32 protein-coding genes and 2 pseudogenes are annotated in these 44,610 nt (G+C 69.9%); 24 read left to right on the top strand and 10 right to left on the bottom strand.

What is annotated here, in order from left to right; translation table 11 throughout:
• Positions 1 to 236 precede the first annotated feature (236 nt).
• From ACZ4WS_RS40795 to ACZ4WS_RS40780, 4 genes and pseudogenes are all read left to right on the top strand, one after another.
• Positions 237 to 1,142, top strand: a complete 906-nt coding sequence (locus ACZ4WS_RS40795) for a metal-dependent hydrolase (protein WP_467988239.1) — start codon at positions 237 to 239, stop codon at positions 1,140 to 1,142.
• The gene (locus tag ACZ4WS_RS40790; RefSeq protein ID WP_467988238.1) at positions 1,142 to 2,191 is read left to right on the top strand and encodes a PDR/VanB family oxidoreductase; all 1,050 of its coding nucleotides are present in this window, start codon (positions 1,142 to 1,144) and stop codon (positions 2,189 to 2,191) included. Before ACZ4WS_RS40795 ends, ACZ4WS_RS40790 begins: the two co-directional genes overlap by 1 nt.
• A 56-nt stretch (positions 2,192 to 2,247) precedes the next feature.
• Positions 2,248 to 2,949, top strand: a complete 702-nt coding sequence (locus tag ACZ4WS_RS40785) for a TetR/AcrR family transcriptional regulator (protein ID WP_467988237.1) — start codon at positions 2,248 to 2,250, stop codon at positions 2,947 to 2,949.
• Positions 2,948 to 3,187, top strand: a pseudogene (locus tag ACZ4WS_RS40780) (MFS transporter); the annotation flags it as partial. The gene ACZ4WS_RS40785 and the pseudogene ACZ4WS_RS40780, both read left to right, overlap by 2 nt.
• Positions 3,188 to 3,225: 38 nt before the next feature.
• On the opposite strand, the gene ACZ4WS_RS40775 reads toward ACZ4WS_RS40780, so the two are convergent.
• From ACZ4WS_RS40775 to pulA, 3 genes are all read right to left on the bottom strand, one after another.
• The gene (locus tag ACZ4WS_RS40775; RefSeq protein WP_467988236.1) at positions 3,226 to 3,582 is read right to left on the bottom strand and encodes a 5-carboxymethyl-2-hydroxymuconate Delta-isomerase; all 357 of its coding nucleotides are present in this window, start codon (positions 3,580 to 3,582) and stop codon (positions 3,226 to 3,228) included.
• Between the two features lie 106 nt (positions 3,583 to 3,688).
• Positions 3,689 to 5,287 (bottom strand): SpoIIE family protein phosphatase, encoded by a 1,599-nt coding sequence (locus ACZ4WS_RS40770; RefSeq protein ID WP_467988235.1) that lies wholly within the window; start codon positions 5,285 to 5,287, stop codon positions 3,689 to 3,691.
• A 73-nt stretch (positions 5,288 to 5,360) separates the two neighbouring features.
• Positions 5,361 to 10,775, bottom strand: coding sequence for a pullulanase-type alpha-1,6-glucosidase (gene pulA, locus ACZ4WS_RS40765; RefSeq protein ID WP_467988234.1), 5,415 nt, complete (start codon positions 10,773 to 10,775; stop codon positions 5,361 to 5,363).
• Between the two features lie 223 nt (positions 10,776 to 10,998).
• Between pulA and ACZ4WS_RS40760 the strand changes: the two genes are divergently transcribed.
• Positions 10,999 to 13,074 (top strand): carbohydrate-binding module family 20 domain-containing protein, encoded by a 2,076-nt coding sequence (locus ACZ4WS_RS40760; protein WP_467988233.1) that lies wholly within the window; start codon positions 10,999 to 11,001, stop codon positions 13,072 to 13,074.
• A 73-nt stretch (positions 13,075 to 13,147) separates the two neighbouring features.
• On the opposite strand, the gene ACZ4WS_RS40755 is transcribed toward ACZ4WS_RS40760, so the two are convergent.
• Entirely contained in the window at positions 13,148 to 14,530 is a 1,383-nt protein-coding gene (locus ACZ4WS_RS40755; RefSeq protein ID WP_467988231.1) for an alpha-amylase, read from the bottom strand.
• A 275-nt stretch (positions 14,531 to 14,805) separates the two neighbouring features.
• On the opposite strand from ACZ4WS_RS40755, the gene ACZ4WS_RS40750 reads away from it, so the two are divergent.
• Both ACZ4WS_RS40750 and ACZ4WS_RS40745 read left to right on the top strand, forming a co-directional pair.
• Positions 14,806 to 16,857, top strand: a complete 2,052-nt coding sequence (locus tag ACZ4WS_RS40750) for a carbohydrate-binding module family 20 domain-containing protein (RefSeq protein ID WP_467988230.1) — start codon at positions 14,806 to 14,808, stop codon at positions 16,855 to 16,857.
• An 82-nt stretch (positions 16,858 to 16,939) separates the two neighbouring features.
• Positions 16,940 to 17,704 carry an AfsR/SARP family transcriptional regulator gene (locus tag ACZ4WS_RS40745; protein ID WP_467988229.1) on the top strand — a complete coding sequence of 255 codons (765 nt, stop codon included), beginning with the start codon at positions 16,940 to 16,942 and terminating at the stop codon, positions 17,702 to 17,704.
• A gap of 74 nt (positions 17,705 to 17,778) precedes the next feature.
• On the opposite strand, the gene ACZ4WS_RS40740 is transcribed toward ACZ4WS_RS40745, so the two are convergent.
• Positions 17,779 to 17,979, bottom strand: a complete 201-nt coding sequence (locus ACZ4WS_RS40740) for a hypothetical protein (RefSeq protein ID WP_467988228.1) — start codon at positions 17,977 to 17,979, stop codon at positions 17,779 to 17,781.
• A 155-nt stretch (positions 17,980 to 18,134) separates the two neighbouring features.
• On the opposite strand from ACZ4WS_RS40740, the gene ACZ4WS_RS40735 reads away from it, so the two are divergent.
• The 10 genes from ACZ4WS_RS40735 to ACZ4WS_RS40690 all read left to right on the top strand — a co-directional run bounded on the left by ACZ4WS_RS40735 (position 18,135) and on the right by ACZ4WS_RS40690 (position 28,795).
• Positions 18,135 to 18,647, top strand: coding sequence for a MauE/DoxX family redox-associated membrane protein (locus ACZ4WS_RS40735; protein WP_467988227.1), 513 nt, complete (start codon positions 18,135 to 18,137; stop codon positions 18,645 to 18,647).
• Between the two features lie 9 nt (positions 18,648 to 18,656).
• Positions 18,657 to 19,193 carry a thioredoxin domain-containing protein gene (locus ACZ4WS_RS40730; RefSeq protein ID WP_467988226.1) on the top strand — a complete coding sequence of 179 codons (537 nt, stop codon included), beginning with the start codon at positions 18,657 to 18,659 and terminating at the stop codon, positions 19,191 to 19,193.
• Between the two features lie 20 nt (positions 19,194 to 19,213).
• Entirely contained in the window at positions 19,214 to 21,037 is a 1,824-nt protein-coding gene (locus tag ACZ4WS_RS40725; RefSeq protein WP_467988224.1) for an ABC transporter ATP-binding protein, read from the top strand.
• Entirely contained in the window at positions 21,034 to 21,513 is a 480-nt protein-coding gene (locus ACZ4WS_RS40720) for a S26 family signal peptidase (protein WP_467988223.1), read from the top strand. Before ACZ4WS_RS40725 ends, ACZ4WS_RS40720 begins: the two co-directional genes overlap by 4 nt.
• A gap of 167 nt (positions 21,514 to 21,680) precedes the next feature.
• On the top strand, positions 21,681 to 22,970 hold the full coding sequence (locus ACZ4WS_RS40715; protein WP_467988222.1) for an extracellular solute-binding protein: 1,290 nt from the start codon (positions 21,681 to 21,683) through the stop codon (positions 22,968 to 22,970).
• A 141-nt stretch (positions 22,971 to 23,111) separates the two neighbouring features.
• A complete protein-coding gene (locus ACZ4WS_RS40710) occupies positions 23,112 to 24,110 on the top strand; it encodes a carbohydrate ABC transporter permease (RefSeq protein WP_467988220.1) in 999 nt (332 codons plus the stop codon).
• A 12-nt stretch (positions 24,111 to 24,122) separates the two neighbouring features.
• A complete protein-coding gene (locus tag ACZ4WS_RS40705) occupies positions 24,123 to 25,034 on the top strand; it encodes a sugar ABC transporter permease (RefSeq protein WP_467988219.1) in 912 nt (303 codons plus the stop codon).
• Positions 25,035 to 25,114: 80 nt separating this feature from the next.
• Complete coding sequence (locus ACZ4WS_RS40700; protein WP_467988218.1) at positions 25,115 to 26,764, top strand: glycoside hydrolase family 13 protein; 1,650 nt, start codon at positions 25,115 to 25,117, stop codon at positions 26,762 to 26,764.
• A 25-nt stretch (positions 26,765 to 26,789) separates the two neighbouring features.
• On the top strand, positions 26,790 to 27,824 hold the full coding sequence (locus ACZ4WS_RS40695; protein ID WP_467988217.1) for a LacI family DNA-binding transcriptional regulator: 1,035 nt from the start codon (positions 26,790 to 26,792) through the stop codon (positions 27,822 to 27,824).
• 110 nt (positions 27,825 to 27,934) lie between these two features.
• Positions 27,935 to 28,795: a phosphatase PAP2 family protein gene (locus tag ACZ4WS_RS40690; protein ID WP_467988216.1), complete on the top strand. Its 861-nt coding sequence runs from the start codon at positions 27,935 to 27,937 to the stop codon at positions 28,793 to 28,795.
• Between the two features lie 206 nt (positions 28,796 to 29,001).
• On the opposite strand, the gene ACZ4WS_RS40685 is transcribed toward ACZ4WS_RS40690, so the two are convergent.
• The gene (locus ACZ4WS_RS40685; RefSeq protein WP_467988214.1) at positions 29,002 to 30,573 is read right to left on the bottom strand and encodes an amidohydrolase; all 1,572 of its coding nucleotides are present in this window, start codon (positions 30,571 to 30,573) and stop codon (positions 29,002 to 29,004) included.
• Positions 30,574 to 30,599: 26 nt separating this feature from the next.
• The gene (locus ACZ4WS_RS40680) at positions 30,600 to 32,060 is read right to left on the bottom strand and encodes an APC family permease (protein ID WP_467988213.1); all 1,461 of its coding nucleotides are present in this window, start codon (positions 32,058 to 32,060) and stop codon (positions 30,600 to 30,602) included.
• A gap of 168 nt (positions 32,061 to 32,228) precedes the next feature.
• On the opposite strand from ACZ4WS_RS40680, the gene ACZ4WS_RS40675 reads away from it, so the two are divergent.
• Complete coding sequence (locus ACZ4WS_RS40675; protein WP_467988211.1) at positions 32,229 to 32,834, top strand: TetR/AcrR family transcriptional regulator C-terminal domain-containing protein; 606 nt, start codon at positions 32,229 to 32,231, stop codon at positions 32,832 to 32,834.
• 4 nt (positions 32,835 to 32,838) lie between these two features.
• Here the strand turns inward: ACZ4WS_RS40675 and ACZ4WS_RS40670 are convergent.
• Together ACZ4WS_RS40670 and ACZ4WS_RS40665 are read right to left on the bottom strand one after the other, a co-directional pair.
• Positions 32,839 to 33,499 (bottom strand): annotated as a pseudogene (locus ACZ4WS_RS40670) (LysR substrate-binding domain-containing protein); the annotation flags it as partial.
• A complete protein-coding gene (locus ACZ4WS_RS40665) occupies positions 33,418 to 36,414 on the bottom strand; it encodes a bifunctional [glutamine synthetase] adenylyltransferase/[glutamine synthetase]-adenylyl-L-tyrosine phosphorylase (protein ID WP_467988210.1) in 2,997 nt (998 codons plus the stop codon). The gene ACZ4WS_RS40665 and the pseudogene ACZ4WS_RS40670, both read right to left, overlap by 82 nt.
• A 391-nt stretch (positions 36,415 to 36,805) precedes the next feature.
• On the opposite strand from ACZ4WS_RS40665, the gene ACZ4WS_RS40660 reads away from it, so the two are divergent.
• The 4 genes from ACZ4WS_RS40660 to ACZ4WS_RS40645 all read left to right on the top strand — a co-directional run bounded on the left by ACZ4WS_RS40660 (position 36,806) and on the right by ACZ4WS_RS40645 (position 40,585).
• Positions 36,806 to 37,246, top strand: coding sequence for a VOC family protein (locus ACZ4WS_RS40660; protein ID WP_467988209.1), 441 nt, complete (start codon positions 36,806 to 36,808; stop codon positions 37,244 to 37,246).
• Between the two features lie 108 nt (positions 37,247 to 37,354).
• On the top strand, positions 37,355 to 38,242 hold the full coding sequence (locus tag ACZ4WS_RS40655; RefSeq protein ID WP_467988208.1) for an alkaline phosphatase family protein: 888 nt from the start codon (positions 37,355 to 37,357) through the stop codon (positions 38,240 to 38,242).
• Position 38,243: 1 nt separating this feature from the next.
• Positions 38,244 to 39,566 (top strand): MFS transporter, encoded by a 1,323-nt coding sequence (locus ACZ4WS_RS40650; RefSeq protein WP_467988207.1) that lies wholly within the window; start codon positions 38,244 to 38,246, stop codon positions 39,564 to 39,566.
• Positions 39,563 to 40,585, top strand: coding sequence for a TolB family protein (locus tag ACZ4WS_RS40645; protein ID WP_467988205.1), 1,023 nt, complete (start codon positions 39,563 to 39,565; stop codon positions 40,583 to 40,585). The genes ACZ4WS_RS40650 and ACZ4WS_RS40645 overlap by 4 nt, the downstream gene beginning before the upstream one ends.
• Before the next feature lie 11 nt (positions 40,586 to 40,596).
• Here the strand turns inward: ACZ4WS_RS40645 and ACZ4WS_RS40640 are convergent, their stop codons facing one another.
• A complete protein-coding gene (locus ACZ4WS_RS40640) occupies positions 40,597 to 41,619 on the bottom strand; it encodes an Lrp/AsnC family transcriptional regulator (protein ID WP_467988204.1) in 1,023 nt (340 codons plus the stop codon).
• Between the two features lie 153 nt (positions 41,620 to 41,772).
• Here ACZ4WS_RS40640 and ACZ4WS_RS40635 point away from each other — a divergent pair, with 153 nt between their 5' ends.
• Together ACZ4WS_RS40635 and ACZ4WS_RS40630 are read left to right on the top strand one after the other, a co-directional pair.
• Positions 41,773 to 42,990, top strand: coding sequence for a M20 metallopeptidase family protein (locus ACZ4WS_RS40635; RefSeq protein ID WP_467988202.1), 1,218 nt, complete (start codon positions 41,773 to 41,775; stop codon positions 42,988 to 42,990).
• On the top strand, positions 42,987 to 44,414 hold the full coding sequence (locus ACZ4WS_RS40630) for an MFS transporter (RefSeq protein WP_467988201.1): 1,428 nt from the start codon (positions 42,987 to 42,989) through the stop codon (positions 44,412 to 44,414). Before ACZ4WS_RS40635 ends, ACZ4WS_RS40630 begins: the two co-directional genes overlap by 4 nt.
• Positions 44,415 to 44,610 lie beyond the last annotated feature (196 nt).

Raw genomic sequence — 44,610 nt, 5'->3', positions numbered from 1 at the left:
GGCTCCACACCTACAATCACCACCGCGGACACACCGCGCTCAAGGGCCAACCACCCGCCAGCCGCGTCCCCAACCTCACGGGTCAGTACAGCTAGCCAACAGCCACCGGACCGCGCCAGCCGACAGCCGCGGGACCGCGCTGACCGACAGCCGCGGGACCGCGCTAACTGACACCCGCGTCAACAAGTCCCTGCACGGGGGTTCACCACGGAACTACCCGTCAGTACATTGACGCCATGTCTAACACGCGGACCGGGCTCCCCCAGCCCCTCGACTCCGAGCGGATACCGCTCAAGGCACGGAAGGTGTCGTTCTCCTGGGAGGACACACCGTTGCACTGGGTGCCGGGGGATCCGTTCACCACGCACACCATCAATGTGCTGCATCTGCTGCTGCCGGCCGGTGAGCGCTGGTTCGTGCACGTCTACAAGCAGGTACTGCCGCACATCCGGGACGAGCGGCTGCGCCAGGACGTCATCGGGTTCATCGGCCAGGAGGCCATGCACTCCCAGGCGCACGACGAGGTGCTGCCGCACCTCAAGGAGCTCGGGCTCGACCCGACGCCGTACACCGCGCAGGTCGACTGGCTCTTCGAGAAGCTCCTCGGCGACCGCACACTGCCGCCGGGCAAGGCCCGGAAGTGGTGGCTGATGGAGCGGGTCGCCATCATCGCGGCGATCGAGCACTACACCGCCTTCCTCGGCAACTGGGTGCTGAACGCCGACGAGTTGGACCGCCGCGGGGCCGATCCGACCATGCTGGACCTGCTGCGCTGGCACGGGGCCGAGGAGGTCGAGCACCGGTCGGTGGCGTTCGAGCTGTTCATGCATCTCGACGGGAGCTACCGGCGGCGCGCGCGGACCTGGGCGACCGCGTTCACGGCTCTCGTCTTCCTGTGGCAGCGCGGGGCGCGGTTCTTCATGGAGAACGACCCGACGCTGACTGCGGGCAGGGCGAGCTTCAAGGACTTCTATGTGAGCGGGAAGCAGGGCGTGCTGCCGGCCACCGGGGACATGCTCAAGTCCATCCCCCGCTATCTCAGCCGCGCCTATCACCCCTCCCAGGAGGGCTCCACCGAACAGGCCGTCGCCTATCTCGCCTCCTCCCCCGCGGCGACCGCGGCGGAACGGGGGGCGGTGTGATGCCCCGGCTGCGGACCGTCGTGGCCGTCGCCGGTGCGGCCCTGCTCGTCAAGCGCGCGCTGCGCCGCCGGATCGAGGCCTCGCCGCTGTGGCCACTGCCCGCCCTGGAGAACCCGGTCTCCGGCCGGCCGCGTTCCCGCGCACTTCGGCTGCTGGTCACCGGGCACGAGCGAGTCGCCGACGATGTCGTACAACTGCGCCTGGAAGGACGGAACTTGCCGCGCTGGGAGCCGGGCGCGCATCTCGATCTGGTGCTGCCGTCGGGGCTCGTGCGGCAGTACTCGCTGTGCGGGGACCCGGAGGACACCTCGTCGTACACCGTGGCCACACGGCTGGTCGAGGGTGGGCGCGGCGGGTCGCGCGAGGTGCACGAGCAGCTGCGGGAGGGCATGGAGGTCGAGGTGCGCGGGCCGCGCAATCGCTTCCCGCTCGCGCCCGCGCCGTCGTACGTCTTCGTCGCGGGCGGCATCGGCATCACTCCCCTGCTGCCGATGCTCCGATCGCTCCAAGAGGGCGTGGACTGGCGGCTGCTGTACGGAGGGCGGACGCGCGCCTCGATGCCGTTCCTCGAGGAGATCGAGAAGCTGGGCGGCGGCCGGGTCACCGTCGTCACCGAGGACGAGGACGGGCGGCCGGACCTCGACGCGCTGTTCACGGACGTCGCCGAGGGCGCGGCGGTCTACTGCTGCGGTCCGGAGGGGCTGATGACGGCGGTCGAGGCGCGCCTCCCGGACGGGGCGACCCTTCACCTGGAGCGCTTCACTCCCCCTGCGTCCGGCGAGGGCAACGGCGCCTTCGAGGTCGAACTGCGCCGCAGCGGACGTACCGTGCACGTCCCCGCCGACTCCACCGTCCTCGCCGCCGTCCGCGCGGAGCTGCCGGGCACCGTGTACTCCTGCGAGCAGGGATTCTGCGGGACCTGCCAACAGCGGGTACTGGAAGGAGAGATCGAGCACCGGGACGAACTGCTCACGGATGCGGAGCGTGGTGACTCAATGCTGATCTGTGTATCGCGGGCGCGAGGTGAGAGAATCGTGTTGGACATGTGAATGATCCTGGCCGGACCCGTCCCTTCCGGGCCGGATCCGATCGGTAAGGTGTTCGCATGACAACCGGGGTACGCCGCAGGATGGGTGTCGAGGAGCGGCGGCAGCAGTTGATCGGCGTCGCCCTCGAACTCTTCAGCCGACGCTCGCCCGACGAGGTCTCCATCGACGAGATAGCCTCGGCCGCGGGTATCTCGCGGCCGCTGGTCTACCACTACTTTCCCGGCAAACTCAGCCTGTACGAGGCGGCGTTGCAGCGCGCGGCCGACGATCTCGCGGGCCGCTTCATGGAGGCCGCGGAGGGGCCGCTGGGGGCGCGGCTGCTGCGGGTGATGCGCCGCTTCTTCGACTTCGTGGACGACCACGGGCCCGGTTTCTCGGCGCTGATGCGGGGCGGCCCCGCGGTCGGCTCGTCCGCCACCAACGCCCTGATCGACGCCGTGCGGCAGGCCGCGTACGTTCAGATCCTTTCGCATCTGAAGGTCGAGAACCCGCCCGCCCGCCTTGAACTGATGATCCGGTCATGGATCTCGCTCGCCGAGTCGACGGCGCTGATCTGGCTGGACGGGCGACGGATTCCGCGCGGCGAGCTGGAGCTGCAGCTCGTGCACGACTTCGCGGCGCTGGCGGCGGTCAGTGCCTCGTACGACGACGAGGTGGGCGCGCTGCTGCGCACGGTACTCACGGACGAGCCGGGCGACGGGCCGTTCAGTGACCTCGTCGTCCGGCTGATCTCGCTGGCCTCGCCCCCGGCGGCGTAACCCGGTGTTCGCCACCTACCGGCTCGACCGGACAGAGCCGGACCGAGTGGCCCGCACCCTGTCCGCGTGGTCGGTCACCGGCAAGGCCACCATCGCGGCCATGACCGGGCTGTGGGGCCTGCCGGCCGGCCTCACCGGCCCCCGCACCGCGATCGCGATCGCCGGTCTCCTCATGCCGGCGACCCCGCTCCTGCTCCCCGGCATGAGCGAGGTCCCCGTCCTGAGCGGGTCCGACTAAGCGGCTCCGGGAACGCACCCGTACTTCCCCGGAGCCGCTTAGGACTCGAACTTCCGGTACGACGGGTCGAGGTCGCGCACCTCGGCGGACGCGTGCAGCTCCAGTCCCTCGGACGGCTTCACATACGTCTTCAGCAGTTCCAGTACGGCCTCGGTCAGTTTCACCTTGGTCTCGTCGGTCCGCCCGGCCAGCAGACCGAGCGTGACGTGGACGATGGCGTGCCCGCTGACGTCGGCGCCGACCACGGCGTCCTCGGTCCGCCGGAACTGCGTCTTGCACGCACCGATCTTCGCGGCCGCCGTCTCGACCACCTCCGCGTGCAGCGCCAGCGCGAACCCGCGCCGGTCGAAGGCGTCCTCGAGCGGTGCGGAGTAGTCGACGGTGATCTGCGGCATGGGCGCACTCCTGTTCTAGGCAACTCCTCGTCACCCTAGTCGCCGCGCGAGCACGCCACCCGGCCTCAGCGCAAGCACCGTCACCTCAGCCTCGGTGCAAACACCGTCACCCCAGCCTCAGCGCAAGCAGCGCGATGTCGTCCTCCCGGTCCCGGCCGAAGCAGTCGAGCAGGGTGTCGCAGAGGGCCGCGGTGCCGGGCGGGGCGGCGGCGGCCGCGGTGCGCAGGTGTTCCAGGGAGAGGGCGAGGTCCGTGCCGCGGGTCTCGATGAGGCCGTCGGTGACCATGAGGAGCCGGTCCGTGGGCAGCAGGATCGCGTCGGTGGGCGCCGGGCGGTCCAGGCCGAGGCCGAGCAGCGGGCCGTGCGCCTCGGCGTAGTCGGCGGTGCCGTCGTCGCCGACGATCAGCGGCGGGATGTGGCCCGCGTTGGCGATGCGGATGCGCCCGGTCGCCGGGTCGACCAGGGTCAGGCAGACGGTGGCCGTGAGGTCGGGATGGTAGTGCTGGAGCATCTGGTCGAGCCGCCCGGCCAGCGCTTCGGGATCCGGGTCCTCGACGCAGTAGGCGCGCAGCGCGTGCCGGATCTCGACCATGACGGTGGCCGCGTCCAGTGAGTGCCCGACGACGTCACCGACCGCGGTGAGCAGCCCGACCGGGGTGCGCAGCGCCGCGTAGAAGTCGCCGCCGATCTCGGTCTGCCGGGAGGCGGGCACATACCGGACGACGACGTCCACGCCCGGCAGCCCAAGCAGCTTCTGGGGCAGGAAACTGTGTTGCAGGGTCAGCGCGACATGGCGCTCCACCTGGTACATGAGCAGCGGCTCCGCGGCCAGTGCGGTGGCCTGGGCGAGCCGGGCCACCAGGGCGTCGGTCTCCGCCGTCCCGTCGTGCGCGGGGGTGGCGAGGCACACCGGTGTCTTGCCGTCGTGGGTCTGGGCCAGCACCAGTCGCGCGTCCTCGGGCGCGCCGGCCGTGAAGAAACCCGCGGGCCACAGCGGGGCGGGCACGACGGTGCTGCGCACCCCGGTGTGCCCCACCGTGATCTGCCGGATCAGCCGGGCCACGGCCTGGTGCGCGCCGAGGTCCGGCAGCGCCGCCCGCGCCCTGCGCCGGGACATTCCCCGGTACAGCTCACCGTCCTCGGCGAGCAGGAAGACGGCGGACGGTCCGCCGGTGAGCCGCGCGGTGCCTTCGGCGGCCGCGTGGGCGAGTTCGTCGAGGCAGCGCGCGGCCTGTACGTGGACGATCGTCTCGGAGAGCAGCGTCAGACGCCGTGCGAGCGCCTCGGCTCCCGAGCGCACCCGGGCGCCGCGCACCGCGGCCCGTACGACTGCCTGGATCTCCTCGGGTTCCGCGGGCACCGACAGATACGCCTCGCCGCCCGCGTCCAGGCCGCGGCAACGGTAGCCGGGGCCGGTGGAGGCGGCGGAGAAGTGCACGACGGGCAGGGCGGCCGTGGGCGGCTGTGCCTTCAGCCTGCGGCACAGCTCGAAACCGTTCATGTCCGGCAGTCCGACGTCCACCAGCGCCACATCGGGCAGGACGCCCGCGCGCAGCCGTACGTCGAGTTCGACGAGCGCCTCACCGGCGGTGGCGACGGGGACGACGCTATGTCCGGCGCGCCGCAGCACGGCGCCCATCGCATAGCGGCTGGCGGTCACGTCGTCGACCACCAGCACGGTGGAGTCTGCGTCCTTGCCGTCCATGAGAACAGCCCCTCGGGGCACGGATGATGGGGCAGACCCCCAGGTTCCGGGCCTGCCCCACCAAGCTAGTCCGCTACCGAGCGGCCCGGGAGAATACCGCGACAGTACGCCCCGGAACGGCGAACGTGCCCGATTTCTCCTCGTAGGACGAGGACTTGACGATAGAGTCCGCGCCCGCCGCCTGCACCGGATGCAGCGCGTACGCCGTCCCGGCCAGGGCGCCGATCGCCTGCTCCTGCCGCTCGGGCGTCGCGTTGAAGACGACGACGAGGTCCCCGAGCTCCATCGTGATCACACCGGGCGTCTCGTCCTTCCCGGACAGCGGGAAGGAGAGCTTCGACTGCACCTGGTCGGCCGTGCCGAGTCCGAAGACGCTCTCGGTGGTACGGATCTTCAGCAGGTCCTGGTACGCGGCCGAGCTGCCCTCGATCTGGTCGCAGCCCACCTTGACGGACGTCAACAGCGGGGTGGCGTACGGCCACTTGGACGCGTTGTCGGCCGCCATCGGCAGCCCGCGCCCGAAGCCGTTGCCGTCCTGGCAGTTCCAGTGGATGGCGTTGAACCAGTCCCCGCTGTCGAACGAATTGCGGTCGAGGGACTTGGAGCGCAGCAGGTCGGATCCGGCCTGGGAGAGGGACGGTCCCTGCGAGAGGGTGGCCGTCGCCATGGCGAGGACCTGCATACGGGCCCGGTCACCCGCGCTCGTCGTCGCGGGCAGCTTGTAGGTGAGCGCGTCGTACAACGACTCGTTGTCGTGCGCGTCGGCGTACGCGAGGGCGTCACCGGGCGCATCCGCGTATCCGGCGGCCTGGCCGTTGTAGTCGACCTCGGAGCCCTTGACCTCCTTGCCGTCGCTGTCGGTGAAGTGGTACTTGGCGAGGTTGCCGGTCAGACCGACCTTGATGAGGTCCTGGTAGTGCAGCAGCCGGGCCTTCTGCTCGGCCGACGTGCCGTTGGACGTCGAGGAGTTGGGGTCGGTGTAGAGACCGGACGCGAACCCCTGGACGCCCGGGTCGCTGTCGAACGGGCCGCCGCCGCGTACGGCGTCGCGCGCCCGGTCGGAGAAGGTCGCGATGCCGGTACCGGCCATGTTCTTCTGGGTGGCCTGCACGAAGCGGGCGTCGTCGGCGACCTCGCCGAAGTTCCAGCCCTCGCCGTACAGGATGATCTTCTTGCCGTCGACGCCGTCCTTTTCGAGGGTGAGGGCGTCGAGGGCCTTCCTGACCGCGAGGATGTTGGCCTTGGGGTGGTGACCCATGAGGTCGAAGCGGAAGCCGTCGACCTTGTACTCCTTGGCCCAGGTGACGATGGAGTCCACGACCAATTTGCCCATCATCGAGTTTTCTGTGGCCGTATTCGCGCAACATGTCGAGTTGGCCACGGAGCCGTCCGCGAGGAGCCGCTGGTAGTAGCCGGGCACGACCTTGTCGAGCACACTCGTGTCGGCCTGACCGCTGGCCGCGGTGTGGTTGTAGACCACGTCCATGACGACCCGCAGGCCGTCCTCGTTCAGCGACTTGACCATCTTGCGGAACTCGACCGTGCGCTCGGTGCCGTCGGGGTCCGTGGCGTACGAGCCCTCCGGGACCGTGTAGTGGTACGGGTCGTAGCCCCAGTTGTACGCGTCCTTCGCGGCGATCTTCGCGACGCACTCCTGCTGCTTCTCGGAGTCGGCCGCGTACGAGGCGAGGTCGCAGTCGGTGGTCGCCTGGTCGGACTTCTTCTCGGGGATGGTGGCGATGTCGAACGCGGGCAGCAGGTGCACGTACGACGTACCGGACTTGGCCAGCTGCTTGAGGTGCTTGGACCCGTCGCTGTCCTTGTCGGTGAAGGCGAGGTACGTGCCCTTGTCCTTCGCGGGAACGGTCTCGTCCGCCACCGAGAAGTCCCGGATGTGCAGCTCCTGGATCTGGGCGTCCTTCAGCGCCACTGCCTTGGGCTTCTGGAGGGTCGACCAGCCGCTCGGGGCAAGGGACTTGGCGTCCAGGTCGACGACCAGGCTGCGCTCCGAGTCGGCCGTGAGAGCCACCGAGTACGGGTCGGTGACCTTGTTGGTGACGACCTTCTGGACGGTCGGCGCCCACACCTTGACGACGTACCGGTAGGGCTTGTTCGTCCAGGACTTCTTGCCCGTGACGGACCAGACCCCGGTGGTGTCGTTCCGCTTCATGGCCACCGTGGAGCCGTCGAGTTCCAGGGACACGCTCTGTGCGGTGGGCGCCCAGACGGCCAGCGTGGGACGGCCGTTGTGGAAGGTCGGACCCAGGTCCGCCTTCGTCGCGTCGTACACATCGTCCAGTACGCCGGCGATCTGCACGCCCGTCGCCGCGAGCACCGCGCCGTTGGCGGCCCGCTGCGAGGCGACGATCTGGCCGCTCAGTGCTTCTCTCACCCGGTCGCGGTCACGCGGGTCGACGGACCAGGCGGTGTAGTCCTTGAGGTGCGGGAACTTCTCCTTCTGGGCGTCGGTGAGGCTGGTCTTGGTCAGCCGCAGCCAGCGCTCGTCGTCGCTGGTCAGCGTCCCGTCCTTGACCGCGATCGAGCCATCGCGGGAGTACAGCAGCTGGGTGGACGCGGCGGCGTCGGACCCGTTCCAGGCGACCGTGTTCCGGTCGATCCAGACCGCCTTGGAGGTGGTCAGGTCGAGTGCGGCCGCGCTGCCCGCGGGCTGCGGGAGCAGGTAGTTCTCCTGGCCGTTCAACAGCCACACCTCGTGGCCGTTGGCCGAGAGGTCGAGCGACTGATCGGTGGAGAGGTCCTTGTCGTCGCCCTTGTGGATGATGTAGCTGAGGCTGGTGGCACCCTCGGCGAGCGGCACCTCGAAGACAGCGCCATAGGCGTCAGTCTTCACCGGCTCAAGGGGCTTCGACCAGTCCGTGGGCGTCGCGGCGCCGGTCCAGACGTGCAGACCCCAGCCGGTGTAGTCGCCGTCGGCGCGGTGATAGTGGATGACCGCCTTGGTCGTGTCCTGCGCCGGGTAGTCGGCCGTCGGCTTCTCGGTGAGGACGGCTTCCTTGCCCTGCTCGACCCAGACCTCGCCGGTCTTGGTGACGTCGATGGTGCGGTCGGCGGAGACGTCCTTGTTGCCGTCCTTGTCGATGACGAGGAAGCCGACACTGGAGGCGCCCGGCTTCAGCTTGACGTAGGCGAAGGCTCCGTAGGCGTCGCGGCCGATGAAGTCGTGGCCCGCGGGCCAGGTCGTCGACTCACCGTCGGCGAGGTCGCCCCAGGCGTACAGCCGCCAGTCGGTGTAGTCGCCGTCGGTGCGCTTGTAGTGGACGATCGCGTAGTCGCGCGAGGAGGCCGTGGGGACTTCCTCGGCGGGCGGGGTGCCACTCGTACTGGCGGCCGTCGCGCCGACCGTACGCCCACCTGAGTCGATCACAACTGCCTTGTAGCGCAAAGCGGTTCCGGCCGGTACGTCCTTTCCGATGGCCTGGGTGACCTTGTACGGGGCATGGTCGGCGGAGCCGAGGGTCTGCCACTTGCCGTTGCCGACCTGGGCGGCGAAGACGACGCGGTTCAGCTGACCGCCGTCGACGTCGGCCGACAGCTCGACGGTGCCGGTGGCGCCCTCGGAGGGGGCCTTGAGAGTGAGCGTCGGCTTCGACGCCGGGTCGCCGAGCCTGCCCGCCGCCTTGAAGACGACCGACGAACCGGCCGGGACGGTGACGGTGACCTTCTTGTCGGCGCCGCTCGCCAGGTCGGAAGACGTCCCGTAGATACCTCGGAACTTCATGTCCGCCGAACCCGTCGCGAAGGTCGCCGTCTTCGCCTCGTCGGCGTTGTTCACGGCGACCACGTACTCGGTGCCGGTCTTCGCGTCCGTACGGGAGAAGGCGTACACACCGGCGCCGTCGGCGGCGTACCGCTCCGTCTGGACGCCGTCCGCGAGGGCGGGGTTGTCCTTGCGGAGCTTGGAGAGAGCACTGATCTGCTCGTAGAGCGGTGCACTCGTGTCGTAGGCGTCGCTCGCGTGCGTGCGGTCGGTGCCGATCTCGTCGTCGTCGAGGTAGTCGGCGACCTTGGAGGCGAACATCGTCTGGCGGGCGTCCTTGTCGCCGCCCGCGCCGGTGAAGCCCTGCTCGTCGCCGTAGTAGACGACGGGGTTGCCACGGCTGAGGAACATCAGCTCGTTGGCGAGCTCGTCCTTCTTCAGCAGCTCCGCGTCGGTCGCCTTCGGGTTGTCCTGATTCAGGAAGTATCCGATGCGGCCCATGTCGTGGTTGCCGAGGAAGGTGACCTGCTCGTACGCGTTGGCCTTGTCCGTCGTGTACTTGTAGTCGTCACCGAAGACGGACGCCAGCTTCTGCGCGCTGCCGCCCTGGGAGGCGTACTGGCGGGCCGCCTCCTGGAAGGGGAAGTCGAGCGTGGAGTCGAGGCGGCCCTGGGTGACGTACGGCGAAGTGATCGACGTGTCGGCGGAGTAGACCTCGCCGAACATGAAGAAGTTCTTGCGCCCGTGCTGAGCTGCGTACGCGTCGAGCGCGGTCGCCCACTGCGTCCAGAACTCCATGTTCACGTGCTTCACGGTGTCGATCCGGAAGCCGTCGATGTCGAAGTCCCTGACCCACTTCTCGTAGATCTTCTCCATGCCCTTGACGACCTCGGGACGCTCGGTCCACAAGTCGTCGAGGCCGGAGAAGTCGCCGTACGTGGTGGACTCACCGGCGTACGTGGAGTCGCCGCGGTTGTGGTACATCGTCGTGTCGTTGAGCCACGACGGGACCTTGGTGTTCTTCTTCGCGGCCGACACGGTCGGCGTACGGGCGAAGGAGTCGTTGTCGACCGCCGGGAAGCTCTTCGTGCCGTCCGCGTAGTCCGCGTCGTCGAAGGGTTCGCCGTCCTTGGTCAGGTAGGGGAAGGCGCCCTTGGAGAGGTAGTCGTAGGACTTCTCCTCGTAGTCGACGACGTCCGCCGTGTGGTTGGTGATGACGTCGAAGAAGACCTTCATGCCCTTGGCGTGGGCCTTGGAGATCAGGGTCTCCAGGTCGTTGTTGGTGCCGAAGTGCGGGTCGACCTGGGTGAAGTCGGTGATCCAGTAGCCGTGGTAGCCGGCCGAGGCGTTGTCGCCGGTGCCCTGTACGGGCTGGTTCTTGAAGATCGGCGCCATCCAGATGGCGGTGGTGCCGAGGTCCTTGATGTAGTCGAGCTTCTGGGTCAGGCCCTTGAGGTCGCCGCCCTGGTAGAAGCCCTTGTCGGTGGGGTCGTAGCCGGTCGACAGGCGTGAGCCGGTCAGCCCGCCCTCGTCGTTGGAGGTGTCGCCGTTGGCGAAGCGGTCCGGCATCACGAAGTAGAACTGCTCGCGGGTGTCGTCGTGCCGGGACGATTCGGCGGCGAGCTTCGCGTCGGACGGGGGCGCGGGCGGGGTCGCGGCGCGGGCCGCGACGGGCTGGATGAACGCTGCCGCGAGGGCGGCTACGGCCACCGCCGCGATCCGTCTGCGCTGGGTGCGGCGCGCCCAGGGCGCCGGCCATCTCGGTATCACAGGCCTGAACTCCTTGCGATTACGGCTCGATTGGGGCCGACCTCAACGCTGCCGTGCGGCAACGGTGCCGGGCGCCGGCGCGACCGTATCGCTTACGCAAGGTTTACAGCAAGAGGCTTGCAATTCACAGCAAGAACTTTCAGCAGCGATCTTGACGCGCCCTTCTCAACTGCCCCACGCTCACGACTTGTTGAATCCACAACCCCCTATTTCGGAGCCGCTCATGTCCAGACAACGACCACCCGGTGTCCTGCGCCGCACGGCGAGCCTCGCCGCCGCGGGCGCCCTCGCGCTCGCCGGGGCGATAGCCCTGCCCGCCGCCCCCGCGCAGGCCGACACCACCGCTTCCGGCGACGTGATCGCCAACCTGTGGGAGTGGAACTGGGACTCGATCGCGTCCGAGTGCACGGACGTGCTCGGCCCGGCCGGGTACGGCGCGGTGCAGGTCGCGCCGCCCGCCGAGTCCCTCAAGCAGTCCAGCTACTACTGGTGGGACGTCTACCAGCCGTACTCATACAACTTGAACAGCCGTTTCGGGACGGCGGCCGAGTTCGCGAGCATGGTCACCGCGTGTCACACGGCGGGCATCAAGGTCTACACGGACGCGGTCATCAACCACACCGCGGCCCAGACCGGCACCGGCTACAACGGCACCACCATCACCAACAAGTACGACACCCCGGACTGGGACGCCGGTGACTACCACCAGTCGGACGACTGCTCCGACTCGGATCTGATCATCGACGACTACTCCAACCTCTCCGAGGTCCAGAACTGCGAGCTGCTCGGCCTGCCCGACCTGGAGACCGAGAACGACAGCGTCCGCTCGGGCATCGCGTCGTTCCTCAACAAGCAGATCGCGCTCGGCGTCGACGGCTTCCGCGTCGACGCGGCCAAGCACATCCCGACCGCCGACCTCCAGGCGATCGAGGCCAAGCTGACCGACACGACGTCCGGCGCGGACCCGTACGTCTTCCAGGAGATCTACCCGGGCTCGACCCCGGCGGCGAGCGACTACTACTCCTCCGGTGACGTCCTCGACTTCACCTACGCGAGCAAGATGAAGTCGGCCTTCCAGGGCAATGTCTCCGACCTGGAGTCCCTGTCCTCCTCCGGCATCCTGCCCGCCGCCAACTCGGTGTCCTTCGTGGCCAACCACGACACCGAGCGCAACGGCCTGCACATGAGCTACAAGGACGGCGACAGCTACCGGCTCGCCAACCTCTTCCAGCTCGCCTACAAGTGGTCCACGCCGACCATCTACTCCGGCTGGGAGTTCAGCACCAGCGACCAGGCCCCGCCGAACTCCAGCGGGTTCGTCACCGACACCGACTGCTCCAGCGGCGAGTGGTACTGCCTGGACCGTGACACCGCCGTCGTCGGCATGGTCGCCTGGCACAACGCCGCCGACAGCGCGGCCGTCTCCAACTGGTCGACCAAGTCCTCCAGCGTGATCGGCTTCGGCCGCAGCGGCGCGGGCTTCTTCGCGGTCAACAACGGCTCCAGTGACGCCACTTACACGTTTGCGACAGGGATGGCCGACGGCACGTACTCCAACGTGATCGACGGCGGCGCGACCACGGTCACCGTCTCGGGCGGCAGCGCGAGCATCACCGTCCCGGCGAAGGGCGCGGTCGCGTTCTACAACTCCGCCTACACCTGCACGGTGAGCTGCGAGGACACCGGCGATGACGACGACTCCACCTCGACGGTGAGCGCGACGTTCAACGAGTATGCGTCGACGGCGTCCGGCTCGAACGTGTACGTCGTCGGCTCGATCTCCGAGCTGGGCTCCTGGGACACGTCCAAGGCCGTCAAGCTCTCGTCCACCGGGTACCCGATCTGGTCCGGCGAGGTCAGCGTCCCGATCAACACGTCCTTCACCTACAAGTACATCAAGAAGGACTCCTCAGGGAACGTGACCTGGGAGTCCAACGCCAACAGATCGGTGACGACGTCGAGTTCGGCGGTCTCCTTCAACAACTCCTGGAACGTGGCGAGCGCCTCGGCGACCGACGTCACCTTCAACGAGTACGCCACCACCGCCTACGGCACCAACGTGTACGTCGTCGGGTCCATCGCCTCCCTCGGCTCCTGGGACACGGACGACGCGATCCCACTGTCGTCGGCTTCCTACCCGACGTGGAGCAAGCTGGTGATCGTCCCGCAGAGCACGGCCTTCACCTACAAGTACATCAAGAAGGACAGCTCCGGGAACGTGACGTGGGAGTCGGGCACGAACCGCTCGTACACGACGGGTACGTCGAGCGGCTACACGGCGAGTGACACCTGGAAGTAACCGCCTGAAGCCGAAGGCCCGGTCACCGTGGGAGCGGTGACCGGGCCTTCTTCTGTGCTCAGGAACTACGTACTCAGCAGCTGGACTTGCCCGAGTAGATCGCCAGCGCCGTGTTGGAGCCGAGGGTCGCCGTGAACTGGCCCGAGCTGTTCACCGTGACGCTCGTGTTGCTCTGGACGTCGCAGTACGTGCCCGCGGCGAGCGAGGTCGTGTACGTCCGGCTCAGCGAGGACGACTCGTGGTTGATGGCCACGAAGCCCTTGCTGCCGCGGCCGAAGGCGATGGCGTCCGCGCCGTTGTCCCACCAGTTGGTGACCGACTCACCACGGGTGGCGTTGCGGAAGGCCACCATGGACTCGATCTCCGGCCAGGCGTGCTGGCACTTCCAGCCGTCCTGCCAACAGGCGTTGACCGTCCCGTCGTTGGGCGGTCCCGCGTCCGTGTCGGACCACTCGTAGCCGGAGTTGATGTCCGGGGAGCCGTACGGGTACGCGAGCATGAAGACGTTCGCGAGCGTGTAGTTCGCCCCGTCCTTGTAGTTCAGGGTCGACCCGTTGCGCTCGGTGTCGTGGTTGTCGACGAAGACGGCGGACACGTCGCTGCTCATGAAGCCCCAGCCCGTGCCGAAGTTGCTGAGGTAGGCCAGGTTCTCGTTGTTGAAGACCTGCTTGAGGCTGGTCGCGTACCGGAACTCCTGGACGTCGCCGTTGCCCGTGTACTCGGTCGGCTGGACGGCCTCGCCCGAGCCGTAGATGACCTCCTGCTTCCAGTACACGGACGAATTGCTCAGCCGGGACTTGATGTTGGCGAGGTCGGTCGCGGGGATGTGCTTGGCCGCGTCGATGCGGAAGCCGTCGACGCCGTAGCCGAGGAGGGTGTTCATGTAACCGGCGATCGTTGCGCGGACGTACTCCTCGCCGGTGTCCAGGTCGGCGAGCCCGACGAGCTCGCAGTTCTGGACGTTGGTGCGGTTGGTGTAGTCGCTGATGGTGGCGGTGCAGTCGTCCATGTCGTACGAGGAGTACAGGCCCGGGTAGTTGTACTTCGTGTACGAGGAGCCGCCCGTACCGGTGCCAGAACCGGCCGACATGTGGTTGATCACCGTGTCCGCCACGACCTTCACGCCTGCCGCGTGACACGTGCTGACCATGTTCTGGAAGGCGGTGGCGTCACCGAGCCGCCCGGCGATCTTGTAGCTCACCGGCTGGTACGAGGTCCACCACTGCGAGCCCTGTATGTGCTCGGCGGGCGGGGACACCTGGACGTAGCCGTAGCCGGCCGGGCCCAGGGTGTTGGTGCATTCCTTGGCGACCGAGTCGAATTTCCACTCGAAGAGGACGGCGGTGACGTCCTTGCTGCCGGGTGGGGACGCCTGCGCGACGCCCGTGGGGAGGGTCACCGAGGCCGCCAGGCCCGCCGCGAGGGCGAACGTGGCAGCCAGTGTTTTCCTGGCCATGTTCTCTCCTGCACATCCTTGTGCGGGTGGGGGGAAATACGGTGTGCGGGCCGGAGTTGTCCGATCTGGAACGGTTGCGCGATCAACAACGCCGAGCGTGAGCGGGAACGTATCTCTTGCAATCACGTTTCAGCAAGATGTCGTAAGAACTTTCAACGCGCGCCTTGACGCGGCCCGGTGGCCACGCCCACGCTCGCACCGCGGTCAACTTGCCTCTCATGCTCCTGAGTTGGCCGCACACCCGCACCTCCGTCGTCAGCAAGGAGTTGCAAGCCATGCGCTGGTTCAGATCCCGTGCCCTGCCCCTGGCCACGGCCGGGCTGCTGGCCCTGGGCGGAGCGGCCGTGCTGCCCGCTCCGGCCGCTCACGCCGCCGCGTCCGACACCGGTGTCCCCAACGGCGATGTGATCGCCAACCTCTGGGAATGGAACTGGAAGTCGGTCGCCTCCGAGTGCACCGACGTCCTCGACCCGGCCGGATACGGGGCAGTCCAAGTTGCTCCGCCCGCCGAGTCGCTCAAGCAGTCCACCTACTACTGGTGGGACGTCTACCAGCCGTACGCGTACAACCTGAACAGCCGGTTCGGCACGGCGACCGACTTCGCGACCATGGTCTCCACGTGTCATGCCGCGGGCATCAAGGTCTACACGGACGCGGTGATCAACCACACCGCCGCACAGACCGGCACCGGCTACAACGGCACGGTCATCACCAACAAGTACGACACCCCGGACTACGACCCGGCCGACAGCGACGACTGCACGACGACGATCTCGGACTGGTCCAACCGGTACCAGGTCCAGCACTGCGAGCTGCTCGGTCTGCCCGACCTGGACACCGCCGAGAGCGGCGTCCGCACGAAGATCATCGGATTCCTGAACCAGCAGATCGACCTGGGCGTCGACGGGTTCCGGGTCGACGCGGCCAAGCACATCGAGGCCGCCGACATGAGCGCCATCGTCGCCGGTCTGCACACGACGACGTCGGGCTCGGCGCCGTACATCACGCAGGAGATCTATCCCGGCACCCCGCCCTCGCTCGACGAGTACTACGGCACCGGTGACGTCCTGGACTTCACCTTCGCGTCGCAGATCAAGTCGCAGTTCCAGGGCGACATCGCCAACCTGTCCAGCTTCGGCAGCAGTTGGGGCCTCGCCACCGAGGCCAACTCCAACACCTTCGTCACCAACCACGACACCGAGCGCAACGGCTACTCGCTCAGCTACAAGGACGGCGACACGGCCGTGCTCGCCAACATCTTCCAGCTGGCCCGCGGTTACGGCAGGCCGTCCGTCTACTCCGGCTGGACCTTCAGCCAGAGCGACGAGGCGCCGCCGAACTCGGCCGGCTTCGTCACCGACACCAACTGTTCGAGCGGCTGGTACTGCCTCGACCGCAACACCGCGGTCTCGGGCATGATCGGCTGGCACAACGCGGCTTCCGGTTACTCCGTCGCCAACTGGCAGTCCCCCGCGTCCAATGTGATCGGCTTCAGCCGGGGCGGCGCCGGTTTCGTCGCCATCAACAACAGCTCCGGCGCGAACACGTACACGTACACCACCGGTCTCGCCGACGGGACGTACCCGAACGTGATCGACGGCGGCGCCACCTCCGTCACGGTCGCGAGCGGCAAGGCCACGCTGACCGTGCCGGCCAAGGGGGCGGTCGCCTTCTACGACCCGGACTACGTGTGCACGGTCAACTGCGACGGAGGAAGCGGTGGCGGCGGCTCCGGCACGGTCACCGCGACCTTCAACGAGTACGCGTCGACCACCACCGGCACCGATGTGTACGTGGTCGGCTCCGTCGCCGCGCTGGGCAGCTGGAACACGGCGAGCGCGGCGAAGCTCTCGTCGTCCGGCTACCCGATCTGGAAGACGGACGTCTCCGTGCCGCAGAACAGCACGATCGAGTACAAGTACATCAAGAAGGACAGCTCCGGGAACGTCACCTGGGAGTCCAACGCCAACAGAACGCTCACCACGGGCACTTCGGCGGTCGAGGCCGACAACTCCTGGAACGTGGCGAACGCGAACGCGACGGACGTGACCTTCGGCGTGACGGCGACGACCGACTACGGCACCAACGTGTACGTCGTCGGCTCGATCCCGTCACTCGGCTCCTGGAACACTGCCGACGCGATCCCGCTCTCCTCGGCGTCGTACCCGTACTGGGGCAGGCTCGTGATCGCGCCCAAGTCGACGTCGTTCGCGTACAAATACATCAAAAAGGACAGCTCGGGGAACGTGACCTGGGAGTCCGGCTCCAACCGCTCCTACAGCACCGGTTCGGGAGTGGGCTACAGCGTCAGCGACACCTGGCGCTGACCGAATCCACGCGGCCGCCGTTCGCCTCGCGCGTCGGCGGCCGCGGCACGTCAGTGGCGCGATGCCATGAGGGGGAGGCCCGTTGACAACGGGATTTCATGTACTGGGGCGGGTCCGGCTGCACGAAGCCACGGCCGGGAGCAAAGCCACGGCCGGGATCAGGGGCGGCAAACCCCGGGCCCTGCTGGTGACGCTGCTGCTGCAGACAGGCCGCTGCGTCTCGCTCGACACCATCCAGGAGGCCCTGTGGGACGGCGAACCGCCGCGCTCCGCGGTGGCCAACATCCGTACGCACGTCAGCGCGCTGCGCGCCGCGCTGGCCGGCACCGCACCGCTGGTCGGTCTCGACGGCGGCTATGTACTGAACGCGGCCGCCGAGGCCTGCGACCATCAGCGCTTCCTCGACACCTCGGCGGCGGGCCGGGCGGCGCTGCTCGCGGGCGACGCCGACCGGGCGACCCGGCTGCTCGGCTCCGCGCTCGCGCTGTGGGACGGCGACCGCGCTGCCGTCGGCGTCCCGCGGCACGGCCCGCTGGTCGGCGGGCTCGGGCATCTCGACGAAGAGCGGATGCGGGCCGTCGAGGACCTGGCCGAGGCACATCTGCGGGTGAGTGAGCCGCGGGCGGCGCTGCGCGACCTGACCGGTCTGCTGTCCTCCGCTCCGCTGCGCAGCCGGAGTTGGGCGCTGCGGATGCGGGCGCACCACCGGCTCGGCGAACTGGGCGAGGTGTCCGAGACGTACCGGACCGCGTCCGCGGTGTACCGGGAGGAGCTGGGGATCGCGCCGGACCGTGAACTGCTCGACCTCTACGAGGAGTTGACGGGAGGGCTGCCGAGGAGCGCGTGACGCCCCGCCCCGCGTCGCTCGAGTTCCGGCGATCGTCGCGAGGCGGGGCGCGTCAGCACATCATTGAGCGACCGTCAGGAACTGCAGCACTTACCGGTGTTGGTCCAGCTCGTGCAACTGCCGGTGCTGTCCCAGCACTGGCGGGTGTACTTCGCCTGGTAGGCCGGATAGGTCGTACAGGCGTTGGCGCACTTGGTGTCGGTCCACCAGGTGGCGTCGGCTGTGACTTTCGGGGCGAGCCTGTTCACCACGGCGTCCGCGAACCTCTGCAGCAAGGGGTACTCCTTTCCGCACCGGCCGCCCGTCGCGGCCGATTCGTCGAGCACCTTACGAGTGCCGCATACAGGGCACATTCCGGTCCGCGTGTATGTCCTCTGTATATCCGGCACCTAAGCTCCTCCGGCGTTCGCCAGAAGGGGGAAATGGTGTGGTGTACGCAGCGGTTGTGTGCCGGGCATTCATCGGAGTCGTGTTCGCGGTGTCGGCGCTCGGGAAATTGCGCGGGCGGGAGGCGTTCGAGGATTTCGTGACCGGCCTTGAGGCGATGCGGGTGGCGCCGTCGGGGTGGGTGCGGCCGGTCGCCGTGGTGGTGGCCGCCATGGAGGCCGCGGTGCCGGTGCTGCTCCTGCCGTCCGCGACGGCGGCGGCAGGCCTGGGGCTCGCCGCGCTTCTGCTGACCGCGTTCACCCTGGCCATCGCGGTGCTCCTGCGGCGCGGAACCGTCGCTTCCTGCCCGTGTTTCGGGGCCGCGCCGACCCCCTTCGGTGCCCGCCATCTCGTCCGCAACTCCGTTCTGCTGGTGGCCGGTGTGGCCGGTCTGGCGGCGGACGGAGGCTCCGGGCAGACGGGCGGTGTCCTGCTCGCCGTGCTCACCGGGGCGGTCCTGGCGAGCCTGGTGGTCAACCTGGACGAACTCATCGACCTTTTCGCGCTACAGGGTTAGGGGAATTGCATGACGCTTCTCGCCGCTGCCGTAATATTCGCGAGCGCCCTGGGACTGCTGAATCTGGTGCTCTCCTACGGGATCATCCGCAGACTCCGTTCGGAGAACCGGAGTTCGCCGACCGCGACTTTTCCGGTGACCGACGCCGACAGCCTGGGCAAGGTACTGGAGGAATTCGGCGCACGATCGGACGACGGCCGGGAGATATCGCCGCGCACCCTCGACGAAGGCACCATCGCCGCGTTCTTCGCCCCTGGCTGCGGGCCCTGTGCCGACCTGCTCCCCCACTTCGTGCAGACCGTCGCCCGCACCGGCCGCCCGGCCCACGAGGTACTCGCCGTCGTCGTCCCCGGCAAGGAGGGCTCGCAGGAGTACGCGGACCTGCTGAGCACGGTGGCCACGGTGGTGACGGGCGACGACGCGCGCACGGTCGAGGCGGCCTTCGGGGTGAACGCGTATCCGGTCGTGTGCCGCATCGATGGCGAGGGGCAACTCACCGCTCTGGCAAGGGACTTGCATGAGCTGGAACACCCGGTGACCGTATGACCGGCACGCCCGGTGACCACATGACCGACACACCCGGCGACGGTGTGCTCCGCGGCCCCCGAGGCCGCACCGCCGCCCTCCGTGCCGTCCTCACCCTCTCCCTGCGCGCCGCCCCGCTCCCCCTCCTCGGCATCGTGCTGGCCGCCCTGCTGACCGCCGCGCTCCCCGTGACGGCGGCCTGGCTGACCCGGGACATCCTGGACCGGCTGGCCGCCGCGCACGAGGGCACCCCGGACATGGCGGTCCCGGCCGTGACGCTGGCCGCCGTCGGCGTCACCGCGGCCGTGCTGCCGCACCTCGACCGGCTGCTGTGCGGTGAACTGGCCCGCTCTGTCGGCCTGTTGGCGCAGGACCGGCTGTATGCCCGGGTGAACGACTTCGCGGGGCTCGCCCGTTTCGAGGACCCCGCGCGCCTCGACCGGCTGCGACTCGCCGAGCAGTGCGGCCAGGACACGCCGGTGCAGATCGTCGGCGCCGCGGTCGCGCTGACGCAGGCCGGGGTGACGGTCACGGGCTTCGTGGCCTCGCTGTGGCTGATCAACCCGTGGCTCGCGACCGTGGTCCTGCTCGGCGCGCTGCCCGCCCTGGCGGCCGAGCTGCGGCTGGCCCGCGCCTGGTCGGAAGCCACGCTGCACACGACCCCGCTGGAGCGTCGCGAGTCGTTCTACGCCCATCTGCTGGGCAGCGTGCAGGCGGCGAAGGAGATCCGGCTGTTCGGCATCGGCGGGCATCTGCGGGACCGGATGCGCCGGGACCGGAAGGCGATCAACGCCACCCGGCGCCGTATGGAGCTGCGTACGGCGGCCACCCAGGGGCTGCCCGCGACCGTCTCCGCGGGGATCGCCGCCGCCGGCCTCGTCTGGGCGGTGCACGCGGCCGCGCGCGGCGAGCTGACCGTCGGCGACCTCGCGGTGCTCACCTCCGCGATCGCCGCCGTCCAGGGCGGCCTCACCGGTATCGCGGCCTCGGCGGCGGTGGCCCACCAGCATCTGCTGCTCTTCGAGCACTACCTCGACGTGACGACCGCGCCACCGGACCTCCCCGTGCCCCAACCGCCCCTCCCCGTCGTCAGGTTGAGCCAGGGCATCGAGCTGCGCGACGTCTGGTTCCGCTACTCCGAGCAGCACGACTGGGTGCTGCGCGGGGTGACCCTGACCATTCCGTACGGCCGGGCGCTCGCCCTCGTCGGCGACAACGGCGCGGGCAAGAGCACCCTGGTCAAGCTGCTGTGCCGGTTCTACGACCCCACGCGCGGCAGCATCCACTGGGACGGCACCGACATCCGCCACCTCGCCCCGCAGGAGCTGCGCCGCCGTATCGGAGCGGTGTTCCAGGACTTCATGCGGTACGACATGACGGCCGCCGAGAACATCGCGCTCGGGGAGCTCGGCCGAAGCCGGAGCGAGCACCTCCGGGAGGCGGCCCGGTCGGCCGGCGTCCACGACACCCTGGCCGCGCTCCCCCGCGGCTACGACACCCTCCTCTCGCGCTCCTACGGCGACGGCGAACAGGACGGTGTCGAGCTGTCCGGCGGCCAGTGGCAGCGGGTCGCGCTCGCCCGCGCCTTCCTGCGCGACGACCCCGACCTGCTGATCCTTGACGAGCCCACCTCGGGCCTGGACCCGGAGGCCGAGTACGAGATCCACGAGGCGATCCGGCGCCACCGCCTGGGCCGTACGAGCCTGCTGATCTCGCACCGGCTCGGCACCGCGCGTGAGGCGGACCTCATCGTGGTGCTGCGCGACGGCGCGATCGCCGAGCAGGGCGGGCACGCGGAGCTGATCGCGGCGGACGGGCGGTACGCGGGGCTGTTCCGCCGCCAGGCCGCGGGGTACGCGCAGTGATCGCGTCGCCCTGTGCGGCGGCCGTACTCGCTCTCGCGGCCCCCACCCTCCTCGCGGTCCTCCGGATTCGCCGCCGCATGGTCGTGATCACCGTGAAGGGCGTGAGCATGCGGCCCACCCTCCGCGCCGGGGACGTCCTGATCGGCCGCCGGACCGCCATGAAGCGGCTGCGCACCGGCCAGATCGTGGTCGTACAGAAACCCGACCCGAGCGCCGACTGGAAGAGCTGGTCCTGGCCCGACCGGTCCGGGCACCTGATGATCAAACGCCTCGCGGCCCTCCCCGGCGAGCCCGTCCCGCCCGCGGCCCGCGACCGCCTCGGCACCGGCCTCGTACCGCAGGGCTCGGCGGTCGTCCTCGGCGACAATCTGCAAGAGAGTGTCGACTCGCGGGAGATCGGCTTCTTCCCGCTGGACCGCGTGGTGGGCGTCGCGCTGCGCACGTACCGCCGCAGCTCGGAGGACATACGCCGGTAACGGGAACGTCACGCTTGCAGGATCTTGCAGAAAGTTCCTTGCAACGTCTTTCGCAAGGACTTGCAGCACTGTTACTTTCCTGCACAGCCCGGCGGCCGTCGAAGGGACAGACGGCACCCGCGGTCCTCCCAAGGGAAGATCCGGGCCACCCTCTTCTAGGAGTTCATATGCGACGTGGCATATCGATCGCCGCCGCGGTGACTGTCATCGCGCTGACCGCGACAGCCTGTGGTGGTTCCGACGACGATTCGTCGAGCAAGCCGAAAGCCGCCAAGGACATTTCCGGGACGATCACGTACTGGGACACATCGGACGCGGCGACCGAGGCTCCGACGTACAAGGCCCTCATCAAGAAGTTCGAGGCCAAGTACCCGAAGATCAAGGTGAACTACCAGAACGTCCCGTTCACCGACGTGGAGCAGAAGTTCAAGTCGGCCGCGAAGAGCGGCAAGGGCGCCCCCGACGTCGTCCGCACCGACGTGGGCCTGATGGCCGAGTACGCGTCGCTGGGCTACATCGCCCCGCTCGATGGCACCACCGCGCTGAAGGACACCTCGGACTTCAGCGAGACCCCGCTGAACACCGCCAAGTACAAGGGCAAGACGTACGGCGTCCCTTCTGTCACCGACACCCTGGGCCTGCTCTACAACAAGGCGCTGCTCAAGAAGGCCGGCATCGCCGAGCCGCCCACCACCTGGGACGAGTTCATCGCCGACTCGAAGACCATCAAGAAGAAGACCGGGGCGTACGGCACCTACCTCAACCCCGACTCGTACTTCCTGCTCCCGCTGCTCTACAGCAACGGCGCGGACATGGCCGACACCTCGTCCAAGAAGATCACCATCAGTGACGCCAACGCCGTCACCGCGCTGAACACCGCGAAGAAGATCCAGGACGAGGCGTCGATGAAGGTCGACTTCGCGAACGCCTACCAGAACATGCAGACGGCCTTCAAGACCGGCAAGGTCGCCATGCTGATCCAGGGCCCCTGGTCGGTCAGCGACACCCTGTCGGGCAAGTCGTTCAAGGGCAACGAGGCCAACCTCGGCTACGCGCCCGTCCCGGCCGGCACCGGCGGCAAGGCGCAGGCCCCGACCGGCGGTCACAACCTCGCGGTCTACCAGGGCTCCAAGAACCTGGACGCCAGCTACCTCTTCACGCAGTTCATGACGTCCACCGCGAGCCAGGTCACCATCGCCACGAAGACCGGCACCCTGCCGACCCGCACGTCGGCCTACACGTCCGAGGTCACCGCGAACTCCAAGATCGCCGGCTTCAAGCCGATCCTGGAGCAGACCGCCCGCCCGCGCGTCGCGCTTCCGCAGGTCGGCTCGCTCTTCACGCCGCTCGCACAGAACTACGTGAAGATCCTGCAGGGCAGCACGTCGGTCAAGGACGGCCTGGGCAGCACCGCCAAGGAGTTCCAGAAGCTCCTGCCCGGCTACTCCATCGGCTGACCCGGCACTCAGTAGCCAACCGGTAACCGAAGAACACGCAGCCCCGGGGAACTGTTTCCCCGCTGCCGCCCCGAACGGGGCTCCCCGGGGCTGCGGAACCACCCAGCCTTCAGCAGTTCCGCCGCGAAAGAGCCGATGAGGATGACGACCGCAGCGAGCACCGAGAAGACCAACAAGTCAGCGCGAGGCAAGAACGCCGAGCGCCCCCCACGCGTTTCGGCACTCAGGCGGTCCTGGGACAAGCACTGGTACGCCTGGGCCATGGTGACCCCGGTCGCCATCGTCCTGTCCGTCCTCGTCCTGTATCCGCTCGGATACGGCTTCTACCAGTCGCTGACCGACGCCAACGAGTCGAACGTCGCGACCACCATCGGCGCCTTCCACCGCCCGGCCACGTACAAGTTCGTCGGCCTCGACAACTACTGGCACGTCCTGTCCGGCGCGGACAGCGACTTCTACCCGCGCCTGTGGTGGACGATCATCTGGACCGTGGTCGGCGTGGGACTGATGGTCGGCCTCGGCATGGGGCTCGCGGTGCTGCTCAACCGCAAGATGCGCCTGCGCGGCTTCTACCGGGCGATGCTGATCCTGCCCTGGGCCGTCCCGTCGTTCATCGGCGTCTTCGCCTGGCGGCTGATGCTCAACTCCCAGTACGGCGTCTTCAACGAGATCATCACGGCGTTCGGCCTGCCGGCGCAGGACTGGCTCGGCACCCCGTTCTCCCAGAAGGTCGCCGTCATCATGGTGAACGTCTGGGTCGGCATCCCCTTCAACATGGTCGCGATCCTCGGCGGACTCCAGTCCATCCCCAAGGAGCTGTACGAGGCCTCCGAGATGGACGGCGCCTCCCCCTGGCAGCGGTTCGTGAACGTCACGCTGCCGGGCCTGCGTCCGGTGACCAACACCATCATCCTGTTGGGCTGCATCTGGACGTTCAACATGTTCAACATCATCTATCTGCTGCTGGGCAACAACACGAGCGGCGACGCCGACATCCTCGTCACCTTCGCCTTCCGCAAGGCGTTCACCGGCATCTCGGACTACGCGGGCGCGGCGACGTACGGGATCATCATCCTCGCCCTCCTGCTGGCCTTCTCGACCTTCTACCGCCGCAACACCCTGAAGTCCGAGCAGGCGTAAGGAGCCATCGTCATGACCGCAGCAACCCACGAGACCTCCGCCACCGCTCCCGCCGTCGCCGACCGCTCGGCCACGGCCGCCCCGCGCAAGGTGCGCGGCCGTGAGGAGCGCAGCCTCGGCTCCTCGATCGCCCTGCACGGCACGCTGATCCTGGCCACGGTGATCGCGGCCTTCCCGGTGGTGTGGATCCTCTTCATCTCGCTCGGCCCGAAGAACGCCTGGCAGGAGCCGGGCGAGGTGCTCAAGAACCTGAGCTTCCACAACTACAGCGACGTACTGACCAACACGGACCTGCCGAAATGGTTCCTGAACACGGTGATCGTGGCGGGCGGCACCACCGCACTCGGCGTATTCCTGGCGGCAACCGCCGGTTACGCGGTGTCCCGGATGAGGTTCCCGGGCAGCAGGCAGCTGATGTGGACGTTCCTGGTCACTCAGATGTTCCCCAGTATCGTGCTGATCGTGCCGCTGTATCTCCTCATGTCCGAGCTGGACCTGCTGGACAACTACCTCGGCCTGATCCTGGCGTACGCGACGACGGCGGTGCCGTTCTGCGCCTGGATGATGAAGGGGTACTTCGACACCATCCCCAAGGAGATAGACGAGGCGGGCCGGGTCGACGGGCTCACCCCGTTCGGCACGTTCTGGCGGCTGATCGTGCCGCTGGCCAAGCCGGGGCTCGCGGTGACCGCGTTCTACAGCTTCCTGACCGCCTGGGGCGAGGTCGCGTACGCCACGCAGTTCATGCAGTCCGACCACTACACGCTCGCCGTCGGCATCCGCACCTTCGCCCAGGAACAGCGGCCCGACTGGGCATGGACCTCGGCCACGGCGATCATCATCACCATTCCGGCGGCCCTCGTCTTCATGCTGGTGCAGCGCAGCCTGGTCTCCGGGCTGACGGCCGGCGGCACCAAGGCCTAGCGGCCTCCGCGTCCTTCGCGGGCTCCCCCGCAGTTCGAGCTAGCGCTTCCGTCGTTCCCCCCGCACCCCTAAGGGAATCCATGACCCAGCACGTCACCGACGCACTCCCCACCGACGCCTCCTCCGCCGCCTCCGGGCGCCGGGAGTGGTGGCGCGACGCGGTCATCTACCAGGTCTATCCGCGCAGTTTCGCCGACGGCAACGGCGACGGCATGGGCGATCTGCCCGGCGTCCGGGCCCGGCTTCCCTACCTCAAGGAACTCGGCGTCGACGCGGTGTGGCTGTCCCCCTTCTACGCCTCCCCGCAGGCGGACGCGGGCTACGACGTCGCCGACTACCGTGCCGTCGACCCGATGTTCGGCAACCTCACGGACGCCGACGACCTGGTCCGCGCCGCGCACGCGCTCGGTCTGCGCGTGATCGTCGACCTGGTGCCCAACCACTGCTCGGACCACCACGAGTGGTTCAAGCAGGCACTCCGGGAGGGCACCGGCTCGCCGATCCGGGAGCGCTTCCACTTCCGGCCCGGCAAGGGCAAGAACGGTGAACTGCCGCCCAACGACTGGGAGTCCATCTTCGGCGGCCCGGCCTGGACCCGGGTCGAGGACGGCGAGTGGTACCTCCACCTGTTCGCGCCCGAGCAGCCCGACTTCAACTGGGACCACCCGGCCGTGCACGACGAGTTCCGCTCGATCCTGCGGTTCTGGCTGGACCTGGGCATCGACGGCTTCCGCATCGACGTGGCGCACGGTCTGGTGAAGGCGGCGGGCCTGCCCGACATCGGCCACGACGAGCAGGTCAGGCTGCTCGGCACGGAGGCCGTGCCGTACTTCGACCAGGACGGCGTGCACGAGATCTACCGCAGCTGGCGGCGCATCCTCGACGAGTACACCGGTGAGCGCATCGCGGTGGCCGAGGCGTGGACGCCGACCGTCGAGCGCAGCGCCCTGTACCTGCGCCCGGACGAGCTGCACCAGGCCTTCAACTTCACCTATCTCACCACCGGTTGGAACGCGGCGGACCTGCGCGAGGTCATCGACCGCTCGCTCAGCGCCATGAACGCCGTGCACGCGCCCGCCACGTGGGTGCTCTCCAACCATGACGTGGTACGGCACTCCACGCGCCTCGCGGAAGGGGACGAGGCGCGTGGTCTGCGTCGGGCCAGGGCGGCGACCCTGCTCATGCTGGCGCTGCCCGGCTCGGCGTATCTCTACCAGGGCGAGGAGCTCGGTCTGCCCGAGGTCGTCGACCTGCCCGACGAGGTCCGCCAGGACCCGGCGTTCTTCCGCAGCGCGGGCCAGGACGGCACGCGCGACGGCTGCCGGGTCCCGCTGCCGTGGTCCGGCGAGGTCGCGCCGTTCGGCTTCGGTCCGGTCGAGGGCGGCCCGAGCTGGCTGCCGCAGCCGGCCTCCTGGAAGCACCTGACGGTCGAGGCGCAGGAGGGCGACCCCACCTCGACGTTGGAGTTCTACCGCAGCGCGCTCGCGGTGCGCCGCGACCACCCGGCGCTCGGCGCGGGCCGCCAGATCACCTGGCTGCCGGCCCCGGAGGGTGTGCTGGCCTTCCGCCGGGACACAGAAGAAGGCTCCATCATCTGCACGGTGAACCTCACCGCGACCCCGATCCCCCTCCCCACCCCCGGCACGCTGCTGCTCGCCAGCGCGGACGTCGAGCCGGGTGCCGGAACGACCGAAGTGCCCGCGGATTCAACGGTCTGGTGGGCAGTCTGAGATGCGACCGGTACAGTCCAATCCTGTGACCACACGGCTTGCCGACATCGCAGCCCAGGCGGGGGTCAGCGAGGCGACTGTCAGCCGCGTCCTGAACGGGAAGCCGGGCGTCGCCGCGACCACCCGCCAGTCCGTGCTGGCCGCGCTCGACGTCCTGGGCTACGAGCGCCCCGTACGTCTGCGGCAGCGCAGCGAGGGCCTGGTGGGCCTGATAACCCCCGAGCTCGAGAACCCCATATTTCCGGCCCTGGCGCAGGTCATCGGCCAGGCGCTGACCCGGCAGGGCTATACGCCGGTCCTCGCGACCCAGACGCCGGGCGGCTCCACCGAGGACGAGCTGACGGAGATGCTGGTGGACCGCGGTGTCGCGGGCATCATCTTCGTCTCAGGGCTGCACGCGGACACCTCCGCGGACATGCAGCGCTACGAGCAGTTGCGCGCCCAGGGTGTCCCCTTTGTCCTCGTGGACGGCTTCTCGCCGAAGGTGCAGGCGCCGTTCATCTCGCCCGACGACCGCGCGGCGATGGCTCTCGCCGTCACCCACCTCGTCTCGCTCGGGCACACCCACATCGGACTCGCCCTGGGTCCCAAGCGGTTCGTGCCCGTGCAGCGCAAGATCGAGGGCTTCGTGCGAACGATGCAGGAGCAGTTGGGCCTGGCCCCCGCCGACATCGAGGAGCGACTGGTCCAGCACTCGCTGTACACGCTGGAGGGCGGTCAGGCCGCCGCCGCCGCTCTCATGGACCGCGGCTGCACGGCCGTCGTCTGCGCCAGCGACATGATGGCGCTCGGCGCGATACGCGCGGCGCGCCAGCGCGGCCTGGAGGTCCCGAAGGACATCTCGGTCGTCGGCTTCGACGATTCCCCGCTCATCGCGTTCACCGACCCACCGCTCACGACGATTCGCAAGCCGGTGCCCGCCATGGGGCAGGCGGCGGTACGGACGTTGCTGGAGGAGATCGGCGGAACACCTGCGCCGCACAGTGAGTTCGTGTTCATGCCGGAGCTGGTGGTGCGTGGTTCGACCGCTTCTGCCCCCGGGGACCGGAATCGTCCCTGAGGAGGAGTGAGTACGGTCCCTGCAGGACTCCCCTCGGTGTAGAACGTGCGACCAGGACCCGACCAAGGGATGATCGGTGGGGGAAGGCTTTTCTGGCAGACTCTGTGCCTATGGGTGAGACGACCGTGACGACACTGGAAGGCCAGGAGCAGGCCCCTCCACACCCCGTCGCGGAGGAGAAGGCGGGGCAGAGTGTTGTGCGTCGGTTGCGTACCCCGCGCCGCCCCCGCTTCTGGTTCGAGATCCTCCTCATCGGGGTCAGTTACTGGACGTACTCGCTGATCCGGAACGCCGTGCCGGAGCAGCGCGGCCAGGCTCTCCGCAACACCGACTGGATCTGGCAGACGGAGCACCGCCTCGGGATCGCCGTCGAGGAGTCGGTCAACCACGCCGTGAACTCGGTGACATGGCTGATCATCGGCATGAACTATTACTACGCCACGCTGCACTTCGTGGTGACGCTGGGCGTCCTGGTGTGGCTGTACCGCGCGCACCCCGGCCGCTACGCGGCGACGCGGCTGGCTCTCTTCGCCACCACGGCGGTCGCCCTGCTCGGCTACTACTTCTACCCGCTGGCGCCGCCCCGCCTGATGAGCGGCGGCCACTTCGTCGACACGGTCCTCGTCCACGAGACCTGGGGCTCCATGGCCTCCGGCGACCTGAAGCACATGTCCAACCAGTACGCCGCGATGCCCTCCATGCACATCGGCTGGTCCCTGTGGTGCGGCCTGACCATCTTCGCCCTGGCCTCGGCCCCCTGGGCCCGCATCCTCGGCCTGCTCTACCCCGCGACCACCCTGATCGTCATCGTCTCCACGGCCAACCACTTCTGGCTGGACGCGGTGGGCGGCATGCTGTGCCTGACCTTCGGGTTCGCGGTGGCGCGGGTCTGGTACGGCACCCTGCCGTACGCGCTGCCACGCTGGGTACCAGGGACGCGGGGGGCGTCTTTGCTGCCGGTGAAGGCCTGAGGCCTCCCCGGCCGGGTTCACGGGTCACGGCCGGTTCGGCACCGCCGGACACCGCCGTCGTGCGGGCCCTGCGGACGTGTGATCGCGCCCGGGCCTGTTGATCTACGCGCACTTCGTGGAAGGGGCCGCACCGTCAGGTGCGGCCCCCTTCCATCCGCCGCGGCGCGCTCATCCACGACGGCGCGATCGGGCGGTGCCGAGCGACGTCACGCCCCGCGATGGGCCACGTGGCCGCCGGTCACGGTCAGCCGGACGGGAGCCTCCGCGAGTTCGTCCGCGGGTGCCGCCACCGGATCCAGGCCGAAGGCGGTCAGATCCGCCCGGAACCCGGGAGCGATACGCCCGGCCACGTCGGCCTCGCCCGCGGCCAGCGCCGCATGCGTCGTGCAGCCCTCCAGCGCCTGGAGCCCGGTGAGCCCGTCGCGTGCCGAGGCCGCCCCCCGGGGCGCCCGCGCGGTCGTCAGGACGCCGCGGACGTCGTAGGGGGCGATCGGCCAGTCCGAGCCCAGGGCGACCACCGCACCGGCGTCCCGCAGATCCCGGGTGCGCCAGGCGCGCCCGGCCCGCTCGGGCCCCAGCCGCCGCGACCACTCGTCGCCGTGGTCGTCCCGCGTGTACGCGGTGTGCGGCGGCTGCATGGACGCGACGACCCCGAGCCGCGCGAACCGCTCGAGCGTGCCGTCCGGCGCGGTCTCGACATGTTCGATCCGGTGCGCGAAGCGGCCTCCGGCCCCGAGCCCCTCCACCGTGTCGAGAACGTGCCGTACGGCCGCGTCCCCGATCGCGTGCGTGGCCGTACGGACACCGGCCGCGTGCAGATGCCGTACGGCGGCGGTGTACGCGGCGGGGTCGGGCCAGAACGCCTCCGTGCCCTGCCCGTGGCAGTCGGCGTGCTCCAGCCAGGCCGTGCCGCCCTCCACGGTCCCGTCCATGAAGAACTTGACCCCGCCGACCCTCCAGTGCCGCCCCCGGCGCCCCTGGAGGGCGACGAGCTCGTCCAGGGCCTCCCGGTCCGCCCCCGGCATGCACCAGGGCGCGAACCGCAGCCGTACCGGCAGCACGGTCTGGGCGGCGAGCGACTCGAGGAGCTCGAGATCGCCCAGGTCCATCACATGCGCCCCGGTCAGCCCGGTGGCCGCCATCGCGGACAGCAGCTCGACGAGCCGCGCCCGCCGCTCGTCGTACGAGGGCCGGGGCATGACCTCGGAGACCAGCTCCATCGCGGCGTGCTCGACGAGATGCCCGGTGGGCCGCCCGTCGGCGTCGCAGACGACTTCGGACCGCTGGACGAAGGCCCGCGGCCCGGTCACCCCCGCGACAGCGAGCGCCGCCCCGCTGACCAGGGCCGAGTGACCGTCGTACAGGCGCAGGAAGGCGGGCGCGCCGCCGAGTACGTCCTCGACGAGGGACCGGTGCAGGGGCCGCCCGCCGAAGGCGTTGTGGTCGAGGCCGAATCCGATGACCCACCCGTCGATGCGGGACGCGTCCCTGAGCGCGCTCCGCAGCCCGTCCAGATCCTGTACGGCGGACAGGTCGACGCCGGTGGCCATCTCCAGCCCCCACACGGGGTGACTGTGCGCGTCCACGAGCCCGGGCACCAGGTGCGCCCCCTCCAGGGGTACGACCTCGGTCCCCGGCCCGCGCCAGTCCCGTACGTCGGCCTCGTCACCGACCGCCGCGATCAGCCCGTCGCGTACGGCGACGGCGGTGGCGTACGGCCTCTCGGCATCGAGGGTGCGGACCTTGGCGCCGGTGAGGATCAGCTCGGCGGTGGGCATACGGGTAACTCCCTTGAAATGGACGTCTATTCGGCTGGCTCGGCGGCGAAGTCCGCGTACACCTGCGGTCGTTCGCGGCGCAGCCACCAGGCGAGGGCGAGACCGATGACGAAGACGGCGGGTGCCAGGAGGATCAGTACGGTGTTCACGGTGGGGGACGCACCGGTGAACAGGTCGATGTGGGTCACGACCAGCACGATGGCCGTGGCCAGCAGTACCGTCGCCACCACCGGCGCGACGACGGTCCGCAGCGCGCCCTCCTGGTGGCTCACCCGGCGGAAGTAGCAGGGCACGGCGATCGCGGCGAGCAGCTGGAGCGCGAACAGGCCGATCATTCCTGGGGTGTTGACCCACAGCAGCAGCTGCCCGTAGGGGTCGGCACCGGCCGCCCAGAAGGCGAGGACGACGACGGCACCGAGCACGGTCTGGGCGATTCCGGCGACGTACGGGGAGCGGTGGCGCGGGTGGATTCGGCCCAGCGCCCGGGGCAGTACGCCCTCTTCGGCGAGGGCGAGCCCGTACCGGTTGATGGCGTTGTGGAAGGCGAGCAGCGAGGCGAGGACGCTGGTGATGATGAAGATGTGCATCAGGTCGGCCGCCCAGCCGCCGACGTACGTCGTGATGGCGGAGAAGAAGAGCCCGCCGGGGTCCTTGGCCGCGGCCTGCACCACCTCCGCGTCCCCGAAGGCCTGGATGACGACCCAGACGACGAACGCGTAGAAGAGACCGAGGAATCCGACGGCGACGTACGTGGCGCGCGGCACCGTGCGCTCCGGATCCCGCGCCTCCCGCCGGTAGATGACGGTGGACTCGAACCCGGTGAACGCGGCGAAGGCGAAGGCGAGCACGACGGCGGTGCCGGGGACGAGCACGTTGCCGGGCGTGAAGGAGGCACCCGACAGCCCGTGCGCGCCGCCCTTGACCAGCACTCCGGCCGCGAGCAGGACGAGTATCCCGGTCTCGGCGACGAGCAGGACGCCCAGGAGTTTCGCGCCGAAGTCGATGGACCGGTAACCGCCGTAGCCGATGACGAGCAGTCCGGCCAAGGACACCGGCAGCCAGGGGACTTCGGTCCCGAAGAGGGCGTGCACGGTGTCCTGGGTGGCGGTGCCGAGGAGCCCGTAGACGCCGATCTCCATGCCGTTGTAGCCGAGCAGAGCGAGCAGCGCGGCGGCGATGCCGACCGGGCGGCCGAGGCCGCGGGTGATGTACGCGTAGAAGGCACCGCCGCTGCGCACGCGCCGGCTCATGGTCGTGAACCCGATGGCGAATATGGCGAGCGTGACGCCTGCCAGCAGATACCCGACGGGTGCGCCGATCCCGCCGAGCAGGATCGCGAGCGGGGCGACGCCCGCCATGACGGTGAGCGGGGCGGCGGCCGAGACGACGAAGAAGGCGATGTCGGCGGTGCCGAGGGAGCCGGAGCGGAGGGTCGCCGTGGGGGTCGGCGTTCTCTCCTCGGAGGTCCCGGAGGTGGTGACGGGCATGCGAGGGAAGCCCTTCTGGCGGGGGCGGGGAGGGTTCCGGGGCGTGCGGGGCGACCCGGGATCCCGGAGCTGCTGCGGCACCCGGGATCCGTAAACCTAAAGGCTTTCGGTTTCCGCAATGTAACCTCCCGTTGGGCATCCGGGAAGACCTCAGGGAGAGCACAGATCATGGGACGGCCGCGCACACCACTCCTCGACCTCGAGCGCATCGCCAGGACGGCGCTCGAACTGATCGATGAGCGGGGCGAGTTCAGCGTGCCGCAGATCGCCAAGCGGCTCGGCGTGCAGACCGGCTCGGTGTATCACCATGTGGACGGCCGCGACGGCATCGTGGAGCTGCTGCGCGAACGCGTGGCCTCGGCCATCGACACCGCGACCCTCTCCCTCACCCCCTGGGATACGGCCCTGGCCGCCTGGGCCCGCTCCTACCGCGCGGCCTTCGCGGCCCACCCCAGGGCGATCCCGCTCCTGACGACTTCACCCGTACGGGCTCCACGCGTCCTGGAGCAGTACGAGCGCGCGGTCACCCTCCTCCTGGACGCCGGCTTCGCCCTGCCCGACGTGATGCCCGTGATCATCGCCCTGGAGAACCTGGTCCTCGGCTCGGCCCTGGACCTGGCGGCCCCGGAGACGATGTGGGAACTCCCGGACGACACGACGACACCCCGCCTCGCCGCGGCGCTGGACGCGGTGGGCGAGGGCCGGGCGGACCGGGCGTTCGAGCTGGCGCTGGAGGGGTTCCTGGCGCACGCGAGGGCCCTGCAGGCGGCGTGAGCGGCTACGAGCCCGGGCGGGCCGCGCCCCGGAGCGCGTCCAGCAGCCCCCGCAGTGCAGGGGTGCGCGGGAGCCGTCTCGCGTACGGCCGCGTAGATCGCCCGCAGCGGCTCGGGCGCACGGACCCACCGGACGACGACATCAGGATGGTGTCCCCCCAGCCCGAGCCGGGGAATCAGACTCACGCCCAGCCCCGCGGCCACGAACCCCTGAGCGGTGACGTAGTCCTCGCTCTCCACCACGAACTCGGGGCGGAACCCGGCGGCGGCACAGGCGTCGAGCTGAGCGGCGAGACACGGTCCGGGCCACTCGCTGCCGACCCACGGTTCGTCCGCGAGGTCGGCCAGATCGAGGGTCCGCCTGCCCGCGAGCCGATACCCCTTGGGTAGTACGGCGCGGTACGGATCGTCGAGCAGATGGACCAGCCGTACGCCCTCGGGACCGGGCTCACCGGTCCGTACGACGATCGCCAGATCGGCGCGCCCTTCCTTCACGTCGGGGAGCGGATCCTCGGGGTCGGTCAGCTTCAACTCGACCTGTACGCCTGGGTGACGACCCACCCTGCCGCCCCGCCGGCGAGGCGTCACGCCCCGTAGAACAGCTCCTCCACGACGGCCCGAGCCCGCCGCGTAGTCCGCCGATAGTCGTCGAGCATGTCCCCGACGTGACCGGGCCCGTACCCCAAGTACCGCCCCACAGCCGCAAGTTCACGCCCGTCCGACGGAAACGTGTCCCCGGCCCGCCCCCGCACCAGCATCACGGCATTGCGCACACGCGAAGCAAGCACCCACGCCTCATCCAGGATCGCCGCGTCCTCTCCGGAGAGGAGCTCCGCCGCGAAGGCGGCCGCGAGCGCCTCCCGGGTGCGCGTCGTGCGCAACCCCGGCTCCGCCCACCCGTTCTGCAGCTGGAGCAACTGCACGGTCCACTCGACGTCGGACAGCCCCCCGCGCCCGAGCTTGGTGTGCAGCGTGGGGTCGGCGCCGCGCGGCAACCGCTCCGACTCCATCCGGGCCTTCAGCCGCCGGATCTCCCGCACGGCCTCGTCCCCGAGCCCCTCCGCCGGATACCGCAGCGGATCGATCAGCTCGATGAAGCGGCGCCCCAAGTCCTCGTCCCCCGCCACGATTTCGGCCCGCAGCAGCGCCTGGGACTCCCAGACCAGAGACCAGCGCCGGTAGTACGCCTCGTACGAGTTCAGCGTCCGTACGAGCGGCCCCGACTTGCCCTCGGGCCGCAGATCCGCGTCGATGAGCAACGGCGGATCCGCACTCGGGATCTGGAGCAGCCGCCGCATCTCGGAGACCACGGTGTTCGCGGCCCGAGAGGCCTCCTGCTCATCGACACCGTCCCGCGGCTCATGCACGAACAGCACGTCCGCGTCGGACCCGTAACTCAGCTCGTGCCCCCCGAACCGCCCCATGCCGATGACCGCGAACTTGGTGGGCAGGGTCTCGCCCCACTCGTCCCGGACCACGGCCCGCAGCGTGCCCGCGATCGTCGCAGCCGTCAGATCGGAGACCGCGCTCCCCACGAGGTCGACCAGCGCACCCTGGTCGGCCTGGGCCGGCGTCTCCTCGGTGCCGTACGAGCCGACGATGTCCGTGGCCGCCGTACGGAACAGCTCACGCCGCCGCACCCCACGCGCGGCGGCGACCGCCTGCTCGCCCCCGGTGGCCCGCCGCACCGCCGCGAGGATCTCCTGCTCCAGATGGGCACGGGAGCGTGGTTCGAGCCCGCCACCGTCCCCGTCGCCGAGCAGCGCCACCGCCTCGGGGGCGCGCATCAGCAGGTCGGGAGCGAGCCGCCCCGCGGACAGCACCCGCGCGAGGTTCTCGGCCGCGGCACCCTCGTCCCTCAACAGCCGTAGATACCAAGGGGTCTTGCCCAGCGCGTCGGACACCTTGCGGAAGTTGAGCAGCCCCGCGTCCGGGTCGGCGGAATCCGCGAACCACCCCAACAACACGGGCAGCAAGGTCCGTTGAATCGCGGCCTTGCGCGTGACTCCGGAGGCCAGCGCCTCCAGGTGACGCAGCGCCGCGGCCGGATCGGCGTACCCGAGTGCGACGAGCCGCTCCCGCGCCGCGACGGGGCTCAACCGGGCCTCGCCGGGGGCGAGTTGGGCGACGGCGTCGAGCAGTGGACGGTAGAAGAGCTTCTCGTGCAGCCGCCGTACGACGGCCGCGTGCCGCTTCCACTCACGGTTCAGCTCGGCGACCGGGTCGGACCGCAGCCCGAGCGACCGCCCGATACGCCGCTGATCGGCCTCGTCCTCGGGCACAAGATGCGTGCGCCGCAGCCGGTAGAGCTGAATCCGGTGCTCCATGGACCGCAGAAACCGGTACGCGGCATCGAGCTGCACGGCGTCGGCGCGCCCCACGTACCCACCCGCCGCCAGCGCCTTCAGCGCGTCCAGCGTGGTCCCGCTGCGCAGCGAGGTGTCGGCCCGGCCGTGCACCAACTGGAGCAGCTGCACGGCGAATTCGACGTCACGCAGTCCCCCGGGACCGAGCTTCAGCTCACGCTCGATCTCGGCGGCGGGGATGTTCTCGACGACCCTGCGCCGCATCTTCTGCACGTCGGTGACGAAGTTCTCGCGCTCGGCGGCGTGCCAGACGAGGGGCGCGAGCGTGGCGACGTACTTCTCGCCGAGTTCGAGGTCCCCGGCCACCGGCCGGGCCTTGAGCAGTGCCTGGAACTCCCAGGTCTTGGCCCAGCGCTGGTAGTAGGCGAGATGGCTGCTGAGTGTCCGGACGAGAGGACCGTTTCTGCCCTCCGGCCGCAGGTTGGCGTCGACCGGCCAGATGGTGCCCTCGACGGTCGTCTCGGAGCAGATCCGCATCATGTGCGAGGCGAGCCGGGTGGCGGCCTGGACGGCCTTGCCCTCGTCGGCGCCCTCCGCGGCCTCCCCCACGAAGATCACATCGACGTCGGACACGTAATTGAGCTCGTGGCCCCCGCACTTGCCCATCGCGATGACCGCGAGCCGGCACAGCGCGGCGTCGTCGGGCCCGGCGGCCTTGGCGATGGCGAGCGCGGCGCGCAGGGTCGCGGTGGCGAGGTCGGCGAGTTCGGCGGCGGTCTGGGCGAGGTCGGTGGTGCCGCACACGTCGCGCGCGGCGATGGACAGCAGGCAGCGGCGGTAGGCGACGCGCAGCGAGACGGGGTCGGTCGCCTCGGCGAGCCCCCGCTCGAACTCCTCCACCCCGGGGTGGAGGTCCTGCGGCTCGTAGGTCACGAGCGCCTGCCAGTCGCTCGGGTGCCGGGCGAGATGGTCGGCGAGCGCGGCGGAGGCGCCGAGCACGCCGAGCAGCCGGTCCCGCAGCGGCTTCGCCGCGATCAGGGTGTCGAGCAGCTCCCGCCGGTCCGTGTGACCGTTCTGCGCCTCGACGAGCCGGACGAGCCCGAGCAGCGCCAGATCCGGATCGGCGGTCGCGCCCAGCGCGTCCAGGAGCACCGGGTCGGACCGTATGGGCGCCAGCTCGGCGCTCTCCAGGAGCCGCTCGGCGGCCGACGGATCGGTGAAGCCGTGCCGCAGCAGCCGCGAGAAGGTAGTGCTCCTGCGCCCCGGCGCCGTCATCCTCGGCCTCCTGTCGGATCACCCTCGTACGAGCCGTCGGATCAAGGTCGTACGAGCCCGAGCCTAACCGCAGAATTTGCGGGAAGCGCCGGGGCGGGCACCGCGAACGGACCCCCGGGGCGACCGCGACCCCCGGGCCGCAGGCCGTGACCCGGCCGGCCGGGGCCGAGCTCTACTGGCTGTCGACGGTTCGGCTGGACGGACGGCCGCATGTGACACCGCTCCTCGGTGTCTGGCAGGAAGGGCCCTCTCTTGTCTTTTCCGTGGCGCCGCGCACCGCTTTCGGGTTCGGTAAGGGAGAGCCGTTCAGCCGGACGCGCCGGCGGTTCGAGTGACGTACGACGGCGACGGACGGCGTGACCGACATGACGTACGACAAGGGAGTCGTTCCATGGACATGACCCTCGAAGTGATCCTGCTGCCGGTTTCCGACGTGGACCGGGCCAAGGAGTTCTACCGGGACAAGGTCGGATTCCACGTCGATCTGGACGGTGAGGTCATGGAGGGGGTGAGGATCGTGCAGCTGACGCCGCCCGGCTCCGGTTGTTCCATCGCGCTGATCGACGGCCTCCAGATCCCGACGGGGACGCCGAAGCCGGGGACGTACCACGGGATGCAGCTGTGCGTCGCCGACGCGAAGGCGGCGTACGAGGAGCTGACCGCCCGGGGCCTCGACGTCAGCGAGCCGGTGGCGTTCTCGCCACAGGACGGAGCCACGTTCATGTACTTCAAGGATCCCGACGGGAACGGATGGGCGATCCAGGAGTACCGGCAGCGGGCGACGAAGCCTCTGCACCAGTTGCTCGGCGAGCTCGCCGCTCAGCGGCAGTAGTTCATCCGCTCTTCATCCCGCCGGTTGGGTGGCGTGGGGCGAGGGAATGTTGGCGTGCGCATGCTCTGTCCGCACCGCCAACGTCCTCTCCCCCACCGGAGGTCTGAAGTGTCCGGCAGAAACGTGTACCGCCGCAGTCGTGCCGTCGTGGCGTCCGCCCTCGCCTTCACCGCAGCCGCGGTAGGGCTGTGGACCGGGCTCGGCGGCTCGTCCACCGCGCATGCCGCGGCCGCGGTCCCGACCCCGGACCACGTCGTCGTCGTGGTCTTCGAGAACCACGCGTACAGCCAGGTGATCGGCTCCTCCAGCGCCCCGTACATCAACTCGCTCAAGACCGGCGGCGCCAACCTCTCCCAGTCGTACGCCGAGACGCACCCGAGCCAGCCCAACTACTTCGCCCTGTTCTCCGGCGCCACCCAGGGCATCACGGACGACAGCTGCTACACGCCCGGCTTCTCCTCCGCCCCGAACCTCGCCTCCGAGCTGATCGCCGCGGGGAAGACGTGGGCGAGCTACAACGAGACGCTGCCCAGCCAGGGTTCGACGACGTGCAGCAGCGGCAACTACGCGCGCAAGCACAACCCGTGGTTCGGCTTCAGCAACGTACCGACGTCGAGCGCCAAGACCTTCGCGCAGTTCCCGACGGACTACACGACGCTCCCGCAGGTCTCCTTCGTGGTCCCGAACCTGTGCAGCGACATGCACGACTGCTCGGTGGCCACGGGTGACACCTGGCTGAACAACAACCTGAGCGCGTACGCGACCTGGGCCAAGACCCACAACAGCCTGCTCGTCGTCACCTTCGACGAGGACAACCGGCTCGCCGGCAACCGCATCCCGACCGTTCTCTACGGCCAGCAGGTGACCGCGGGCTCCTCCTCCACCACCACCTACAACCACTACGACCTGCTGCGGACGCTGGAGGACATGCACGGCCTCCCGCACGCGGGCAACGCCGCCTCCGGCAAGGACATCACCGGCATCTGGACGTCCTGAGATGTACGTGGCGGACAGCCGCGCCAGTACGACAGCGGTCACGTCCGCGGAAGGCGCCGCCCGGCCCCGTGCCGGGCGGCGCCGTGCCGCGGTCGCTCCCACCGTGCTGGCGCTCGGCACGGTCAGTCTGATCACCGACGTCTCCTCGGAGATGGTGACGGCGGTGCTGCCCCTGTACCTGGTGACCGGCCTCGGCCTGTCCCCGCTGGGCTTCGGGCTCCTCGACGGGATCTACAACGGCTTCTCGGCGCTGGTGCGGCTGGTCGGCGGGCATCTCGCGGACCGGGGCGGCGGCCGCCACAAGTGGGTCGCCGGCTTCGGCTACGGCCTGTCGGCGGTGTGCAAGCCGTTGTTGCTGCTGGCGCACTCTTTGACTCCGATCGGGCTGATCCTGGCGGCGGACCGCACGGGCAAGGGCCTGCGCACGGCCCCGCGCGACGCGCTGATCTCGCTGTCGAGCACACCGGAGACCCGCGGCCGTGCCTTCGGCGTGCACCGGGCCATGGACACGGCGGGCGCGCTGTTCGGCCCTCTCGTGGCCTTCCTGATCCTCCGGGCCACGGTCGACGGCTACGACGCGGTGTTCACGGTGAGCTTCTGTGTGGCCGTGGTGGGTGTGCTGGTCCTGGTGCTGTTCGTGCCGGGCGGCTCGCGTACGAAGTCCGAGGGCGCCCCCGACTCCCGTACGAAGCCCGAAGGCACCCCCGCGCAAGCCGCGCCCCGTCCCACCCTCCGCGCCGCCCTCGCCCTCCTGCACCGCCGCGACCTGCGCCGTATCACCGTCTGCGCCCTCCTCCTCGGCCTGGCCACGGTCAGCGACTCGTTCATCTACCTCCTCCTCCAGCGACGCCTGGGCGTACCGGACCGCTGGTTCGCGCTGCTCCCCCTCGGCACGGCGGCCGCGTTCCTCCTCCTGGCCGTCCCACTCGGCCGGCTCGCGGACAGGATCGGCCGCTGGCGGGTGTTCCTGGCCGGCCACGGCGCCCTGCTCGTCGCGTACGCCCTCCTGCTCACGTCCTGGCACGGGACAGCGCTGCCGTACGCCGTCCTGCTCCTGCACGGCGGCTTCTACGCGGCGACGGACGGTGTGCTGATGGCCGCGGCCTCGGACAGCGTGCCGGAGGAGCTGCGCTCGTCGGGGCTCGCGCTGGTCCAGACGGGGCAGGCGCTGGCCCGTTTCGTCTGCTCGCTCGGCTTCGGCGCGGCCTGGACCGCGTGGGGCGACCGTACGGCGCTCACCGCCTCGGCGGTGGCGCTCGCCTGCTGCGCACTGTTCTCGCTGAGCCTCCGCCCGACAGCACCGCCCTCGGAAGGCCCCGCATGACTCTCCGTACCCGCATCCTCGTCCTGGTCTCGGCGCTCGTGGTCCTGGCGGGCGTGGCCACGGCGTCCGTGCTGCACGCCTCGGCCCGCGCGGACCGCAGGAACCAGACCCAGCCGGGCGGCCCGAAGATCACCGCGGGCACCGTCGCACTGACCGGCGACAACGGCCGCATGATCTTCCGCAACATGGCGTGGGGCCCGCACCGCGACGAGCTGACGACGGTCCCTGCGTCCGACCCGTCGGGCCCGCGCACGGCCTCCAAGGTCAAGTGCCTGCGCTTCTACGCGGCTTCGGGCACCGGAGTGTGCCTCCAGGCGGTGCACGGCGCGGTCCAGGACACCTACCGGGCCGTCACCCTCGACGCACACCTCCACGAGACGGCCCGCTACGACGTTCCCGGCATCCCGTCCCGCGCCCGCGTCTCGCCCAGCGGCCGGTACGCCGCGTGGACGGCCTTCGTGGGCGGTGACTCGTACGCGGGGACGAACTTCTCGACCCGTGCGGCCATCGTGGACACCCGGACGGGGAAACTGACGCCGTCCCTGGAGGCGTATCGCATCGTGAAGGACGGCAGGGCGTACCACGCGGCGGACGTGAACTTCTGGGGCGTCACGTTCGCGAGCGACGACCGCACCCTCTACGCGACCCTGGCGACGAAGGGCAAGACGTACCTGATCCGCGGCGACCTCCGCACCCGCACGGTCACCACCCTCCACACGAACGTCGAATGCCCGTCCCTCTCCCCCGACGGCACCCGCATCGCCTTCAAGAAGCGCGTGAAGGGCCTCCCCAAGGACGCCCCCTGGCACCTGTACGTCCTCGACCTCCGCACGATGCGCGAAACCCCCCTCGCCGAGGCCCGCAGTGTCGACGACCAGGCGGTCTGGCGCGACGACCACACGATCGTCTACGCCCTGCCGGGCGACTACGGGGCGGACCTCTACGAGATCCCGGCCGACGGGACGGGAAAACCCCGGCGGATCAGCACGGCGGCGGTGTCACCCGCGTACGTCGGCTGAGTCGGACGGCGTCAGGCGCGGCCCGACACCGCTGCTTCCTTCCACAGCGCGAGCGGTGTCGCACCGACCCGGTAGCCGTCCTCGTCCAGCAGATGGCCACTGAGTTTCATGGGCCCCAGGGCGACCGCGCGGTCGGTGACGTTCAGGTCCGGGGCCTGTTCGGCAAGACGGATCTCGAAGCGCTGCGCGTCGTCGAGGGAGCGTACCCAGGCGACGAGATGCAGGTTGTGCCGGCTGATGACGCTGGCGCACAGACGTACTTCGCGCATGCCGGTGATCCGCTGGGCGACCTCCTGCAGCCGCGCGGCCGGGACACGGCCCCAGAGGGTCACCCCGACCGGCCAGTCCGACAGGGGGCGGGCCACTTCGCAGCGGGCGTGCAGCAGGTCCGCCGCGAAGAGCCGCCGGACGTGACGGCGGACGGTGTCCGGGTTCGCGTCGCACCGCTCGGCCAGCGCGCGGTAGGTGGCCCGGCCGTCCACGGAGAGGGCTGTGATCAGCCGATGGTCCAGTGCGGTGAGGGGGAAGGCGGGCGCGGCCGTACGACGTGCGGGCTCGTCCGCAGTGAGCACCGCGACCTGTTCCCGGCTCAGGGCGCGCAGGCGCCAGCGGCTGGCCTCCGCATGGACCCGCCCGGCCAGGTGAGTGCGGACGGCCCGTACCCCCTCCAGCGCGGCGAGTTCGCCGGTCGTCCACCGGGTGAGGGAGGCCAGGTCGCGGGCCATGACGTTCAGCAGCAGGTCACGGTCCCCGCTGACCTGCGACAGCGCCGCGACATGCGGTGCGGCGGCCAGCACGCGCGCCACGTCGGACAGGCGGCCGGGAGCGCAGTCGACCTCGACGAAGGCCAGACACCCCTGCCCGGAGCCGGCCAGCGCGGGGGCGGGGTGGCAGCTGATCCAGGCGGCACCGGCCTCGGTCAGCCGCTGCCAACGTCGGGCCACCGTCACGGCGTCCAGGCCGAGCGCGGCACCGATCCGCGCCCAGCTCACCCGCGGGGCGACCTGGAGGGCGTGCACCAGTGCCTGGTCCACATCACCCAGAGAATGACGTGAATCCTGCGCCACTTCGCACCTCCCCACATGTTTCCTGCACTTTTGGCCCGCCAACCGGCCAGAGCTTCAATCTGAACCCGGTACGCCCGGACCGTACCAGTCAGTCACGAAGCACCAGGAGGTCGATCCGGCATGTCGGTCGTGGAACGCGCCAAGGAACTGCAGCCCGAGCTCGTACAACTGCGTCGCTCGCTGCACCGGGAACCGGAGCTGGGCCTCCATCTCCCGCGCACCCAGGAGAAGGTGCTCGCGGCCCTCGACGGACTCCCGCTGGAGATCACCCTCGGCAAAAAACTCACCTCCGTCACCGCCGTGCTGCGCGGCCAGAAGCCCGGCGGCGCGGTCCTGTTGCGCGGCGACATGGACGCCCTGCCCGTCACCGAGGAGAGCGGGTTGGCGTACGCCTCCGGGGTTCCCGGCCGGATGCACGCCTGCGGGCACGATCTGCACACGGCCGGGCTCGTCGGTGCGGCCAGACTGCTGGCCGAGCGGCGCGAGCACCTGCACGGCGACGTGGTGTTCATGTTCCAGCCCGGCGAGGAGGGCCACGACGGGGCCGGCACGATGATCGAGGAGGGCGTGCTGGAAGCGGCAGGCCGGCCGCTCGACGCGGCGTACGCGCTGCACGTGGCGGCCAACCGGGTGCCCGGCGGTGTCGTGATCACCCGTTCCGGCACCATCACCTCCGCCTCCGACCGGCTGGTCGTGACCGTGCGGGGCAAGGGCGGCCACGGCTCGGATCCTGCCACCGCCAAGGATCCGATCCCGGTCGCCTGCGAGATGGTCACGGCGCTGCAGACCTGGGTGACGCGGACCTTCAACATCTTCGACCCGGTCGTCGTCACCGTCGGCACCTTCCACGCCGGCACCAAGTCCAACGTCATCCCGGACCATGCCGAGTTCGAGGCCACCGTGCGCAGCTACTCCGAAAGCGCACAGGAGCGGCTCGCCGAAGGACTGCCACGGCTGATGACCTCCATCGCCGCCGCCCACGGCCTGGACGCGGAGGCCGTCTACAAGTTCGACTACCCCGTCACCGTCAACGACGCCGACGAGACCGCCTTCGCCCTCGCCGCCGCCCGCGACCTGTTCGACCCGCGCGAGGTCTGGGAGTCCCCGCAGCCCAGCAACGGCTCCGAGGACTTCGCCCTCGTCCTGAAGCGTGTCCCCGGCGCGATGCTGATGGTGGGTGCCGCACCCGAGGGCGCCGACTGGCAGGGCGCGCCGATGAACCACTCTCCGCGCGCGGTCTTCGACGACCGCGTGCTGTACCGGCAGGCGGCGCTGCTGTCCGAGCTCGCCGAGCGCCGTCTGGCGGACACGGGGACGTCCGCGGGGACGGCCGCGTGACGACGTCAGCGGGGGCGGGGGAACTTCCTGTCCGCGTCCGCGCCGTCGTCGGAGTCCTGGTCGTCTTCGAGCTGTTCAGCGGGTTCGTCCAAGGCGCGGACGCACCCCTGCTGCCCGCGGTGCAGGACACGTGGCACGTCGGCGCCGCCGACGCCCAGTGGTTCATGACCATGAATTACCTCGCGGCGGCGGTCACCGTGCCCGCCCTGGGGCGCCTCGGCGACCTCTACGGCCACCGGCGTGTGCTGCGCATCGCGCTGCTGTGCGTCACGGCCGGCACTCTCCTGGTCGCCCTCGCCGGCAGCTATCCGATGATGCTCGCCGGCCGCGTCCTGATGGGAGCCCTCGCCTCCCTGCTGCCCCTGGAGATCGGCCTCGTGCGCGGCAGGCTGGACGCACCGGGCGCGCGCCGTGCGATCGGCCTGCTGGTCGCGGCTCTGACTCTGGGCTCCCTGCTCGGCCATGCCCTTTCGGGTGCGCTGCTGGGGATCTTCGGCGGGGTACGCGTGGCGTTCGCGGCGCTGGCGGTGCTCTCACTGCTCTGCACGGTCCTGGCCTGGTGCGCCGTACCGGAGTCCGGCCACCGCTCTCCGGGGCGTATGGACTGGGCGGGCGCCGTCCTGCTGGGACTCACCCTTGTCGTCCTGCTCGGTGCCCTCTCCCGCGCCACGGCCTGGGGCTGGGCTTCACTCCCCATGTCCGGGGCGCTTCTGCTGACGGCCGCGCTCGGCTGGGCCTGGCTGCGCACCCAACTCGCCCGTCCGGACGCCCTCGTAGACGTCCGCGCGATGGCCCGGCGCGTACTCGCCCCGCACTACGCGGCCGGGTTCGTGCTCGGCGCGGTCCTGCTCGCCGGGCAGTCCGTCGCCGTCACCTACCTGGCCGCCGACCCGGCCGAGGGCGGCTACGGCTTCGGCCTGACCACCTTGCAGATCGGCCTGTGGAGCGTGATCCCCAGCGTCCTCGGCATGGCCGCCTCCGTTCTGGTCCCGTTCATCGGAGCCCGCACCGGATACCGCCGGATGCTGGTGCTCGCTTCGATCCTGACGGCTGTCGGCTACGCGGGTCTGATCCTCACCCGCACCGATCTGCCCCTGTTCATCGCGGCCTACTCCGTGGCGGGCTTCGGCATGGGCCTGTCCCAGGGCGGCCTGCCCACGGTGATCGCCGAAGGCAGCGCCCACGACCGCGCCGCGAGCGGCACCGCCGTCTACAACAACCTCAAGACACTGGGCGGCAGCATCGCGGGCGCGTGCTCCTCCGTCGTCCTCGGCTCGCTGGTCGTCGGTGCGTCGGACATTCCCTCCGGCACCGCCTATCTCGTGCTCTGGGGTCTCGGCTGCACCGCGTGCGCCGCCGCGGCCGCGCTTCAGGCTTTCAGCGGGCGCGCCGCCCCGGACCGGGCGCGGGCACTTGCGACCTGATTCAAGACAGCACGCCCGGTACATTCGCTGTTGGGCTTGGGACCGTCAAGACGGGATCACCCAGGAACAGTGAGACGCCGCGGGGGGGGGGGGGGGGGGGCGGGGGGGGCGGGGGGGGGGGGGGGGGAGGAAGGGGGGGGGGGGGGGGTCTTCCGCGAGAGGAAGAGGGGAGTTGGGGGGGAGGGAGGGGGGGGAG

Source organism: Streptomyces sp. NPDC029292 (assembly GCF_055569295.1).
This window is presented reverse-complemented; position numbering and strand designations above follow the sequence as displayed.

Excerpts from the sequence above, each read along its gene's own strand:
- ACZ4WS_RS40680 (WP_467988213.1), bottom strand. The coding sequence starts at position 32,060 with ATGCCCGTCACCACCTCCGGGACCTCCGAGGAGAGAACGCCGACCCCC.
- ACZ4WS_RS40790 (WP_467988238.1), top strand. The coding sequence starts at position 1,142 with ATGCCCCGGCTGCGGACCGTCGTGGCCGTCGCCGGTGCGGCCCTGCTC.
- ACZ4WS_RS40795 (WP_467988239.1), top strand. The coding sequence starts at position 237 with ATGTCTAACACGCGGACCGGGCTCCCCCAGCCCCTCGACTCCGAGCGG.
- ACZ4WS_RS40710 (WP_467988220.1), top strand. The coding sequence starts at position 23,112 with ATGACGACCGCAGCGAGCACCGAGAAGACCAACAAGTCAGCGCGAGGC.
- ACZ4WS_RS40690 (WP_467988216.1), top strand. The coding sequence starts at position 27,935 with ATGGGTGAGACGACCGTGACGACACTGGAAGGCCAGGAGCAGGCCCCT.
- ACZ4WS_RS40675 (WP_467988211.1), top strand. The coding sequence starts at position 32,229 with ATGGGACGGCCGCGCACACCACTCCTCGACCTCGAGCGCATCGCCAGG.
- ACZ4WS_RS40725 (WP_467988224.1), top strand. The coding sequence starts at position 19,214 with ATGACCGACACACCCGGCGACGGTGTGCTCCGCGGCCCCCGAGGCCGC.
- ACZ4WS_RS40775 (WP_467988236.1), bottom strand. The coding sequence starts at position 3,582 with ATGCCGCAGATCACCGTCGACTACTCCGCACCGCTCGAGGACGCCTTC.
- ACZ4WS_RS40715 (WP_467988222.1), top strand. The coding sequence starts at position 21,681 with ATGCGACGTGGCATATCGATCGCCGCCGCGGTGACTGTCATCGCGCTG.
- ACZ4WS_RS40645 (WP_467988205.1), top strand. The coding sequence starts at position 39,563 with ATGACTCTCCGTACCCGCATCCTCGTCCTGGTCTCGGCGCTCGTGGTC.
- ACZ4WS_RS40750 (WP_467988230.1), top strand. The coding sequence starts at position 14,806 with ATGCGCTGGTTCAGATCCCGTGCCCTGCCCCTGGCCACGGCCGGGCTG.
- ACZ4WS_RS40650 (WP_467988207.1), top strand. The coding sequence starts at position 38,244 with ATGTACGTGGCGGACAGCCGCGCCAGTACGACAGCGGTCACGTCCGCG.
- ACZ4WS_RS40760 (WP_467988233.1), top strand. The coding sequence starts at position 10,999 with ATGTCCAGACAACGACCACCCGGTGTCCTGCGCCGCACGGCGAGCCTC.
- ACZ4WS_RS40705 (WP_467988219.1), top strand. The coding sequence starts at position 24,123 with ATGACCGCAGCAACCCACGAGACCTCCGCCACCGCTCCCGCCGTCGCC.
- ACZ4WS_RS40770 (WP_467988235.1), bottom strand. The coding sequence starts at position 5,287 with ATGGACGGCAAGGACGCAGACTCCACCGTGCTGGTGGTCGACGACGTG.
- ACZ4WS_RS40685 (WP_467988214.1), bottom strand. The coding sequence starts at position 30,573 with ATGCCCACCGCCGAGCTGATCCTCACCGGCGCCAAGGTCCGCACCCTC.
- ACZ4WS_RS40635 (WP_467988202.1), top strand. The coding sequence starts at position 41,773 with ATGTCGGTCGTGGAACGCGCCAAGGAACTGCAGCCCGAGCTCGTACAA.
- ACZ4WS_RS40755 (WP_467988231.1), bottom strand. The coding sequence starts at position 14,530 with ATGGCCAGGAAAACACTGGCTGCCACGTTCGCCCTCGCGGCGGGCCTG.
- ACZ4WS_RS40660 (WP_467988209.1), top strand. The coding sequence starts at position 36,806 with ATGGACATGACCCTCGAAGTGATCCTGCTGCCGGTTTCCGACGTGGAC.
- ACZ4WS_RS40665 (WP_467988210.1), bottom strand. The coding sequence starts at position 36,414 with ATGACGGCGCCGGGGCGCAGGAGCACTACCTTCTCGCGGCTGCTGCGG.
- ACZ4WS_RS40785 (WP_467988237.1), top strand. The coding sequence starts at position 2,248 with ATGACAACCGGGGTACGCCGCAGGATGGGTGTCGAGGAGCGGCGGCAG.
- ACZ4WS_RS40730 (WP_467988226.1), top strand. The coding sequence starts at position 18,657 with ATGACGCTTCTCGCCGCTGCCGTAATATTCGCGAGCGCCCTGGGACTG.
- ACZ4WS_RS40700 (WP_467988218.1), top strand. The coding sequence starts at position 25,115 with ATGACCCAGCACGTCACCGACGCACTCCCCACCGACGCCTCCTCCGCC.